This window comes from Rhizobium subbaraonis (assembly GCF_900220975.1).
GTDB lineage: Bacteria > Pseudomonadota > Alphaproteobacteria > Rhizobiales > Rhizobiaceae > Mycoplana > Mycoplana subbaraonis.
This window is the reverse complement of sequence record NZ_OBQD01000009.1, coordinates 165115-221039: the sequence shown is the minus strand read 5'-3', so window position 1 is coordinate 221039 and position 55925 is coordinate 165115. Positions and strand designations below refer to the sequence as shown.

Annotated in this window: 54 protein-coding genes (2 of these 54 only partly in view); 20 read left to right on the top strand and 34 right to left on the bottom strand. The window is 63.8% G+C overall.

Annotation, left to right across the window (positions count from 1 at the left end; all coding sequences use genetic code 11):
• On the bottom strand, positions 1-505 hold the 5' portion of the coding sequence (locus tag CRO48_RS15730; protein ID WP_097140806.1) for a tetratricopeptide repeat protein. It extends 167 nt beyond the left edge of the window; only the first 505 of its 672 coding nucleotides appear in the window; the start codon lies at positions 503-505; the stop codon falls past the left edge of the window.
• Positions 506-611: 106 nt separating this feature from the next.
• Complete coding sequence (locus CRO48_RS15725; protein WP_097140805.1) at positions 612-1196, bottom strand: NnrU family protein; 585 nt, start codon at positions 1194-1196, stop codon at positions 612-614.
• A 139-nt stretch (positions 1197-1335) separates the two neighbouring features.
• Between CRO48_RS15725 and CRO48_RS15720 the strand changes: the two genes are divergently transcribed.
• Entirely contained in the window at positions 1336-2340 is a 1005-nt protein-coding gene (locus CRO48_RS15720; protein WP_245423538.1) for a polysaccharide deacetylase family protein, read from the top strand.
• Positions 2341-2359: 19 nt separating this feature from the next.
• Here the strand turns inward: CRO48_RS15720 and bacA are convergent, their stop codons facing one another.
• The 4 genes from bacA to CRO48_RS15700 all read right to left on the bottom strand — a co-directional run bounded on the left by bacA (position 2360) and on the right by CRO48_RS15700 (position 6920).
• Positions 2360-3637 carry a bacteroid development protein BacA gene (gene bacA / locus CRO48_RS15715; RefSeq protein ID WP_097140803.1) on the bottom strand — a complete coding sequence of 426 codons (1278 nt, stop codon included), beginning with the start codon at positions 3635-3637 and terminating at the stop codon, positions 2360-2362.
• Between the two features lie 116 nt (positions 3638-3753).
• A complete protein-coding gene (locus CRO48_RS15710) occupies positions 3754-4935 on the bottom strand; it encodes a YbfB/YjiJ family MFS transporter (RefSeq protein ID WP_097140802.1) in 1182 nt (393 codons plus the stop codon).
• A 132-nt stretch (positions 4936-5067) separates the two neighbouring features.
• On the bottom strand, positions 5068-5817 hold the full coding sequence (gene map, locus CRO48_RS15705; RefSeq protein WP_097140801.1) for a type I methionyl aminopeptidase: 750 nt from the start codon (positions 5815-5817) through the stop codon (positions 5068-5070).
• 56 nt (positions 5818-5873) lie between these two features.
• Positions 5874-6920, bottom strand: a complete 1047-nt coding sequence (locus tag CRO48_RS15700) for an LLM class flavin-dependent oxidoreductase (protein WP_097140800.1) — start codon at positions 6918-6920, stop codon at positions 5874-5876.
• A 233-nt stretch (positions 6921-7153) separates the two neighbouring features.
• Between CRO48_RS15700 and CRO48_RS15695 the strand changes: the two genes are divergently transcribed.
• Positions 7154-7981, top strand: coding sequence for a glycosyltransferase (locus CRO48_RS15695; protein WP_097140799.1), 828 nt, complete (start codon positions 7154-7156; stop codon positions 7979-7981).
• A 40-nt stretch (positions 7982-8021) separates the two neighbouring features.
• Here CRO48_RS15695 and CRO48_RS15690 read toward each other — a convergent pair whose 3' ends face one another.
• The 5 genes from CRO48_RS15690 to glpK form a co-directional block, all read right to left on the bottom strand.
• On the bottom strand, positions 8022-8507 hold the full coding sequence (locus CRO48_RS15690; protein WP_097140798.1) for an SRPBCC family protein: 486 nt from the start codon (positions 8505-8507) through the stop codon (positions 8022-8024).
• An 89-nt stretch (positions 8508-8596) separates the two neighbouring features.
• Entirely contained in the window at positions 8597-9853 is a 1257-nt protein-coding gene (locus CRO48_RS15685; RefSeq protein ID WP_097140797.1) for an RNA polymerase sigma factor, read from the bottom strand.
• Positions 9850-10230 carry a YciI family protein gene (locus CRO48_RS15680; protein WP_097140796.1) on the bottom strand — a complete coding sequence of 127 codons (381 nt, stop codon included), beginning with the start codon at positions 10228-10230 and terminating at the stop codon, positions 9850-9852. Before CRO48_RS15680 ends, CRO48_RS15685 begins: the two co-directional genes overlap by 4 nt.
• 119 nt (positions 10231-10349) lie before the next feature.
• Positions 10350-10754 carry a YkgJ family cysteine cluster protein gene (locus CRO48_RS15675; RefSeq protein WP_097140873.1) on the bottom strand — a complete coding sequence of 135 codons (405 nt, stop codon included), beginning with the start codon at positions 10752-10754 and terminating at the stop codon, positions 10350-10352.
• Positions 10755-10927: 173 nt separating this feature from the next.
• On the bottom strand, positions 10928-12424 hold the full coding sequence (gene glpK, locus CRO48_RS15670) for a glycerol kinase GlpK (RefSeq protein WP_097140795.1): 1497 nt from the start codon (positions 12422-12424) through the stop codon (positions 10928-10930).
• Positions 12425-12651: 227 nt separating this feature from the next.
• Between glpK and CRO48_RS15665 the strand changes: the two genes are divergently transcribed.
• The 3 genes from CRO48_RS15665 to xdhB all read left to right on the top strand — a co-directional run bounded on the left by CRO48_RS15665 (position 12652) and on the right by xdhB (position 17568).
• Positions 12652-13425 (top strand): 3-hydroxybutyrate dehydrogenase, encoded by a 774-nt coding sequence (locus CRO48_RS15665; RefSeq protein ID WP_097140794.1) that lies wholly within the window; start codon positions 12652-12654, stop codon positions 13423-13425.
• Between the two features lie 29 nt (positions 13426-13454).
• Positions 13455-14927 carry a xanthine dehydrogenase small subunit gene (gene xdhA / locus CRO48_RS15660; protein ID WP_097140793.1) on the top strand — a complete coding sequence of 491 codons (1473 nt, stop codon included), beginning with the start codon at positions 13455-13457 and terminating at the stop codon, positions 14925-14927.
• Positions 14928-15231: 304 nt separating this feature from the next.
• A complete protein-coding gene (xdhB, locus tag CRO48_RS15655; protein WP_097140792.1) occupies positions 15232-17568 on the top strand; it encodes a xanthine dehydrogenase molybdopterin binding subunit in 2337 nt (778 codons plus the stop codon).
• 162 nt (positions 17569-17730) lie between these two features.
• Here xdhB and CRO48_RS15650 read toward each other — a convergent pair whose 3' ends face one another.
• Complete coding sequence (locus CRO48_RS15650) at positions 17731-18027, bottom strand: PRC-barrel domain-containing protein (RefSeq protein WP_097140791.1); 297 nt, start codon at positions 18025-18027, stop codon at positions 17731-17733.
• A 112-nt stretch (positions 18028-18139) separates the two neighbouring features.
• A complete protein-coding gene (locus CRO48_RS15645) occupies positions 18140-18352 on the bottom strand; it encodes a hypothetical protein (RefSeq protein WP_097140790.1) in 213 nt (70 codons plus the stop codon).
• Positions 18353-18455: 103 nt separating this feature from the next.
• Here CRO48_RS15645 and CRO48_RS15640 point away from each other — a divergent pair, with 103 nt between their 5' ends.
• The 3 genes from CRO48_RS15640 (at position 18456) to guaD (ending at position 22260) form a co-directional block, all read left to right on the top strand.
• Positions 18456-19352: a LysR substrate-binding domain-containing protein gene (locus CRO48_RS15640; protein ID WP_097140789.1), complete on the top strand. Its 897-nt coding sequence runs from the start codon at positions 18456-18458 to the stop codon at positions 19350-19352.
• A gap of 362 nt (positions 19353-19714) precedes the next feature.
• Complete coding sequence (gene puuD, locus CRO48_RS15635; protein WP_097140788.1) at positions 19715-20956, top strand: urate hydroxylase PuuD; 1242 nt, start codon at positions 19715-19717, stop codon at positions 20954-20956.
• The gene (gene guaD, locus CRO48_RS15630) at positions 20953-22260 is read left to right on the top strand and encodes a guanine deaminase (protein ID WP_097140787.1); all 1308 of its coding nucleotides are present in this window, start codon (positions 20953-20955) and stop codon (positions 22258-22260) included. Before puuD ends, guaD begins: the two co-directional genes overlap by 4 nt.
• Positions 22261-22267: 7 nt before the next feature.
• Here the strand turns inward: guaD and uraH are convergent, their stop codons facing one another.
• From uraH to puuE, 4 genes are read right to left on the bottom strand one after another with little or no spacing between them, the layout of a single operon-like run.
• The gene (gene uraH, locus CRO48_RS15625) at positions 22268-22630 is read right to left on the bottom strand and encodes a hydroxyisourate hydrolase (RefSeq protein ID WP_097140786.1); all 363 of its coding nucleotides are present in this window, start codon (positions 22628-22630) and stop codon (positions 22268-22270) included.
• Positions 22627-23160 carry an ureidoglycolate lyase gene (locus tag CRO48_RS15620; RefSeq protein ID WP_407071931.1) on the bottom strand — a complete coding sequence of 178 codons (534 nt, stop codon included), beginning with the start codon at positions 23158-23160 and terminating at the stop codon, positions 22627-22629. The genes uraH and CRO48_RS15620 overlap by 4 nt, the downstream gene beginning before the upstream one ends.
• Positions 23153-23656 (bottom strand): 2-oxo-4-hydroxy-4-carboxy-5-ureidoimidazoline decarboxylase, encoded by a 504-nt coding sequence (uraD, locus tag CRO48_RS15615; protein WP_097140785.1) that lies wholly within the window; start codon positions 23654-23656, stop codon positions 23153-23155. The genes CRO48_RS15620 and uraD overlap by 8 nt, the downstream gene beginning before the upstream one ends.
• Positions 23653-24582 carry an allantoinase PuuE gene (puuE, locus tag CRO48_RS15610; RefSeq protein ID WP_097140784.1) on the bottom strand — a complete coding sequence of 310 codons (930 nt, stop codon included), beginning with the start codon at positions 24580-24582 and terminating at the stop codon, positions 23653-23655. Before puuE ends, uraD begins: the two co-directional genes overlap by 4 nt.
• Before the next feature lie 120 nt (positions 24583-24702).
• Here puuE and CRO48_RS15605 point away from each other — a divergent pair, with 120 nt between their 5' ends.
• Positions 24703-25077 (top strand): PRC-barrel domain-containing protein, encoded by a 375-nt coding sequence (locus tag CRO48_RS15605; RefSeq protein ID WP_097140783.1) that lies wholly within the window; start codon positions 24703-24705, stop codon positions 25075-25077.
• A gap of 9 nt (positions 25078-25086) precedes the next feature.
• Here CRO48_RS15605 and CRO48_RS15600 read toward each other — a convergent pair whose 3' ends face one another.
• A complete protein-coding gene (locus CRO48_RS15600) occupies positions 25087-26265 on the bottom strand; it encodes an NAD(P)/FAD-dependent oxidoreductase (RefSeq protein WP_097140782.1) in 1179 nt (392 codons plus the stop codon).
• A 91-nt stretch (positions 26266-26356) separates the two neighbouring features.
• On the opposite strand from CRO48_RS15600, the gene mnmD reads away from it, so the two are divergent.
• The gene (gene mnmD, locus CRO48_RS15595) at positions 26357-27010 is read left to right on the top strand and encodes a tRNA (5-methylaminomethyl-2-thiouridine)(34)-methyltransferase MnmD (RefSeq protein ID WP_245423537.1); all 654 of its coding nucleotides are present in this window, start codon (positions 26357-26359) and stop codon (positions 27008-27010) included.
• Positions 27011-27100: 90 nt separating this feature from the next.
• On the opposite strand, the gene CRO48_RS15590 is transcribed toward mnmD, so the two are convergent.
• The gene (locus tag CRO48_RS15590; protein WP_097140780.1) at positions 27101-30796 is read right to left on the bottom strand and encodes a PAS-domain containing protein; all 3696 of its coding nucleotides are present in this window, start codon (positions 30794-30796) and stop codon (positions 27101-27103) included.
• A 236-nt stretch (positions 30797-31032) separates the two neighbouring features.
• Between CRO48_RS15590 and CRO48_RS15585 the strand changes: the two genes are divergently transcribed.
• Positions 31033-32625, top strand: coding sequence for a trimethylamine methyltransferase family protein (locus tag CRO48_RS15585; protein WP_097140779.1), 1593 nt, complete (start codon positions 31033-31035; stop codon positions 32623-32625).
• 9 nt (positions 32626-32634) lie between these two features.
• Here the strand turns inward: CRO48_RS15585 and CRO48_RS15580 are convergent, their stop codons facing one another.
• Together CRO48_RS15580 and CRO48_RS15575 are read right to left on the bottom strand one after the other, a co-directional pair.
• Positions 32635-33153, bottom strand: a complete 519-nt coding sequence (locus CRO48_RS15580) for a cytochrome C (protein ID WP_097140778.1) — start codon at positions 33151-33153, stop codon at positions 32635-32637.
• Between the two features lie 150 nt (positions 33154-33303).
• Entirely contained in the window at positions 33304-33750 is a 447-nt protein-coding gene (locus CRO48_RS15575; protein WP_097140777.1) for a host attachment protein, read from the bottom strand.
• 425 nt (positions 33751-34175) lie between these two features.
• Between CRO48_RS15575 and CRO48_RS15570 the strand changes: the two genes are divergently transcribed.
• Positions 34176-35669 carry a DEAD/DEAH box helicase gene (locus tag CRO48_RS15570; protein WP_097140776.1) on the top strand — a complete coding sequence of 498 codons (1494 nt, stop codon included), beginning with the start codon at positions 34176-34178 and terminating at the stop codon, positions 35667-35669.
• A 75-nt stretch (positions 35670-35744) separates the two neighbouring features.
• Here the strand turns inward: CRO48_RS15570 and CRO48_RS15565 are convergent, their stop codons facing one another.
• On the bottom strand, positions 35745-36632 hold the full coding sequence (locus CRO48_RS15565; RefSeq protein WP_097140775.1) for a DMT family transporter: 888 nt from the start codon (positions 36630-36632) through the stop codon (positions 35745-35747).
• Between the two features lie 332 nt (positions 36633-36964).
• Between CRO48_RS15565 and CRO48_RS15560 the strand changes: the two genes are divergently transcribed.
• The 3 genes from CRO48_RS15560 to CRO48_RS15550 are packed head-to-tail and all read left to right on the top strand — an operon-like array spanning position 36965 to position 40152.
• Positions 36965-38359 carry a circularly permuted type 2 ATP-grasp protein gene (locus CRO48_RS15560; protein WP_176526781.1) on the top strand — a complete coding sequence of 465 codons (1395 nt, stop codon included), beginning with the start codon at positions 36965-36967 and terminating at the stop codon, positions 38357-38359.
• A 5-nt stretch (positions 38360-38364) separates the two neighbouring features.
• A complete protein-coding gene (locus CRO48_RS15555; protein ID WP_097140773.1) occupies positions 38365-39306 on the top strand; it encodes an alpha-E domain-containing protein in 942 nt (313 codons plus the stop codon).
• A 21-nt stretch (positions 39307-39327) separates the two neighbouring features.
• Positions 39328-40152: a transglutaminase family protein gene (locus tag CRO48_RS15550; protein ID WP_097140772.1), complete on the top strand. Its 825-nt coding sequence runs from the start codon at positions 39328-39330 to the stop codon at positions 40150-40152.
• Positions 40153-40309: 157 nt separating this feature from the next.
• On the opposite strand, the gene CRO48_RS15545 is transcribed toward CRO48_RS15550, so the two are convergent.
• The 3 genes from CRO48_RS15545 to CRO48_RS15535 all read right to left on the bottom strand — a co-directional run bounded on the left by CRO48_RS15545 (position 40310) and on the right by CRO48_RS15535 (position 41293).
• Positions 40310-40690 carry a DUF6481 family protein gene (locus CRO48_RS15545; RefSeq protein ID WP_097140771.1) on the bottom strand — a complete coding sequence of 127 codons (381 nt, stop codon included), beginning with the start codon at positions 40688-40690 and terminating at the stop codon, positions 40310-40312.
• 36 nt (positions 40691-40726) lie between these two features.
• Positions 40727-40951, bottom strand: coding sequence for a hypothetical protein (locus CRO48_RS15540; protein WP_097140770.1), 225 nt, complete (start codon positions 40949-40951; stop codon positions 40727-40729).
• 132 nt (positions 40952-41083) lie between these two features.
• A complete protein-coding gene (locus tag CRO48_RS15535) occupies positions 41084-41293 on the bottom strand; it encodes a cold-shock protein (RefSeq protein ID WP_097140769.1) in 210 nt (69 codons plus the stop codon).
• Positions 41294-41568: 275 nt separating this feature from the next.
• On the opposite strand from CRO48_RS15535, the gene CRO48_RS15530 reads away from it, so the two are divergent.
• Positions 41569-41973, top strand: coding sequence for an acyl-CoA thioesterase (locus CRO48_RS15530; RefSeq protein WP_097140768.1), 405 nt, complete (start codon positions 41569-41571; stop codon positions 41971-41973).
• 518 nt (positions 41974-42491) lie between these two features.
• Here CRO48_RS15530 and CRO48_RS15520 read toward each other — a convergent pair.
• From CRO48_RS15520 to chvE, 7 genes are all read right to left on the bottom strand, one after another.
• A complete protein-coding gene (locus CRO48_RS15520) occupies positions 42492-42836 on the bottom strand; it encodes a hypothetical protein (protein WP_097140766.1) in 345 nt (114 codons plus the stop codon).
• 87 nt (positions 42837-42923) lie between these two features.
• On the bottom strand, positions 42924-43529 hold the full coding sequence (locus tag CRO48_RS15515; RefSeq protein WP_097140765.1) for a hypothetical protein: 606 nt from the start codon (positions 43527-43529) through the stop codon (positions 42924-42926).
• Positions 43530-43887: 358 nt separating this feature from the next.
• Complete coding sequence (gene araD / locus CRO48_RS15510) at positions 43888-45627, bottom strand: L-arabinonate dehydratase (protein WP_097140764.1); 1740 nt, start codon at positions 45625-45627, stop codon at positions 43888-43890.
• 198 nt (positions 45628-45825) lie between these two features.
• Positions 45826-46821 (bottom strand): AraD1 family protein, encoded by a 996-nt coding sequence (gene araD1 / locus CRO48_RS15505; RefSeq protein WP_097140763.1) that lies wholly within the window; start codon positions 46819-46821, stop codon positions 45826-45828.
• A gap of 112 nt (positions 46822-46933) precedes the next feature.
• Complete coding sequence (mmsB, locus tag CRO48_RS15500; protein ID WP_097140762.1) at positions 46934-48142, bottom strand: multiple monosaccharide ABC transporter permease; 1209 nt, start codon at positions 48140-48142, stop codon at positions 46934-46936.
• Positions 48142-49677, bottom strand: a complete 1536-nt coding sequence (mmsA, locus tag CRO48_RS15495) for a multiple monosaccharide ABC transporter ATP-binding protein (RefSeq protein ID WP_097140761.1) — start codon at positions 49675-49677, stop codon at positions 48142-48144. Before mmsA ends, mmsB begins: the two co-directional genes overlap by 1 nt.
• Positions 49678-49788: 111 nt before the next feature.
• Entirely contained in the window at positions 49789-50859 is a 1071-nt protein-coding gene (gene chvE / locus CRO48_RS15490) for a multiple monosaccharide ABC transporter substrate-binding protein (protein WP_097140760.1), read from the bottom strand.
• A 269-nt stretch (positions 50860-51128) separates the two neighbouring features.
• On the opposite strand from chvE, the gene CRO48_RS15485 reads away from it, so the two are divergent.
• A complete protein-coding gene (locus tag CRO48_RS15485; RefSeq protein WP_176526773.1) occupies positions 51129-52145 on the top strand; it encodes a LysR family transcriptional regulator in 1017 nt (338 codons plus the stop codon).
• A gap of 10 nt (positions 52146-52155) precedes the next feature.
• The gene (locus CRO48_RS15480; RefSeq protein WP_097140759.1) at positions 52156-52653 is read left to right on the top strand and encodes a hypothetical protein; all 498 of its coding nucleotides are present in this window, start codon (positions 52156-52158) and stop codon (positions 52651-52653) included.
• A gap of 7 nt (positions 52654-52660) precedes the next feature.
• On the opposite strand, the gene CRO48_RS15475 is transcribed toward CRO48_RS15480, so the two are convergent.
• A complete protein-coding gene (locus CRO48_RS15475) occupies positions 52661-52933 on the bottom strand; it encodes a hypothetical protein (protein ID WP_245423536.1) in 273 nt (90 codons plus the stop codon).
• Between the two features lie 265 nt (positions 52934-53198).
• On the opposite strand from CRO48_RS15475, the gene iolG reads away from it, so the two are divergent.
• Entirely contained in the window at positions 53199-54191 is a 993-nt protein-coding gene (gene iolG, locus CRO48_RS15470) for an inositol 2-dehydrogenase (RefSeq protein ID WP_097140758.1), read from the top strand.
• 84 nt (positions 54192-54275) lie between these two features.
• Here iolG and CRO48_RS15465 read toward each other — a convergent pair whose 3' ends face one another.
• The gene (locus CRO48_RS15465; RefSeq protein ID WP_097140757.1) at positions 54276-55499 is read right to left on the bottom strand and encodes an ROK family transcriptional regulator; all 1224 of its coding nucleotides are present in this window, start codon (positions 55497-55499) and stop codon (positions 54276-54278) included.
• Positions 55500-55744: 245 nt separating this feature from the next.
• On the opposite strand from CRO48_RS15465, the gene xylF reads away from it, so the two are divergent.
• Positions 55745-55925, top strand: the start of a protein-coding gene (gene xylF / locus CRO48_RS15460; protein ID WP_097140756.1) for a D-xylose ABC transporter substrate-binding protein. 857 nt of this gene lie beyond the right edge of the window; the window shows 181 of its 1038 coding nt (coding positions 1-181); the start codon lies at positions 55745-55747; its stop codon lies off the right edge, out of view.

Genomic DNA, 55925 nt, shown 5'->3' with positions numbered 1-55925 from the left:
GGCGCATCGGGTTGGTCGCATTGGTCAGTTGCTCGACTTCCGCCGCCACCTCTTCATAGGAGCCGGTATCGACGAGCAGATAGGCAGCACGCAGACGGGCTGCGTCGCGCAGCGCCTGCGGCACCGAACCATCCTTGGCGATCGCCGTGAAGGCCGTGATCGCGCCCGGCGCATCTCCGCCTTCCGCCAGAAGCGAGGCCGAGCGGATGCGCGCCAGCACAGGGTAGGCTCCGAAACCTTCCTTCTCAAGTGCCGCCAGCTCCTTCTGGCCCGCCTCGCGGTCGCCTTCGCGGATCTGTGTCAGCGCGGACAGGAACTGGTCGCCGGCGGCGGACGATTCTCTTTCGCGCCAGAATTCGTAGCCGACCTTGCCGATCGTGCCGAGGACGACGAGCACGGCAGCGCCGATCAGCACGCGGCCGAACCGACGCCAGATGGAACGCATGCGTTCGGAACGCAGTTCCTCGTTGACTTCGCGGATAAAGCTGTCGTCCTGGTTTACCATTCGTGGTCCGGCTTTCACTCAGATGATAGGTTTTCCGCGCTTCTACCCGATTTTTGCCCCGTTGTAAGGGGGCAGCGCGAAATCCCGCCCATTGCGCGGCTAACGATCAGGGGAGCACGCGAATGCCGATCAGCCATTCGTGCAGCTTCAGCACGATCGCGGCATAGAGCAGAGCGCCGACGATCACCGAGATGACGTCGTATCTGGCAGACACGAACACCGGCAACGTCGCCTCTCCAGCCGCGATCCGCTTCTTCAGCGAAATGCGCAGGATCACCGCCCAGGCGAGGATCGCCACGAACAGCAGCACCGAATAGCTCTCGCCATTGGCAAGCAGGTGCGCGAACGCCCAAAGCTTGATCGCGACGAGCGCGGGGAACTTCAGTTTCGAGCGGATGTATCCGGCCGGCATGAAGGCCGAGACAAGACAGATCGTGGAGATCAGCATCAGCGTGAGCGCGATGTGGGCCATGAAGACCGGCGGATAGTAGAGCATTTCGCCACCGCCATCGCGCGCCAGCACGAAACCATAGGCCATCATGAAAAGGCTGATCAGCGAGACGATGCCGTGCAGCGCCATGAAGGCCGGCTTTCCGAGCCGCGCGATCAGGCCCGCACGTAGGCCGGGCGCGAAGGGACGAACCAGGTGAGTGGCGATGAAGAGGATGATGCCGGCGACCAGCAAAGCCATTGATTTGCGCCTTTCGTGAATGAAATCCGGTGTGCGACCGTCGTCATGGGATAACGCCCCCCACTGCCAATTTCCAGCACGATCACGGCTTTGCCGCATTCACGAACGATGAAGCCCCTTGCAAATTGTCGCGGTAGCCATGTTTCGATCAAGTCTTTCGACCCTTTTCGCCTTTGCCCTTGTCGGTTGTCCGCTGTCTGTCCGCGCCCAGGATCAGGCGCCGGACAAGCCGAAGCAGCTCGTCGTGGTCTCCTTCGACGGCGCGCACGACACCCGGCTCTGGGAGAAGAGCCGCGATATGGCAAAACGCACCGGCGCCCATTTCACCTACTTTCTTTCCTGTACGTTTCTGATGACGAAGGAAGACCGCAAGAGCTATCAGGCACCTCATGAAAAGCGCGGCAAGTCCAACATCGGCTTCGCACCCGACGACGCGGATGTGATCAAGCGGCTGGACGAGATCTGGCGCGCCCGCAGCGAAGGCCACGACATCGGCAGCCATGCCTGCGGCCATTTCGACGGCGCGAAATGGAACGTAGACGACTGGAAACAGGAGTTCGACTTCTTCCGCAACACGCTCCGCGAGGCCTGGGCCAATGCCGGCGTGCCCGAGCGCGAGCCGGTGGAATGGCGCGACTTCGCCGAAAAGGGCATCATCGGCTTCCGCGCGCCCTATCTCGCCACCAGCCCCTCCCTGGTCAACGCGCTGCGCGACTTCGGCTTCCGCTACGATGCAAGCCAGGTGTCGAAGGGTCCGGCCCTGCCCCGCGCCACAGATGACGGCCTAGTCCACTTCGCCCTGCCGCTGATCCCCGAAGGACCGTCGGCCAAGCCTGTCATCGGGATGGACTACAACCTCTTCGTCCGCCACTCGCTCGGCATCGAGGACAAGAAGCACAGCGCCGCCTACGAGGAGAGGACGCTCGTCGCCTACCGGGCAGCCTTCGAAAAGCAATATGAAGGCGACCGCATCCCGCTGCAGCTCGGCTTTCATTTCGTGGAGATGAATGGCGGCGCCTACTGGCGCGCGCTCGACCGCTTCCTCACCGAGGTCTGCGCCAAGCCGGACGTCGCCTGCGTCAGCCATCGCGAGGCGATGGACATCGTCGGCAGGGAGAAGAAGGCGGCCGGAGCCGCCCTCTGACCGTCGTCAGACTAGCCCATCACGGGCTGTTGGCCGCCAGCGCGTCACCATCTTCCTTCCGTTCCAGATATCGCTGGTCGATCTCGGGAAGCGGTTCGTCCTGGATGACCGCTTCGAAGGCCTTGAGGCGTTTGTAGATCGAAAGCAGCTCGACGATCGTGGTCCACGAATTGACCAGATACTGGAAGGATTCGCGCACCTGCCCGAACACGTTCTGAATTTGGCTCATCACGCCTAGGGTCAGCTTGCCAGCGACGATCGAGGGCACCAGCACGAACGTGCCGAACAGGTTGTCTGCCTGCAGATAGAAGATGCGGGCGACGTTGAAATACAGGTAGTGGAAATAGAGGCGGAAGTAGTTCTTCCTCACATTGGCGAAAAGCTGCTGCACGGTCGGAGGCTGAGCCCGGTCGGCGTGATCTTCGCCATAGACCAGTTCCTTACGATAGGCCGCCTCGACGCGCTGGTTGCGAAATTCCAGGCCCGGCAGCTTGATGCCGACCACGGCGAGAAACACCGTGCCGAACAGCGACCAGCAGATTGCCGCCCAGACCAGGGCGTGCGGCACCTCACCGACGAAGGGCAGGACAGTCACCGTGGTGGAGAACTTGAACAGGACCGGGAGGAAGGCGACGAGCGTCATGATCGAGCTGACCAGGCTGACGCCGAGGCCTTCCACGGTCCGCGAAAAGCGCATCGTGTCGTCCTGCACGCGCTGCGAGGCGCCCTCGATGTGACGCAGCTTGTCCCAATGGGACATGTAGAAATCGTTCATCGCCGTGCGCCAGCGGAAAACATAGTGGCTGACGAAGAACAGGTTCAAGGTGCCGATGGTGATCGCGACGAAAGCGATGCCGGCAAAACCGATCATTCCGACAAAGAGATCGGTTTCCGTCGGGATCGGATCCGTCCGGGCGAGGCCCCGCTGGATCATGTCGTAGAACGGCCCGTACCACGCATTGATCGCCACGCTCACCTGCACGGAGAAATAGGTGTTGAAGATGATCAGCGCCGATCCCAGCACGGACCACAGCTGCCATGGATGCGGACTGAAGGTAAACCAGAAGGCGGCAAATACCCCCACCATCAGCGTGTAGTAGAGATAGAACCAAATGAACGGAGGGGACCAGAAGACGGAGACCCCGATGACCGCCTCCTCGCCGGGCTGCAGCGGTGGCAGACCGAAGAACGCTCCCAGTTGCTCCCCGCCGGCGTACCAGATGATCATCGCAAGGGCTGACCACGCGATAACCGACGGAAAGAAGAGCTTGGGATGGGGGAAAAAGGAGACAAACAACTGCAGCGCTTTCTTTTCACGGAGATCCGGTTTGCGGCACGAGCCGAAGACGGCCGGAAACTAAAGCAGTTTCCCCATCGCAACAATCGCAGAGGCCTTGCATTACCGAGATTTAATCAAGTCTGCCGGCCACGCGCGGCAAGCGTCGCTGCCGCCGCGATTGCCAGAGCGGCCGCCGCAGCCAAGCTCGGCAGTCCGTAGCCGCCGCTGATCGATGCCAGCCAGCCGGCCGCCAGAGGGCCGACGATCTGCCCGACGCCAAATGCCGCCGTCATCATCGCAAGCGAGCGGCGCGGGCTCTCCGGCGCCATCGCCCGGCCGAGCTGCAGCCCGTAGGCGGTGACCACCATGAAGGTCGCGCCGAGCAGGACGCCGCCGACCAGAACCGAGGACGGTGCCGGCAGGATCACGGTGGCGGCGACACCCAGCGCCTCCAGCATCAAGGCAGCCTGATAGACGCCGAGAACGCCGAGCCGGCGGTCCAGCCCCTTCCAGACGAAGAGCGACACGGCGGCACTCACGCCGGTGAGAAACCACGTCATCCCCTCCAGCAGATGCCCGCCGCCGCCCTCGCGCGCCATCGCGACGATGAAGGTGGCAGTGACGACATAGCCGATGCCGAACAGGCCGTAGCTCAGCGTCAGCGCCACGAGGGGACGCGGCCAGGCGAGCGGAGGTTCGGGCCTTGCCGCAGCATAGGCATTGCCGCGGGGCAGAAGCGCGGCGACGGCAACAAGGGCAACAGCGGCACCGACGGCGGCGACCAGCCAGTCCAGGCGCCAGCTCGCCAGGCCGGCCGGATGAAACGGCGACAGGCCGAGCACCAACACGGAAGAAAGCGCAATGCCGGCCCCTACCCCCGAAAAATAGATCATCGGAACGCGGCGGTCTCCCGTCGAGGCACCGAACGAAAGCACGACGGCCGACGTGAAGACCATGCCCAGCGCGCTGGAAAGCCCGGCGAGAAAACGGATTACGACGAAGGCGGGTATCGTGCCCGCACCCGCCATCGCCGCCAGCAGCACCACGTTGGCAAACAGCGCCCACAACGCCAGGCTGCGCTCGCGCCCGGCCGCCCATCCGTGCGCAGCCAGAACGGCGCCCAGCAGGTAACCCGCGAAATTGGCCGCCGCAATCAGGCCGCTCTGCGTCGGATCGAGCCCGAGGTCGGCCATCATCGCGGGCAGGACGGGCGTATAGAAGAAGCGCCCGAACCCCATCAGGGAAGCCAGCGCTATGGCGCCGGCGACAGCCACCGTGATTGGTGAAGGGCCAGGCGGTTTGGAAACATGCAGCATGTCATTATCTTATTGCGACGCAACATGGACCGGCAAACGACTATTTCTGATGGAATGTCCACTTTTCCTGATGCTGATGCCGGACCTGAGGCATTTCCAGCCGCGAACCGGCCGATCCGCCCGACGAGGTTCTCAGCCCGGCAGGGTCAGGATCAGCGGGCCGTTCCGGGTTGCCACTACCGTGTGCTCGAACTGCACCGTCGGCGCCTGCGGATCGCTGTAGAGCGTCCAGTCGTCCTCGCCGTTTTCCGCCCATTGCGCGCCGAGCGACAGGAAGGGCTCGACCGTGAAGACCAGCCCCTCGGTCATCACCCGCTTCTCGCGCGGGTCAGGCCAGGTGGCGATCTCCGACGGCTCCTCGTGCAGCGAGCGGCCCACGCCGTGGCTGGCGAGGTTGGCGATCAGGGTGTAGCGGTTCTTGCGGGCAAAGGTTCCGATCGCGTTGCCGATCGCCGAAAGCGGACGGCCGGACTTCACCTCCTTCAGCCCGACCCACATGGCGCGCTTGCCGTCGCGGCAGAGGCGCTCGATGTTGGGCGCGGCGCGGCCGACGGTGAACGACGCGCCGGTGTCGGCGAAATAACCGTCGAGTTCGGCAGAGACGTCGATGTTGACGAGGTCGCCTTCGGCGATCACACGGTCTCCGGGAATGCCGTGGGCCACTTCCTCGTTGACGCTGATGCAGGTGGCACCCGGAAACTCGTAGCACGTTTCGGGCGCCGAACGCGCACCGGCCTCTTCCAGCATGCGCCTCCCGATCAGATCCAGTTCCGCCGTCGTCATGCCGGGCCGGATCGAGGCGGTCATATGCTGCAGGACATTGCCGCAGATGCGGCCGATTGCCTGCATGCCGTGCAGGTCTTCGTCGTTGTTCAGGGTCATCTCGTCTCGCTTTCAGCGGGGCTCCTTAGCATGGCGCGGCGGCCCTTTCCAATGCCTCAGCCAAGAGCCGGTTGCCCGGCCAGCAATTCGCGCACCAGCGGCGCGACCTTCGTGCCGTAAAGTTCGATACCGCGCATGATCTGCGCATGCGGCATCAGGCCGATCGCCATCTGCAGCACGAAGCGGTCGTTGCGGAAGATCCGGTGATGGGCGGCGATCTTTTTTGCCACCGTTTCCGGGTCGCCAAGGAAAAGGTGCCCCTCCGGCCCGGTGGAGAGATCGAACTGCGCACGGCTCGTCGGCCCCCAGCCGCGCTCCGCGCCGATCCTGTTCATCACCGCCGACTGCGGGCCGTAGAACTGGTCCGCCGCAGCCTCGAACGTGTCGGCGATGAAGCCGTGCACGTTAATGCTCGTCTTCAGCTTCGAAACGTCCTCACCGGCGCGGCTGGCGGCTTCGCGGTAAAGATCGAAAAGCGGAGCATAACGCGAAGGCGTGCCGCCGATGATCGCAAGCGCCAGCGGAAGACCGTACGCCCCCGCGCGCGCCACCGATTGTGGCGTGCCGCCGACCGCGATCCAGATCGGCAGCCGGCCATGCAGCGGCCGCGGATAGACCCCAAGCCCGCGGATCGGCGCGCGCGTCTCACCGCTCCAGGTAACCTTCTCGGCGGCGTTGATCGCCAGCAGCAGGTCGAGCTTTTCCTCGAACAGCTTGTCGTAGTCATTGAGATCGTAGCCGAACAGCGGGAAGGACTCGATGAACGAACCGCGGCCGGCCATGATCTCCGCCCTGCCACCGGATATGAGATCGAGCGTCGAGAACTGCTGGAATACCCGCACCGGATCGTCCGACGACAGCACCGTCACCGAGCTGGCAAGGCGGATGTTCTTCGTCCGCGCGGCGGCTGCAGCGAGGATGACGGCGGGCGCAGATGCCGCATAGTCGGGCCGATGATGCTCGCCGATCCCGAAGACGTCGAGACCGACCTGATCGGCCAGCTCGATTTCCTCGATGAGTTCGCGAATCCGCCGCTCGCCCTCCCGCCCCTTGTCGGCGGCAGCGGGATCGACATCGGCGAAGGTGTGAAGGCCAAGTTCCATGGGGTATCTTCCGGACGAATGTTCAGGCTCTCCCACAGATATGGGGCCGCGCCGCGCGTGCAAAGGGCGAATTCGGAAACAATGCGTTCGACGACAGCTACCGCTCGCCGCTGCAGACGTGGGGGCATTGCGAAATCGCCGCTTCCTTGACCCTGCCGGACCCGCCATGGCAAAGAGTTCTCACAACTTGCGACGGCCCCGGGCGGGCCGGATCGCGAATTCGGAGTTCGTTGTTGCGCATCATCTCGCTGTCCACCATTCCGCCACGTTTCGCCACGCTGGCGCCGACACTGAAAAGCCTGGTGAGCCAGAAGGGCCACGTAGACGAAATTCGCCTCTATGTTCCTGAACGCTACCGCCGCTTTCCCGACTACGACGGCACGCTGCCGCAGGTGCCGGACGGTGTGAAGATCGTGCGGCCGGACAGCGACCTCGGGCCGGCCTCGAAGGTGCTGTTCGCCGCCCGCGAACTACGCGGCAGGCAGGAGGCGCAGATCCTTTTTTGCGACGACGACAAGATCTTCGGTCCCAACTGGGCGGCCGACCTCTTCGCCGCACAGGCCGCACGCCCTGGTGAATGCGTCGCGCTGAACGGCAAGGGCATCCCGCCGCACCGCGGCAAGCCGGGGCCGTTCCAGCCGAAGGCCAAGCGCGCAGGCAAGCTGGACCTGCCGCTGCGCGCCCGGCGGCTGAGCCACAGGCTCGCTTACATGCTCTTGCGCACCGGCGCGCCGCGGCCGATGCGCCGTCCGATCGCCAAGTCCGGTTATGTCGATATCCTGCAGGGCCTTGGCGGTGTCGTGGTGCGCCCCGACTTCTTCGACGACACCGCCTACGACATTCCCGATGCGGTCTGGACGGTGGACGACGTCTGGCTTTCGGGCCTGCTCGCCTGGAAGGGTATCCCCATCTGGCTGCCGGCAGGCATCGAGGAACCACTGACGACGGACGCGCACGACATCGATTCCCTCTACCGCTCGACGATCGAGGGGATCACCCGCAAGGACGCCAATCGTGCTTCGGTCGCCTACATGCAGGAGCGCTTCGGCATCTGGAAGTAGGCGCTCAAGCGGCGTCGAAGCACCCCGTGCGCCGGCCCCCTCAAAGCTTGGAGGCGACCGCCTCGAGCTGGGTTGCGACCTGCCCCCAGCCGCCATGGAAGCCCATCGTCTCGTGCGTCCTGGCGTCTTCCACGTTCCAGTGGCGGGCGATCGCGGTATAGCGGCTGCGCCCGTCGCCAAGGTCATCGAAGAGGATCTCGGCCGTGAAGAACGCCTTCTCGGTCGGTTTCCAGTCCGGCCCGAAGGCATCGGTGAAGATGATCCGGCGGTCCTTCTCCACCTCCAGCAGGACGCCGGTCGAATCCATGTGGAAATTGTCCGGCCCGGTCATCACGGTACGGAACTTGCCGCCGTCGCGCGGCTCGATCTCGACAATCGGCGTCTCGTAGGGCTTCGGCGCGAACCACTGGGTCATCAGGGCCGGGGTCGTCCAGGCCTTGAAGAGCTGCGCAGGTGTCGCGTTCAGTACGCGCGTGAGAACCAGTTCGCGCTCGTTGGCCGGCTTGATCTCGACGGTCGTGTCCATGGTCTTTCTCCTCGTAGGTTTTCCGATCGCTTCCCACCAAGGACGCACAGGGTGGCCGCGATCCGACACCGGCTGCCGATTTTTTCGCATCATTTCGCCGTAACGGCGATATCGCGGGCGAGAGCGTCGAGATGCTGGCGGATATGGCCGGCTTCCGCGGCGGTGGTGGCAAGCGTGATCGCACGCTCGAAGGCGTCATGGGCCTCGCGGTCGCGGCCGAGCTGCTGCAGCAGACCGCCCCTCAGCCCGTGGAAATGGAAGTATCCGGACAGCCGGTCCGCCAGGGGCTCGATCAGGTCCAGCGCCGTCTGCGGCCCCTGTCGCTTCGATACGGCCACGGCGCGGTTGAGGGTGACGACGGGCGACGGCTGGATGCGCTCCAGCGACTGGTACAACAGGTCGATCTGCTCCCAGTCCGTCTGCGCCGCCGTCTCCGCGCGCGCATGCAGCGCGGCGATCGCCGCCTGGATCTGGTAGGGACCCGGCGCACGGTGACGCAGCGCCTTGTCGATCAGCGCCAGCGCCTCGCGGATCGCGCGTCTGTCCCAGAGGCTGCGGTCCTGGTCCTCCAGCAACACGATCTGCCCGTCGGCGCTAAAGCGTGCACTGCGCCGCGAGTGCTGGAGAAGCAGCAGGGCCGTCAGCCCCATGATCTCCGGCTCGGCCGGAAAGAGCCGCAGCAACAGCCGCGACAGCCGGATCGCCTCCTCGCAGAAAGGCGTATCGGCACGTCGCGCCTCACCGGCGGAATAGCCTTCGTTGAAGACGAGGTAGATCATGGCGGCCACCACGCCGAGGCGCTCGGCGCGCGATGCTGCGTCCGGCACCTCGAACGGCAGGCCGGCTGCGGCAATCTTCGCCTTGGCCCGGGTGATGCGCTGTTCCATCGCCGCTTCCGACACCAGGAAGGCGCGGGCGATCTGGCGCACGGACAGCCCGGAGACGATGCGCAGTGCCAGCGCGATCTGCTGCGTCGCAGGCAATTCGGGATGGCAGCAAACGAAGAGAAGCCGCAGGATGTCGTCGCGGTAGTGCGAGCCGTCCAGCCGCTCCGCCAGATCCCCCTCTACGTCATCGAGATCCGACAGCAGCTCCTCGGGCGGCAGCGGTTCCTGTCGCGCCCGCTTGCGCAGGTGATCGATGCCGCTGTTGCGGCCGACAAAGATCACCCAGGCGACCGGATCGCGCGGCGGCCCCTTCTCCGGCCAGGTGCGCACGGCCCGGAGGCACGCCTCCTGAAAGGCCTCTTCCGCAAGGTCGAGATCGCGGAAATAGCGCAGAAGCGCACCCATCGCCTGCGGGCGGGCGGAGGAAAGCGCCAGGTCTATCCATGAAAGCTCGCTCACAGCGCCTCCAGCGAACCGCCCGGCTTGAAGACGCGGAGCGGCCTGATCTCGTAGGCGCCCACGCCCGGATTGGCGACGGCCAGTTCCCTGGCGAAGGCGATAGCCTCGTCGAGCGTTTCCATGTCGACAAGGAAGAAGCCGAGAAACTGCTCCTTCGTTTCCGCAAAGGGACCATCGACGATGAAGCTCTCGCCGGAGGACTTTCGCAACGTCGTCGCAGCCGTCGTAGGCATCAGCCGGGCGACCGGCCCGAGTTTGCCAGCCGCGGCATACTTTCTCTCGACCGCGGCGAGATCGGACATCACCTTGTCCTCCTCCTCCCGGCTCCACGCGGCGACTGCATCCTCGGAATTGTAACAAAGCACGGCATAAAGCATCGGACACTCCTTCCTCGATATGACGTAGAAGTAGCGCCGATCCCGACAGCACGCATGAAATTTTTCAACGGATGGCGGTACGGCGGGCGGCAGTACAAAAGCGACCGCGCCACGCCGGATCAGATCTCGAACACGTCGTCCTGCCAGAACACGATGACGTAGCCGCCCGTCGGCTCACTCTCCGAGGCCCAGGCCTGCAACTGCGTGTGGTACGGCTCGCTGCACCAGATATCCGCATGGTCGGGATCGACCAGCAGCGTGATCTGCGGCCCCTGCCGGTAGATCATCATATGCGAGCGCGCCGGTTCCCACTCCTCACCCAACGCTTCGTCAGTCATCCAGAGGCACAGAAAGTCCCGGCAGACGGAAGGCCTGTGCTCGTAGATCGAGCACCCCTTCTCCTCGATGCAATGCCTGCACCAGACATTGGCCGGTTTCTCGAACAGATCGATTTCAGGCAGACGGCAACAGAGCGTGCAGGTGCCGCATGACCGGCCGGCGACCGTCTTCGAAGAGTGGTCCATGCGCAAGTCCATAGCATCTGTCCCGTGGACCTGGGCCATAGCATCTGGAGGAACGCCCCAAAAGAGCGGTCAATGCGCCTTCCACCACGCAGCCGACGACAAGACCGATGGCTGCAATCGCCAGGCCAGGTGTCCGCCATCGAAGGGAAGGCGTCGTTTGATCTTGCCCGCGTTCAGCAATCGGCGCTCAACGTGCGGCGCACCGCGTCCTTCCATCCGGCAACCTTGGCCTGTCGGACCGCCTCGTCCATCTGCGGTTCGAAGCGGCGATCACGCGCCCAGGAACGGGCGATACCCTCCCGGTCCGGCCAGACGCCGGCACGCTGGCCGGCGAGCCAGGCAGCGCCCAGCGCCGTCGTCTCCAGAATGGTGGGGCGATCGACGGGCGCGTCCAGGATGTCGGCGAGCCGCTGCATCGTCCAGTCCGAGGCGACCATGCCGCCGTCGACGCGCAGCACCGTGTCGCCCGTACCGTTGGTCCAGTCGCCCCGCATCGCCTCCAGCAGGTCGCGCGTCTGGAAGCAGACCGCCTCCAGCGCCGCCCGCGCGAATTCGGCAGGCCCCGTGCCGCGCGTCATGCCGTAAATCGCAGCACGCGCCTCGGCGTCCCAATGCGGCGCGCCAAGCCCGGTGAAGGCCGGCACGAGATAGACCGCCTGCATCGGATCCGCCTTGGCGGCAAGCTCGCTCGCCTCGGATGCGGTACCGATGATCTTCAATCCGTCGCGCAGCCACTGAACGGCGGCACCCGCGATGAAGATCGAGCCCTCGAGCGCATAGGTCGTCTCGCCGTCCAGCCGGTAGGCGATGGTCGTCAGCAGCCGGTTCTTCGAAGGCACCCTGTCCTTGCCGGTGTTCAGCAGGGCAAAGCAGCCGGTACCGTAGGTGGATTTCATCATGCCGGGCTCGAAACAGGCCTGGCCGATCGTCGCCGCCTGCTGGTCGCCGGCAACGCCGAGGATCGGGACTTCCGCTCCCAGATGCGACCGCTCGGTGACGCCGAAGTCGGCAGCGCAGTCGCGCACTTCGGGCAGCATCGCCTTCGGCACGTCGAGAATGCCGAGCAGCTCGTCGTCCCAGGCATTGGTTGCAATGTCGAACATCAGCGTGCGGCTGGCATTGGTCGCATCGGTGAGGAAGGAGCGGCCGCCGGTAAGCCGCCAGATGAGGAAGGTGTCGACGGTACCGAAGCAGAGTTCGCCGCGCGCGGCACGCTCACGGGCGCCGTCCACGTGATCGAGGATCCAGGCAAGCTTGGTGCCGGAGAAATACGGGTCGAGAAGCAACCCGGTCTTGCGGGTGAAAAGCTCTTCCAGCCCTTGCCGTTTCAGCTCGTCGCAGCGTTCGGCCGTCCGCCGGTCCTGCCAGACGACGGCATTGTGGATCGGCCGGCCGGTGTCGCGATCCCAAACCACCACCGTCTCGCGCTGGTTGGTGATGCCGATGGCCGCGAGCTCCGATGCGCCGATGCCCGCCTGCTCGAGCGCCACGCGCGCCGACCAGATCACGCTTTCCCATATGTCCTCGGGATTGTGCTCCACCCAGCCGGAGCGGGGGAAGATCTGCGGAAACTCGCGCTGGCCGACACCCGCCACCTTCTGGCTTTCGTCGAACACGATCGCCCGGCTCGAGGTCGTGCCCTGGTCGATCGCGAGAATATAGCCACCCATGAAAAACCTCCCCGATAGCTGCGGCCGCTCCCCAGGGTGTTGACCCTCGGCCTTCGGAATCATCATTACGACATCAAAACGAATGTCAAAAGAAAATAAAACGCAAATCGCACCGCACATCCAGGTCCCAAAAGCGGATTGCGCCGCCCCGTTCTTTGCGCGTAGGCTGGACATGATGCGGTGCGCCGGGAGTGTCGCGCATTGCAACGACAGGGAGAAGGCTAGAGATGAAGACAGCCGTCGTTACCGGCTCCACCAGCGGCATCGGCCTTGCGATCGCGACCGCCTTCGCCGAAGGCGGAGCCAACGTCGTCCTCAACGGACTGGGCGATCCTGCCGAGATCGAGAAGATCCGAAAGCGGCTCGCCGCAACCGGCGGCGGCAAGGTGAGCTATCATCCGGCCGACATGACGAAGCCTGCGGAAATCGCCGACATGATCGAGACCGCAGCCGGCGAATTCGGCGGCGTGGATATCCTTGTCAACAATGCAGGAATCCAGCACGTCGAAAAGATCGAGGATTTCCCCGTCGAGAAGTGGGACCAGATCATCGCCATCAACCTGTCGAGCTCGTTCCACACCATCCGGGCGGCAATCCCCGGCATGAAGGCCAGGGGCTGGGGGCGCATCATCAACATCGCCTCGGCCCACGGGCTGGTCGCCTCACCGTTCAAGTCGGCCTATGTGGCCGCAAAGCATGGTATCATGGGCCTGACGAAGGCCGTGGCACTCGAAGTCGCCGACCAGGGCATCACCGTCAATGCCATTTGCCCGGGCTACGTGCTGACGCCGCTGGTCGAAAAGCAGATCCCCGACACCGCGCGCGCCCGCGGTATCACCGAGGCGCAGGTGAAGTCGGACGTGATGTTGAAGTTCCAGCCGACCAAGGAATTCGTTTCCGTCGACGAGGTCGCCGCCGCCGCCGTCTATCTTGCAAGCGATGCCGCGCGCTCCGTCACCGGAACGCACATTTCCATCGACGGTGGCTGGACCGCCCAATAGGCAGCGCATATCGAGGCAAAGGAAGACGCATGCAGCAGACCAGTCGTATACGCCTCATCCTCAACGATGAAGACGTCGTCCTGGACGATGTGCCCGCAACCAGCACGCTTCTGGACTGGCTGCGCCTCCGCCGCCGGCTGACCGGCACGAAGGAAGGCTGTGCGGAGGGCGACTGCGGCGCCTGCACCGTGCTCGTAGGCCGTCTCATCGCCGGCAGCCTCGTCTACGAGAGCGTGAACGCCTGCATACGCCTGCTCGGCTCGATGAACGCCACCCATGTCGTCACCGTCGAGCATCTCGCCGCCCCCGACGGCGCCCTGCATCCTGTGCAGCAGGCGCTTGTCGACCATCACGGCTCGCAATGTGGCTTCTGCACGCCGGGCTTCGTGATGTCGCTCTACGGCCTTTGGCTTTCCAGCGACAGGCCCGGCCGGCCGGAGATCGAGAAGGCGCTGCAGGGCAATCTCTGTCGCTGCACCGGCTATGAGCCGATCGTGGCCGCCGCAGAAGCCGTCGCAGCCACCCGTCCGAGCGCCGTCTTCGACCCTATCGAGCGCACGCGCGCCGCGGTGAAGGAAAAGCTTGCCGCACTTGCGCCGCGCGAGACGGTCCGGATGGGCGAGGTCGGCAACCGCCTCGTTATACCCGCCGACGTCGGCGCGCTTGCCGAGGTGCTCGCGACAGAACCGAAAGCGACGCTGGTCGCCGGCTCCACGGATGTCGGGCTCTGGGTCACCAAGCAGATGCGCGCGCTGGATCCCGTCGTCTTTATCAATCACCTGCAGGAACTGCAGACGATCGAACGCAGCGACGACGGGCTGACGATCGGCGCCGGCGTCACCTATACGCAAGCCTTTGCCGCGCTCTGCGAGATGGTCCCGGCGCTGCGGCCGCTGATAGACCGCATCGGCGGCGCGCAGGTGCGCAACATGGGTACGATCGGCGGCAACATCGCCAACGGCTCGCCGATCGGCGACACACCGCCACCGCTGATCGCGCTGGGCGCCACCCTTGTCCTGCGCTCCACGGCCGGGCGCCGCCAACTGCCGCTGGAGGATTATTTCATCGAATACGGCAGGCAGGACCGCCGACCCGGCGAATTCGTCGAAAGCCTGTTCGTGCCGGCGCCGGCTGCGGACGAACGCTTCGCCGTCTACAAGCTTTCCAAACGCCGCGACGAGGACATTTCGGCGCTCTGCGGCGCCTTCCGCATCGCACTCGACCCCGCCGGTAGCGTCACGGATGCCCGCATTTGTTTCGGCGGCATGGCCGGCACGCCGAAGCGCGCGGCCCATGTCGAGGCGGCCCTCGTCGGCCGTCCGTGGAGCGAGGCGACGGCGCAGGCCGCGGCCACGGAACTGGACAAGGATTACGCGCCGCTGACCGACTGGCGTGCCACCGCAGCCTACCGGATGCTGGCGGCACAGAACCTGATGACACGGTTCTATCTGGAGACAACAGGCGAGCCGGCACAACTGCACCGGTTCGGGGAGGTGGCATGATGGCCGGGTTGACTTCCGTCGTAACCGTCGTGCGCTGGCTCGGACGTGGAGATGCCCCGATACCGAACCCGTCAACCTGCTTCACTTTGCCCCCACGACTGCCCTTGACCCCAGCCCTCTCCCAGCAGGCAGGGAGAAGGGGATGCAGCCGTTTCGCCCAGCCCCCTTCGCCCCGCTTGCGGGGAGAAGGGGCCGGCAGGCGGATGAGGGGCAGCTTGATAGGAACCCAGCCAGCCCGGTGGCCGTCGCAGGCATCGTCCCCGCAGGTGCGCCGATGGGATGAAAGAGCCGGAGGTGAACGCTGATGGATAAGTCCGCCTTCGAGGAGCGCAAGACCATCTCCGCTCCGATGCACGCCCCGCTCCGCCACGACAGCGCCCACAAGCACGTGGCGGGCAGCGCCGACTATATCGACGACATGCCCGAGCCCGAGGGAACGCTGCATGCAGCGCTCGGCATGAGCGACCGGGCGCATGCCGAAATCGTCTCGATGGACCTATCCGCCGTCCGCGCGGCACCCGGCGTCGTCTGGGTGATGACCGGCGCCGACGTGCCCGGCCACAACGACATCAGCCCGACCGGGCGCCATGACGAACCGGTGCTGGCGGAAGGAAGGGTCGAATTCCACGGCCAGCCGGTCTTCGCCGTGATCGCCGAAAGCCGCGAGGCGGCGCGAAGGGCAGCAAGGCTGGCGAAGATCGAATACCGCGACCTGCCGCACCGGACGGACGTGACGGATACAATCGCAAACGGCGCAACGCTCGTCACGGATCCGCTGACCTTGTCGCGCGGCGATGCCGATGCGGCCCTTGCCGCCTCACCCCGCACCATCTCGGGCGAAATGCGCATCGGCGGCCAGGACCATTTCTATCTCGAGGGCCATATCGCGCTTGCCATCCCGGGCGAGGATGATGAGGTCACCGTGTGGTCCTCCACCCAGCATCCGAGCGAGGTGCAGCACATGGTCGGCCATGCGCTGGGCGTTCCGTCCAATGCGGTGACCGTGCAGGTGCGCCGCATGGGCGGCGGCTTCGGCGGCAAGGAGACGCAGTCGAACCAGTTCGCCGCCATCGCCGCGATCGCCGCAAAGAGGCTGAAGCGCGCGGTGAAATTCCGTCCCGACCGCGACGAGGACATGACGACGACCGGCAAGCGGCACGACTTCCTGGTCGCCTACGAGGCCGGCTTCGACGACGACGGGCGTATCCTGGCAGTCGAGGCGAATTATGCCGCCCGCTGCGGCTTCTCCTCCGATCTTTCGGGTCCCGTGACCGACCGCGCCCTGTTCCATGCCGACAACGCCTATTTCTATCCCGACGTGCGGCTGACTTCGCAGCCGCTGAAGACGAACACGGTCTCCAACACCGCCTTCCGCGGCTTCGGCGGACCACAGGGGATGGTCGGCGGCGAACGGATCGTCGAGGAGATCGCCTATGCGCTCGGCAAGGACCCGCTGGAGATCCGCAAGCGCAATTTCTACGGCGAGCCAGGCTCAGACCGCGTTCTGACGCCCTATCACCAGCCGGTCGAGGACAACATCGTCCATCGCATCGTCGACGAGCTGGAGCAGACTTCGGACTATCAGGCGCGACGACAGGCGATCCTCGACTTCAACGCCAAAAGCCGTGTCATCCGCAAGGGCATCGCGCTGACGCCGGTCAAGTTCGGCATCTCGTTCACCGCCACCTGGTACAATCAGGCAGGCGCCTTGGTGCATGTCTACCAGGACGGCTCTATCCACCTGAACCACGGCGGCACCGAGATGGGCCAGGGCCTGTTCACCAAGGTGGCGCAGGTGCTGGCCGACGCCTTCCAGGTGGACATCGCAACGGTGAAGATCACCGCGACAACGACGGCGAAGGTGCCGAACACCTCGGCCACCGCCGCCTCCTCCGGCTCGGACCTGAACGGCATGGCTGCCTACGATGCCGCGCGGCAGATCAAGGAGCGGCTCGTGGCGTTTGCCGCCGAAAAGTGGGATGTGTCGCCGGACGACGTCGCCTTCGTGCCGCATCACGTGCGCATCGGCGAGACGCTGGTCCCCTTCGCCGATTTCATCAGGCAGGCCTACATGGCCCGCGTCCAGCTTTCCGCCACCGGCTTCTACAAGACGCCGAAGATCCACTGGGATCGGGCGAAGGGCATGGGCTCGCCCTTCTACTATTTCGCCTATGGTGCTGCCGTCTCCGAGGTCTCGATCGACACGCTGACCGGCGAATACCAGGTCGACCGCGTCGATGTCCTCCACGACGTCGGCCGCTCGCTGAACCCTGCGATCGACAAGGGCCAGGTCGAAGGCGCCTTCGTGCAGGGCATGGGCTGGCTGACAACGGAGGAGCTCTGGTGGGACGACAAGGGCCGGCTGCGCACCCACGCCCCCTCCACCTACAAGATCCCGCTCGCCTCCGACCGTCCGAAGGTCTTCAACGTCCGCCTCGCCGAATGGTCGGAAAACGCAGAACCCACCATCGGCCGCTCCAAGGCCGTCGGCGAACCGCCCTTCATGCTGGCGATTTCGGTGCTGGAGGCGCTGTCAATGGCGGTGGCAAGCGTGGCCGAGTACCGGCACTGCCCGAAGCTGGATGCACCGGCGACGCCCGAACGGGTGCTGATGGCGGTGGAGCGGTTGCGGGGGATTTGAGGGCGCGGCGCGCGCACTCGCCACGCGCAGGCTGAGGGTTCAGCCAAGGTGACGGAGGCAGATTTCGCGCGGAAAAGAGCCCGGCGCTATGGCCGGGCTCTGCGCATTCTGTCCGGTTATTCAGTCCAGTCTGTCCATTCAGTTCAGTGGCGATGCTCCGGCTCAGTGGTGATGCTCAGGCATCTCCTTGAGCTGGTCCTTCGTCCAGCTTGTGACGGCGTGGACTTCGCCGTCCTCGTCGCGCATGAATTCGAGATCGCTGAGCGGAACCGCCACCGGCTTCGCACCGATTCCCAGGAAACCGCCAACATCGATGATCGCTGTACCTGATGCGCCCGTGCCATGGACATGGTCCAGCTTGCCGACCTTGTGGTCGTCGGCTCCGTAGATCGTCGCGCCTTCGAGTATTTCGGGCGTCAGTTCCGCAACGCCAAGTCGAACGTGTTGGGTGTGATCCATTTTTCTGATCCTCCATGTTGGATGCACCGCCCTAACCATGCGCGGGGCCGATTGTTCCAACGCCGGAAGACGAAGTGGCTGGCGTCGGGAGAGCAGCGCCCCCCTGCCAGGCTCAATAGCTTTCGTCGCGATACCGATCACGCCCGTCGAGCAGTCCGATGTCGCGCTTCAGGTGATCCGGCATCGTCTCCAGATCGAGACAGGGAACACGCGTGCCGAGCGAGGGCATCAGCGCATCCACGATCGCGCGCACCCACCAGTCGAACGGTGCAGGCAGCGGGTTTCGGGTGGAGGCAGGTTCGCGGGCGAGATCGGGGCAGGTCATAACGACACCTCATGGGCGGCTGTTGAACTTGCTTGCAGTGTGCGCCCCGAAGTGCTCGAATTCCAATCGAACCTTCGTCTGCATGCATCAAGAGAGCTTATCCATGAAGATGGCCCGGCAGTTTCCGTTGAATGCGATGCGCGTCTTCGACGCGGCCGCCCGACATGCGAGCTTTACCCGCGCCGGCGAGGAACTTGGCATGACGCAGACGGCCGTCAGCTACCAGATCAAGCTGCTGGAGGATCTGATCGGCGAGCCGTTGTTCCTGCGCCGGCCACGTCAGGTCGTGCTGACGGAGGTAGGCCAGCGGCTGGCGCCGAAGGTCGCCGAAGCCTTCGCCATCCTCGGTGACGCCTTCGCCTCGGTGCTCGAGGATGCCGAGGGCACGCTGGTGATCTCCGCGACCTACACGATCGCCTCGAAATGGCTGGCGCCGCATCTCGGCTCCTTCCATCTGCAGAACCCGGCAGTCGCCGTGCGCCTCCTGACGGACCAGCGCCTTGTCGATTTCTCCCGCGAGGCCGTGGATGTCGCCATCCGCTACGGCGACGGGAACTGGCCGGGCCTCGCCTGCCACCGTTTGATGGAGCTGACCTTCACGCCGATGATGAGCCCGAAGCTGGCAGACAGCGTCGGCGGCATCGAAAAGCCGGAAGACCTGCTGAAGCTGCCGATCTTCGACCCCACTGACCCTTGGTGGGCCCTGTGGTTTGCCAAGGCCGGTGTGCCCGATGTCGATCTCGGCGACCGGCCGCACACCTATCTCGGCACGCAGACGCTGGAAGCCGACACGGTCATGGGCGGCCACGGCATCGCCATGCTCAATCCGGAGTTCTATGCCCAAGAGGTCGCGCTCGGGCGGCTCTGCCAGCCGTTCGACATCGCCTGCACAGATGGAAAGGCCCATTGGCTGGTCTATCCCGAGAGCCGGCGCAACGTGCCCAAGATCAAGCTGTTTCGCAATTGGCTTCGCTCCGAGCTGCCGACCTTCGTCGACTGAAGCGGCGAGGGTCAAGGACCGAGCCCTCGCCTGTAATACCCCCTCTGGCCTGCCGGCCATCCTCCCACAAGAGACGCGTGGCGACCCTCTTCTTCCGTCATCCCGGCCCCCGAGCCGGGATCCAGCCGCGCCGCGTCCGCGGCACGAAAGAAACCTTTTGCGCGCGCTGGATGCGGGATCACGCCCGGCATGACGAATGGGAGAGCGCCGGCGGAACGCCGGCGGCCCGGCCAGGTTATATTAGTCCTCCCCCTTGCAGGGAGGGGTTCTTCGCTTGCAACACCGCGGTGGGAACTGCGCAGGGTCCTCTTCCCTCGCCCGCGATTTTTTCGCAAGGTGCGGGGAAACAAGAGGGGTCATACATGTACGAATACGCCATCGCCTGGGAGTGGATAGCCTTTGCCGTGCGCTGGCTGCATGTGATCACGGCGATCGCCTGGATCGGATCATCCTTCTATTTCATCGCCCTCGACCTTGGGCTGGTGAAACGGCCGCACCTGCCGCCCGGCGCCTATGGCGAGGAATGGCAGGTCCACGGCGGCGGCTTCTACCATATCCAGAAATACCTGGTGGCGCCGGCTACCATGCCCGAGCACCTCACCTGGTTCAAATGGGAGAGCTACGCCACCTGGCTTTCCGGCTTCGCCATGCTCTGTCTGGTCTATTACGGCGGCGCCGAGCTGTTCCTGATCGACCGCCAGGTGCTCGACGTCTCCGCAACGACGGCGATCCTGATCTCGCTCGCCTCCCTGGGGGCAGGCTGGATCCTCTACGACCTGCTCTGCAAGTCTCCGCTCGGCAGGAACACCTGGGGCCTGATGATCCTGCTCTATATCCTGCTCGTTGCCATGGCCTGGGGCTACACGCAGGTCTTCACCGGCCGCGCCGCCTTCCTGCATCTGGGGGCCTTTACCGCCACCATCATGTCGGCCAATGTCTTCTTCATCATCATCCCCAACCAGAAGATCGTCGTCGCCGACCTGATCGCCGGGCGCACACCGGACCCGAAATACGGCGTCATCGCCAAGCAGCGCTCGCTGCACAACAACTACCTGACGCTGCCCGTCATCTTCTTCATGCTGTCCAACCACTATCCGCTGGCCTTTGCGACGGCGTTCAACTGGATCATCGCGGCGCTGGTCTTCCTGATGGGCGTCACCATCCGCCACTGGTTCAACACCACCCATGCCAGAAAGGGCCGGCCGACCTGGACCTGGCTTGCCACTGCGATCCTGTTCATCCTGATCATCTGGCTTTCCACCGTGCCCAAGGTGCTGACCGGCGAGACGGCAAACGCCACCCCGGCTCCGGTCTTCCAGAAATTCGCAGCAGACGTGCATTTCCCTGCCGCCCGCGACGTGATCATGAGCCGTTGCAGCATGTGCCATGCCGCCGAACCCGTCTGGGAAGGCCTGCACGCCGCACCGAAAGACGTGGTGCTCGACGATGACGCGGCGATCGCGCGCCACGCCCGCGAAATTTATTTGCAGGCGGCCCGCAGCCATGCCATGCCACCCGGCAACCTCACCGGTGTCACGCCGGAGGAACGGCAACTGCTGACCGCCTGGTACGAGAGCGCGGTCTCGGAAGGAAACACGCGATGACGGCAACGCTGCTACGTGGCCGCCTGCTGGGCTTTGTCCGCAGGCCGGAGAGCATCGACGACAGGGACAGCTACGCTTACGAGGACGACGGCGGCCTGCTGATCGAGAACGGCCGCATCGCCGCCGCTGGCGCCTATGCCGACGTACTGGCAAACGCCCCCTCCGATGTGGACGAGATCGACCATCGACCCTTCCTCATCATGCCGGGCTTCATCGACACCCATGTGCATTTTCCGCAGATGCAGGTGATCGGCGCCTATGCCGCCAACCTGCTGGAATGGCTGAACACCTATACGTTCCCCGAGGAGTGCCGCTTCGTCGAGCCGGAGCATGCGGCACGGATCGCCCGCCACTTCTACGACGAAATGCTGCGTCACGGCACCACCACCGCCGCCGCCTATTGCTCCGTGCACAAGGCTTCCGCCGACGCGTATTTCACCGAGGCGCTGAAGCGCGGCATGTGCATGATCGGCGGCAAGGTGATGATGGACCGCAACGCACCGCAGGGTCTGCTCGACACACCACAGATGGGCTATGACGAGACCCGCGCGGTGATCGCGGAATGGCATGGCAAGGGCCGCAACCACGTCGCCATCACCCCCCGATTCGCCATCACCTCCACCCCGGCGCAGATGGAGATGACGGCGACGCTCGCCCGCGAGTTTCCCGACCTGCACATCCAGACGCACCTGTCGGAGAACCACGAGGAAATCCGCTTCACCGCCGAACTCTATCCGGAAGCAGTCGACTATACCGACGTCTACGCCCGCTACGGCCTGCTTGGGCCGAAAAGCCTGTTCGGCCACTGCATCCATCTTTCGGAGCGCGAGGCGGATGCGATGAGCGAGGCCGGCGCGGTCGCCATTCACTGCCCGACGTCCAACCTCTTCCTGGGCTCCGGCCTGTTCCCGCTGAAGGCGCTGTCTCGCCGAGAGAAGCCGGTGCGGGTCGGCCTTGCCACAGACGTCGGCGGCGGCACCAGCTATTCAATGCTGAAGACGCTCGACGAGACCTACAAGATCCAACAGTTGCTCGGCGAGCGCCTGAACCCGTTCGAGAGCTTCTACCACATGACGCTCGGGAACGCGGAGGCCGTGTCGCTGTCCGACCGGATCGGCACGCTTGCGCCCGGCACCGACGCCGACCTCGTCGTCCTCGACGCCGCCGCCACCCCGGCGATGGCGCTCAGGATGGAAGTCGTCCGTTCGCTCGCCGACGAGCTCTTCCTGCTGCAGACGCTCGGCGACGACCGCGCGGTACGTGAAACCTATGTAGCAGGCAAGGCGATGAAAGCCGCGCTCTAGAAGCGCCTCAACTGCCCCGGTAGGTCGAATAGCCGTAGGGAGAGAGCAGCAGCGGCACGTGATAGTGCGCCGATGCGTCGGCGACCCCGAAACGCAGGGGGATGACGTCGAGGAAGGCCGGATCAGGCAGTTCGGCCGCACTCCGGCGAAGGTAATCGCCGGCATGGAACACGAGTTCATACGTTCCGGCCATGAACCCTACGCCCTCGAGCAGCGGCTGGTCGACGCGCCCGTCGGCGTTTGTCTTGACCGTGCTGATCCATTGCCGCTGGCCGTTCTCCAGCCAGAAAAGCTCGATCGTCAGCCCCTCGGCCGGCTTGCCGAGCGCGGTATCCAGCACATGCGTGGTCAATCTTCCGGGCTTGGTCATGCGCTGGTCTCCGGTCTGTCGATGATGAAGGGCTGATCGTAGAAGAATTCCTCGAGATTGGTGCCGCCGCCGCTGCGGTCGACGACGAGAAAGTCGCTCGTCTCCCCCACCGTCATCAGCGGATGGTGCCAGACGTTGCGGCGATAGTTCACCCCCTGGCGACCGCCTGCGAGGAACACCTGCGGCACGCCGGGCCGTCCTCCCTCGTCCCTTGCGACCACCACCAGCCATGGCCGATCGTCGATCGGCGAGAAGCTCTGGCTGCCGAAGGGATGGCGCTCCATCATGGTGACGGCGTAGGGAAAGGCCCGCGGGCTGCCGCGGAAGATGTTGATAATCACGCAGGCATCGTCCCCTCCAGCCTCGGCTTCGGCAAGCGCATGATAGCGCTCGGTATTGCCGCCATTGATCAGCCGCATGGTCGAGGGATCGGGCTCGATCACCGTGCCGAAGGGCGCGAAGGCCTCCCTGGTCAGCGGACGGACCTTGAGCACGGCAGCCACCTCCCCGGACGTGTCCACCTCAGCCATTTTCGTCTCCCGGCAAAAGCGCGGTCAGCCGCAACAGTGCGATCCGCTCCACCTGCGCCGTCGCAGTCTTGAACTCCTCGTCGCGACTGTTGGCGATACGGCGCTCAAAGGCGGCGAGGATGTCGTCCTTCGTCAGGCCCTTCACGGCGATGATGAAGGGAAAGCCGAATTTTGCGACATAGTCCGCGTTCAGCGCCGTGAAGCGGGCATGCTCCTGCGGGCTCAGCCGGTCGAGCCCCGCCCCTGCCTGCTCCCGGCGGCTGTCCTCGGTCAGTTCGCCCGCAATGGCGAGCTTCCCGGCAAGGTCGGGATGGGCGCGCAGCACGCCCAGTTGCTCCTCGCCGGATGCGGCACGAAATTGCGCGGCCATGGCCGTGTGCACGTCGCGGGCCGTCAAGGGTTCTTGGATCGACCCGTTGTCGAAAGCGCGCTCGGCGACAAAGGGCGAGTGCTCGAAGACCCCGCCGAACCGGTCGACGAATTCCTGCCGCGTCATGGTTCGCCCGCCTTCGGCTTGTGGTGCTCGTGCCAGTGGCGGGCGATGTCGATGCGACGCGGCACCCAGACCTTCTCGTGCGACTGGACATAGTCGACGAAACGGGCAAGTGCGGCTGCGCGCCCGGGCCTGCCGACGAGGCGGCAATGCAGGCCGACGTTCAGCATCTTCGGGCTCCCCTCCCGGCCTTCCTCGTAGAGCACGTCGAAGGCGTCCTTCAGGTAGGTGAAGAACTGGTCGCCGCTGTTGAAGCCCTGCGGCGTGGCGAAGCGCATGTCGTTCGTCTCGAGCGTATAGGGAATGATGAGGAACGGCTCGTCCTTCAGCCCCTTCACCCAGTAGGGCAGGTCGTCGGCATAGCTGTCGGAGGAATAGACGAAGCCGCCCTCCTCCATCACCAGCCGCAGGGTATTCGCCGAAGGCTTGCCCTGGTACATGCCAAGCGGATGCGATCCGGTCAGTTCGGTGTGAAGCCGCACCGCATCGCGGATATGCTGGCGCTCGACCTCTTCGGAGAAATCCTTGTATTCCAGCCAGCGATATCCATGGCTGGCGATCTCCCAACCAGCCTCCTTCATTGCCGCCACGGCTTCCGGATTGCGGGCCATCGCCAGCGTCACGCCGTAGACGGTGACGGGCACGTTGCGGCTGGTAAACAGTCGCCACAGCCGCCAGAACCCGGCACGCGAACCGTACTCGTAAATCGATTCCATGTTGAGGTTGCGCTGCCCCGGCCACGCCTGCGCGCCGACGATCTCCGAAAGCAGGCATTCCGAGGCCGGATCGCCATCGAGGATGCAGCTTTCTCCGCCCTCTTCATAGTTCACCACGAACTGCACGGCGATGCGGGCATCGCCCGGCCAAAGCGGGTTCGGAGGCGTGCGGCCGTAGCCGACAAGATCGCGGGGATAGGTCGTAGTGGTCATGCCATTGATCCTCGGATGTTTGCCGGACGGTAGCATCCGACGCAGGAATGTCGAGAAGGAATCCGGAACAAGATGAGGTGCGGCGCGTTCTCATTTCCGAACAACCAAGGGAGTAGATAGATGATTCCGCAGGACGCAAACATCAGGGAAACCGAAGCCCTCATCGCCAGCGACAAGGTCGAGGGAACGTCCGTCTATGGGGCCGACGGCAAGCACATCGGCGCAATCGAGCGTCTCATCCTCGACAAGCGCAGCGGCCATGTTTCCTATGCCGTACTCAGCTTCGGCGGGTTCCTCGGCATCGGCAGCGACCATTATCCGCTGCCCTGGAGCAAGCTCAGCTACGACGAAAGCCTCGGCGGCTACCGCGTCGATGTGACCAAGGACCAGGTAGAGGCCGCACCGCACTACGACAGCGGCGCCGACTACGAGTGGGACCGCCGCAACGGCAAGCTCATTCATGACTATTACGGCGTTCCGCCGTACTGGATGTAACCGTCCGGATCAGCGTCGCCGCGCAGCCTCCAGATGCGTGGCGACCTCAAATGACGGCGGTAGCCCAAGGCTGCCGCCGTTGATCTGCGTGACGACTGCACGTGCCAGTTCGTGCGCAACCCCGAAGCTGATCTTGAAGCCGCCGGTCAGCAGGCTCACTGCGCCAAAGTCCGGATGCCCCCCGGCCATCGGGTCCCGCCCGATCGCCTTCGGTCGCAAGCCCGCCCAGCGCTCGATCAGCGTGGCGCGGCGAAGAACAGGTGCCAGGGCAAACGCTCTCTCGATCACCCCATCCAGCAAGGCATCGGTCGTTTCAGCGTAGTCAAACCGGTCCTCGCTGGTGCTGCCGACCGCGCAGTATCCCGCCTCATGCGGCACCACATAGATGCCGCTGTCGAAGAGGATCGGCAGCGCCGGGTCGATATCCCCATGGAAGAGTGCCGCCTGCCCCTTCACGGCGACACCGACCGGTCTGCCCTCCACAGGGACGAGGTCGTGCAGGAATTTGAAGCTGCCCACGCCTGCCGATACGATGACATGGCCGAAGGCGATTTCGTCCCCGACACTAGTACGCGCCACACGCGCTACCGGGTCGATCGTGACGACGTCCGCTCCGGGGAAAACACGGACATGGGGACTATCGTCGAGCGCTTTGCCGAGTAGCGCCAGCAACTTGCGCGGCGAGACACGGGCGGCAAGGCGATCGAAGGCAACGCCGCTTTCGGCGATCGCCGCGCCCGGCCATGCGGAAAACGGCGGCACGTCCAGAACATCGAAGGAGAACCTCTTGCCGTCGCAGTTCCATGCGGTCGCCGCGTCGTCCGCATGCCGCAGCGCCCGGTCTCTCTGATGAGCGGCAGCAAGCGGGATCAGCCGGCCGCTGCGACGGTAGCCTGCGGAAAGGCCGGTTTGCGCCTCCAGCGCCGCAATCTCGTCCTCCAGGGAGACGAGCGCCTGAAACTGGAACTGCTTCTTGTCGTTCCACCGATCCGGCAGATGCGGCATCAGCGCCCCGAGCAGGCCGCCGCTGGCGCCCGCACCGATGCCGCTGCGCTCGGCCACGGCGACCGAAAGCCCAGCGCGCGCCGCCATGAGCGCCGCCCACAAGCCCATGATCCCCGCGCCGACCACCAGCACGTCGGGTCGCGATTGACCGATAAGGCTTGCGCGACTATCCACTGACGGCATGGCTGACAATGCTCCTGAAATCGCCCCCGCGGCGACCGGCTCGACTGCCGATCTGGCCCAAGACCTCGCGTTGGATTGGCATGAGGGCGATATGCCCTATTCACAAGCCTATGGCGACCACTTTTATTGCCGCACCGACGGCAGGCTCGAATGCGCGCACGTGTTCCACGAGGGCAACGGCCTGCCGGGGCGCTGGACAGAAGGGCGCGCGTTCACGATTGGCGAACTCGGCTTCGGCACCGGCCTCAATTTCTGCGAGACCTGGCGGCGGTGGCGGGCGGAAGGTACTTCCGGGGAGCTGCGCTTCGTCTCCTTCGAGCGCTTCCCCCTGCCGCGTGCGGCGATCGACCGCGCGCTCTCCCACTGGCCCGAGATCGACGCCGAGCGGCAAGCGTTGTGCAGGCTCTGGCCCGGCGTGCCCGACGGTATCGGCAACATAGACCTCGCCCTTGACCCTGCGACGCGACTGACCGTCGTCTGCGGCCCCGCCTTCGAGCGGCTTTCCGAGTGTAGCCTGTCGTTCGATGCCTGGTATCTCGATGGCTTCGCCCCGTCCAGAAACCCCGACATGTGGTCGGCCGACCTCATGGCGCAGGTCTTCGCGCACACCAGGCAGGGCGGCACCTTCGCCACTTATGCGGCGGCAGGTTTCGTTCGGCGAAACCTCGCCGGCGCCGGATTTTCGGTGGAACGGCGGCCGGGCTTTGCCGGAAAGCGCGAGATGCTGTGCGGCATTCGCTCCTGACAGGGCAACAGATGCAGCAAGAGGCGGCGCAGGCGACGTCAAAAATGCGTTCGCCGGCAGCCCCGCCGGCCGGTACCGACGCACGCCTCGTCAGTGCAGCGTCGAGCGCTTCGCGACTGCATCCTTGTCGCTCTCCAGCCAGCGATGCAGCATTTCCTGCAGCCGGTCGACGCTGATCGGCTTCGTCAGATAATCGTCCATGCCGGCGGCGAGGCAGTTTTCGCGGTCACCGTCGAGGACATGTGCTGTCACCGCCACGATCGGTACGCGCACATCGCCGCCCTCCTCGAGCGCCCTGATCGCCTTTGCTGCCTGATAGCCGTTCATCACCGGCATCGACACGTCCATCAGGATCAGGCGCGGCTTGCGCCGGCGGTAGGTGTCGACGGCCATTGAGCCGTTCGCGACGATCTCGAACGTCACACCCGCCCCTTCGAGCAGATGGCGGAACAGGAGCTGGTTGACGTCGTTGTCTTCCGCCACGAGCACGTCCAGCGTAACCTGCGCAGGGACGGAACCCTGTCCGGGGGATGGCGCCTGAAGGCTGACCACCGTTCCGCTCGCCGGGTGCCGTTCCCTAGTCCTTTGCTGGCGGCGCGATCGGACGACCTCGCAGACCGTGTCACGCAGGATGCCGGCGCGCAGGGGTTTCATCAGATGGGCGTCGGCTTCCAGCGCATCGATGCCCCCGTGTGAGGCCGGTGCGCCGAGCGCCGAAAGCGCGATCAGCGCCGTCTCCGGAAACTCCCGCCGGATCGCCTCGATCAGGCTTGCGCCGGCCTCGGCGCGAATGTTCTTGTCGACGATGATCGCCTCCACCGTCACGCCGATGGCAGCGGTGGCGGAGAGCAGCGCGAGCGCCTCTTCGGCGTTTCCGACCGCCGTAACGTCGAAACCCCAGTCGCTGAGAAGCCGGCGCGCAACCGAGCGGGTCGCCTCGCTTCGATCCGCGACCAGAACCCGCGCGCCGCGAATGTTGAAGGGAACGGCGAGGCTGGACATGGCCGCCTGCTCCACGGAGAACGGAAGGGTCACCGTGAAGACCGAGCCCGCGCCGACGGTGCTTTCAGCCGAAAGCGTGCCGCCGAAGAGGGCCACGAGACCATTGGTGATCGCAAGCCCGAGCCCGGTTCCCTCATGACGGCGGGTTGATGACGAATCGACCTGCGAGAACTTCTCGAAGACGGAGGCGAGCTTGTCCTCGGGGATTCCGACGCCGGTATCCTCGACCCGCAACGTCACGACGACGTCACCACCGGTCGTTTCCTGTGTATCGAGATCGATACGCACATGCCCGTGGTCGGTGAATTTGACGGCGTTGCCGACGAGATTGGTCACGATCTGGCGGAAGCGGCCGGCGTCGCCGAGAACAGCCGAGGGCACGTCGGCCGCGCCGTGCACGACGAGTTCGATGTCCTTCTCCGCAGCCTTCGCCGCAAGCAGGGTCGCAACGTCCTCGACGGCTTCCACCGGATTGAACGGCGCCTTGCGCAGTCCCATCTGGCCCGCATCGATCTTGGAGAAGTCGAGGATGTCGTTGATGATGGTCAGGAGTGAATTGCCCGACTTCACCATGATGTCGATGAATGCCTTCTGGCGCGTATCGAGGTCCGACTTCGCAAGCAACTCGGCCATGCCGAGGACGCCGTTCATCGGCGTGCGGATCTCGTGGCTCATGTTCGCCAGGAATTCCGACTTCGCCCTGTCGGCAGTTTCGGCTCGGACCACGAGGCGGCGCAGTTCGTCCTCGCGCTCCTTCAGCGCGGTAATGTCCGAAAACACGATGACGATGCGGCCGTGTTCCGTCGGGCGCGCTTCGAGCTGAAGCCACATGCCGCGATCGTTTTTCAGCGTGATGGAGGATTGCTGTCCTCCCAGCAGAACATCCAGGAATTCGGCCGCATCCACCCGTTTTTCGCCGGCAAAGCCGAATATTCCACGCCGTGTGCCTTCCGCCACCAGCGCTTCCACCGAGGCGCCCGGCTGCATGAGGTGTGCCGGGATATGCACCATGGAAAACAGCGCCTCGCTGGCAAGCTCGACGCGACCCTTGTCGATGATCAGCAGGCCCTGGCTCATGGCCGACATCGCATCCCGGACGAGACGCCCGACATCTTCCAGGGCGCTGCGTGTTTCCAGCACCTCGCGCTCGCGCTCGCGCCGCTCCGTGATGTCGATATAGGTCAGCAGGCAGCGCGCGCCGGATATGGGCTGGCCGGATTCGATCAGCGTCCGGCCGTTGGCGTAGCTGACCTCCCGTGTCGGAAAGCTGCCATCCCGTACGCGTGCCAGCCAGGCCCCATGGTCGGCATCGCAGTAAAGTTCCTGCGCCTCGACGATCTCGCCCTGCCCGCGCTTGAACTGCAGCAGTTCGCCGAGCGGCCGGCCGCGAAGCGGCGGCAGCCTGTTGTCCCAGAGCGCTTCGAAAGCGCCGTTCACCAGCTCGATGCGAGATTCTTCGTCCACGACGACGATCCCCACATGCAGGGCCGCCACGACGCTCTCCAGATCCGACTTGATGGCTTCGGCCTGCTGCCGCGCTTCGATCAACTGCTTCTCGCGCCGCTTGAGCAGTGACGTATCGGTGAGCGAGCCGATGAGGTATTTGCGATTGTCCGCCGAGATCACGCGGTAGCTGCGCGTAATCGTCGGGATGACCTCACCTCCGGCGTGGAAATATTCCGTTTCCGCTTCCGTAAGCTCCCCGCTGTCGAGCACCCGCTGGTTGCGCGCGAAGAACATCTCTCCCTGAGAGGGAAAGCTCTCGCGCGGCGTCTTGCCGACGACGTCTGCCGACGTCGTCCCGGTCAGCTCCAGAAACGCCTTGTTGGCGAAAAGCATCCGCTGGTTTTCATCCCGCACGTAGGTCGCAACAGGCAGCTCCTCCAGCAACGCCCGGTAGAGGCTGATCTCCTGAGCCTGCTGGCGCAGCCGCCCCTCGTTCTCCTTGGAGACGGTGACGTCGGAACGCAGCGCCACCAGCGTGCCGTCCGGCCGCCGCTGCGTCACAAGCCGCATCCAGCCGCCGGCGATCGTCCGGCTGACCCGTTCGAACAGCGGCAGTTCGTATTCCGCGAGCCGTTCGCTGATCCAGGCCCGCTTGCTGTCCGGATCCGCGTCGGGCGTCTCAACGTCATGGATGGCTTCGAGCACGCCCTCGAGGGTGATGTCCGCGTTCGGCACATCGCCCAGCAACGCCAGGTAGAACGCGCGCATCACCTGGTTTGCGTGTTTCAGCCGGCCGGAGCGCGCATAGACCGCGACACCCGTCCCGATCGCGTCCAGAAGGTGCTCTGCCGAAGCTGGATCGTCACTGGCAATGAGGCTCGCCGAACCGGACGGCGGCCCCGGCTCCCCTGTCTCCGCCGCTCCTCCCGCAAACGCGATGCCCGCGCCCTGCGCCAGCACGTCGATGCTGTTGGCGAGCGAGGTCATCGCCGGCACGAAGGCACCGACAAGAATGGAAAGCTCCGGCGAAAGCTTCTGCCGCCGCATCGATATCAGGAACGACGATCCGCTCGGCGCATGATCGTACCGCGCCGTCTCGTCGCTGCCGAACACCAGACAGCGCCGCTCGTGCTCGTTCCTGTCCTCGTGTCCGTCCACTTCGCCGAGCTCGTCGCCCCGCCGGCCGATGAAAGCGTCCTCCGGCATGCCGAACAGCTCGCAGAAGGCCGCGTTGACGGCGAGATAGCGCATCTCGCTGCCTTTGATGTAGGCAGGCGACTTCTGCGCCCGGATCAGGTCGCATGCAGCAAAGAGCAGATCGTCACGGACTTCAGGCACGCCGGCGTTTCCCGCATGTGGACGGATGAGAAAATCCCAGTTCCGCGATTAGCACGCAGGTTTTGAACAGATGGTTAAGAAAATATTGCCCTACGCCGCTTGGTTGCATCGCTACAGCCATTAATTGTCGTTCTCGCGGACAAATCGGTGCAACATGCAGCGTGTCGCAAATGGCCCGTCATCTGTGGCTGGCCTGTGGCAGGATCACCTGACGATAACGCCAATCGGGACGGATCATGGGTAACGTCGTAGACTTCGACCTGCACGCGGCCAACCAGGCGGGAGAAGGCCCCGTCGAGCGCAGAAGACGGCCCGGCGGACGCGCCGCCGAAAGGCAGAGGGCAGCGCCGAAGGGATCCCGGTACCTCAACCTCGTCAATCCGCTGGCAAGGTCGGCGGCCCTCTCCGAGGACGCGCTGGAGGCGGTCCATCAGGCATCCCTGACGATCCTCGAAGAAATCGGCATGGACATCATTCTGCCGGAGGCGCGCGAGCGGATGAAGGCGGCCGGCGCCGACGTGTCGCCGGGGACCGATCGCGTGCGCTTCGACCGCGGCCTGATCATGGAGATGGTGGCATCCGCACCTTCAAGCTTCACGATGCACGCGCGCAATCCGGCGCGCAACGTCGATATCGGCGGCAACAACCTCGTCTTCGCCCAGGTCGCCTCGGCGCCCTTCGTCGCGGACCGCGAGGGCGGACGCCGCGCCGGCAACCAGGAAGACTTCCGCAAGCTCGTGAAGCTGGCCCAGTCCTACGACATCATCCACACCACCGGCGGCTATCCGGTGGAGCCGGTGGACCTGCACGCCTCCGTGCGCCATCTCGACTGCCTGTCGGACATGGTGAAGCTCACCGACAAGGTGTTCCACGTCTATTCCCTGGGCAAGCAGCGCAATATCGACGGCATCGAGATCGCGCGAATCGGCCGCGGAATCTCGATGGAGCAGATGGAGCGCGAGCCTTCGCTCTTCACCATCATCAACACCTCCTCGCCGCTCAGGCTCGACGGGCCGATGCTGCAAGGGATCATCGAGATGTCCTCGCGCAATCAGGTCGTGGTGGTGACGCCCTTCACGCTGGCAGGCGCAATGGCCCCGGTGACGATCGCAGGCGCCGTCGTCCAGCAGAACGCGGAAGCGCTTTGCGGTATTGCCTTCACCCAGATGGTGCGCAAGGGCGCACCCGTGATCTATGGCGGCTTCACGTCCAACGTCGACATGAAGACCGGAGCACCCGCCTTCGGCACGCCGGAATACATGAAGGCGGTGATCGCCGGGGGGCAACTGGCGCGCAGGTACAACATTCCCTACCGCACCTCCAACACCAACGCCTCCAACACGCTGGACGCGCAGGCGGCCTATGAATCGGCCTTCTCGCTTTGGGCCCTGACGCAAGCGGGCGGCAACTTCGTCATGCATGCCGCCGGATGGAGCGAAGGCGGCCTGACAGCCTCCTTCGAAAAATTCATCCTCGACGTGGACATGCTGCAGATGGTGGCGGAGTTCCTGACACCGCTCGATGCGAGCGCCGACGCGCTCGGCCTCGACGCGGTGCGCGACGTCGGCCCCGGCGGCCACTTCTTCGGCACGCCGCACACGCTCGCACGCTACGACACGGCCTTCTATTCTCCGATTCTTTCCGACTGGAGGAACTTCGAGACCTGGTCCGAAGCCGGCCGACCGACCACCTACGACCATGCCAATCGCGTCTTCAAGGAGAAGCTGAACGCCTACGAGCGCCCGCCCATAGATCCGGCGATCGAGGACGAACTCGACGCCTTCGTCGCAAGGCGCAAGCAGGAAGGCGGCGTTCCGACCGACTTCTGACGACCGCGCTCACTTCGCCGCCGGAGCTGATCCTTCCGGAAAGATGATCGTCATCACAGGGAAAGCCGGCTTCTCGCCGGGGCCAAGCGGTCCGGGCACCTTGTTTTCGACAGGCGGCAGCGACTTCAGGAACTTCGCGATTGCCCCGACGTCCTCCGCCGTCAATTTGGCGAGGGCGTGCCAGGGCATGATCGGCGCCAGTATCCGCCCGTCGGGCCGCTCGCCAGTCTGCAGCGCCTTGACGATCTGCTCTTCCGACCAGTCTCCGAGACCGGTCTTGTCCGGCGTGAGGTTGGGACCGACGAAAGTCCCCTGCGGCATCTGGAAGCCCACGTCCGATCCGGAAAGATAGGTCTCCGGCGTCGTCTTTCCGAAGAAGTATCCCGGAGAATGGCAGTCGTTGCAGCCGCCGAACTGGACGAGATAACGCCCTCTTTCGACCGGCGTCTCAGCCCGCGCGGGAGCGCTCGACGAGAAGACGGGACAGAGGACAAGCACGGACAGGGCAACGGCTCGATGCGCTTGCATGGTCAGCCTCCTTTGACGGTGGCGCACTATACCAATCGAGCAAACAGGCCGGCAATTCGGGCAAAGGGGGTACTGCGGCGCCGAACCGGTGCTGGTGACCGCGTTGCAGGGATGGGAGCAGCCTCTGCGGCCGCTCCCAGACCGGCTGCCCTATTCGAACATGATGGAGCGCACCGAGGAGACAAGTTTCTCGGTCGGCAGGTTGGTGAAATCCTTGTCGATCTCAGCCGTCGTCCGCTCGCGCGCCTTCGAGCCGAGCATCGTCCGCAGATCGCCAAGCGTCTGCGGCGCCGCACACACGATCAGACGGTCGAACGCGCCGGCGTCGGCATAGCCCTCCAGCTTCTCCGCCACCTCGGCGGTGAACCGCTGCTGCTCGTCGCGGACGGGATCGCTGGTATATTCCATCGCTGAGCGGCCGGGACCATGGGAGGAGAAGCTGCGGCCCGGCCGGTCGCTCATGATGTCCTGTGCCTTCTTCGGATCGCTGCGGAAAATCTCCTGCTCGGGGCTTTTCTGGTCGTCCTTGAGGAAATTGACCCCCTTCAGCAGGCGGGCCTGATTACCGTCGGCGGCGAGTATCCATGTGGTCGTCATTCGTGCTCACTCCTTTCGCGGTGACCGGCTGCGGCAGCCATTGCCACAGCCTTTTCCAAAAACAGAAATGGTACATCCCAAAGGTGCAACGCGAGGCAAGGTGTCGGGTTCCCGGCCTATTGCAGTGCGAGGGTCGTGCCGCACCCGCGAAAACTCGTGCTTGACTTTCCAGCCTAAAAGCACGACATGGGGCCTGCGTCTCCTTTCGGCCGCCGCGTGAGCGAGCCCTGCGAACATTTTGATTGGATCGCGGAAGAAGGACGAGCGCAAGCGAAATCGTTGCCGCCACAGGGCGGAAGACTGCGCCAGACGCCTCCATCAACCCACAAGTTCCCAATTCACGCGGGGTTCTTGACGCCAGACGTTTCCGGACCGGCATGGTGCCTGTCCGGCTGACGCGTTTGGCGCCCCGAAAGGCTATTGACTTGACGACTTTTAACGAACTCGGGCTGTCCAAGAATGTTCTATCAGCCCTTGAAGTACTCGGCTTTGACAAGCCCACTCCCATTCAGGAAAAGGCGATCCCGCTGGTCCTCGCCGGCAACGACCTCATCGGCCTCGCCCAGACCGGCACCGGCAAGACGGCTGCCTTCGGCCTGCCGATGATCGAGCGACTGCTCGCCGAGGCCCGCCGTCCCGACCCGCGCAACATCCGCGCACTCGTGCTCGCCCCCACCCGCGAACTCGTCAACCAGATCGCCGACAACCTGCGCGACTTCGTCAAGAAGACGCCGCTGCGCGTCGTCACCGTCGTCGGCGGCGCTTCCATCAACAAGCAGCAGCAGATGCTGGAGCGCGGCACCGACATCCTCGTCGCCACCCCCGGTCGCCTGCTCGATCTCGTTGCCCGCAAGGCCGTGACGCTGACACAGGGCCGCTATCTCGTGCTCGACGAAGCCGACCAGATGCTCGACCTCGGCTTCATCCACGACCTGCGCAAGATCTCCAAGCTGGTGCCGAAGAACCGCCAGACGCTGCTCTTCTCCGCGACCATGCCGAAGCTGATCGCAGAACTTGCCGGCGAGTATCTGACCAACCCGCTAAAGGTCGAGGTGACACCGCCCGGCAAGGCCGCCGACAAGGTGGAGCAGTACGTGCACTTCGTTCCCGGCAAGGACCAGAAGACGCAGATCCTGCGGCAGTCGCTGAGCGACAATCCGGACGGCCTGTCGCTGATCTTCTCGCGCACCAAGCATGGCGCCGAGAAGCTGATGAAGCACCTCGATCACATCGGCTTCAAGGCCGCCTCGATCCATGGCAACAAGAGCCAGGGCCAGCGCGAGCGGGCACTGAAGGCGTTCCGCGAAGGTGAGATCCGCGTGCTGGTTGCGACCGACGTCGCCGCCCGCGGCATCGACATCCCCGGCGTCACCCACGTCTACAACTACGACCTGCCGGAAGTGCCGGACGCCTATGTCCACCGCATCGGCCGCACCGCCCGCAACGGTCGAGACGGCATCGCGATCGCGTTCTGCGCGCCCGACGACATCCGCCTCCTGCGCGACATCGAGAAGCTGATGGGTATTTCGATCGCGGTTGCCAGCGGTGAAGCCCCGGCCGATCTCGCCGGTGCCGGCGGCAAGTCGAAGAAGGGCCGGGGCGGCAGGGGCCAGCGCGGTCCCCAGCAGCGCCCTGCCCGTCCGCAGGGCCTTGGCGCCCGCGGCGCGCAGCAGGACAGGTCAGAGGGCCAGATCGTCGATCGCGGCTTCTCCGACCGTCCGCAGAAGCGCCAGGAACGGCGTACAGACGCTTCCGCTCAGGACGGCACGGCCGCCAACCGCCACGCACCGGGTCGCCCCGATCAGAAGCAGGGCGAAGGCCGCAACCGCAATCATGCCGGTGGTCGTCCCGCCCGCAACAACGGCGGCCGCAACGGTCAGCAGCGTCGCCAGGGCAATCAGCGTCGCGAGCAGGCCTGAGGCCAAGCGAACGCTTTGAAAGAATACCGTGAGAAATGGCGGGCGCCTGCCCGCCATTTCCTTTTCGGGAAGAGGCTATTCGGCCGGGGCGGCGCGCGGGACCTTGCGGTTTGCCAGATAAACCCCCGCCACCACGATGACCGTGCCGGCGATCATCGGCAGCGTCAGTTCTTCGCCAAAGGCGATCGCCGCCTCGATCGCCGCCAGCGGCGGCACGAGGTAGATCAGCGAGGCCGCCCGCGACACCTGGCCGCGACGGATCAGGTAAAGCAGCAGAAGAATGGCGCCCATCGAGATCCCCAGCACCGACCACGCCAGAAGCGCGACGAACCCCCAGGAAAACTCGAACTCCAGCGGCTCCAGCAGCCAGGCCTGCGGCAGCGTGACCACCAGCGCGCCCAAATACTGAAGGGTGGCGATGGCACGGATGTCGCCGCTGTGCAGATGCCGTTTCTGGTAGATCGTGCCATAGGTGACCGAGGCCATGCCGAGCACGTTCACCAGGATCGCAAAGGCCGGTATTCCCGCATGCCCCACATCCGTGAACTTCGGCAGTACGGCGATGGCAACGCCGGCAAAGCCGAGCAGCAGCCCGATCTTCTGAAGCCGCGACAGCCGCTCGCCGACGAAATAGGGTGCCGCAAGTGCCGTCATCAGCGGTTGCAGCGCGGCAATGATGCCCGAAAGCGCGGCAGGAACGCCCTGCCCCACGGCCCACCAGACAGCCGCGAGATAGAAGCCGTGCAGAAACGTGCCCGAGACAACGGCATGGGCGACAGTGGCTGCGTCCTTCGGCCAGCGAACGCCGGAAATCCGGCACAGCACGGCAAAAAGCACCGCGGCAGTGGCGTAGCGAATGCTCAGGAACGTCAAAGGATCGGAATAGATGCCGCCATACTTCGCGGCGACCCATCCGGTCGACCAGAGCAGCACGAAGAGGGCCGGAGCCAGGCGATCGAGCAACTTTCACACTCCGACGGGCGGTATCGTGCGCGAGCGTTAGGGCCGCGCTCCGTGATCGTCAAAGCAATAATGCTGATGGTTAGGTTCAATGCCGCACAACCATCAGGGCCGCCCGTGCTTTGCGCAAATGCCGATTAAACGGGCAGCAGCCTTCGGCAGGCGCGCGATCCGTCCCGCCGTGTTGGCCTGACGTAGCGCAAGGCCACCCCCTCTCTGCCCTTTATTCGCGCTTCCTGGAAATTTGCTTTTCGATTGAGCACGGTTCTTGCATTGCCTCATGCGTTGTACTCAAATGGCAAAAAATGGGGAACACGCCTTTGGCATTTGATGAAATGATGAATGCGGGCTTATCCCCGCGCCAGCCGTACCAAGACTATCATGAATGGTATGCAAGCCAGGATCGGGCCCGCCTGATCGCAAAATCGAGGGACGCCGAGAATATCTTCCGCAAGACCGGCATCACCTTCGCCGTATACGGCCACGCGGACAGCTCCGAGAAACTCATTCCCTTCGACATCATCCCCCGCATCATCTCCGGTCGCGAATGGCGCAAGCTGGCCCAGGGCATCGAGCAGCGGGTGATCGCGCTGAACGCCTTCCTCGACGACATCTACCACAAGCAGGAGATCATCCGCGCCGGTCGCATCCCCCGCGAACTGATCGAGAAGAACGAGACCTTCCTGCCGCAGATGATCGGTTTCAAGCCGCCGGGTGGGGTCTATACCCACATCGTCGGCACCGACATCGTGCGCACCGGCGAAGACGAGTTCTACGTGCTGGAGGACAACGCCCGCACGCCGTCCGGCGTCAGCTACATGCTGGAAAACCGCGAAACGATGATGCAGATGTTTCCGGAGCTGTTCCAGCAGAACAAGGTTCGCCCGGTGCAGAACTATCCGAACCTCTTGCGCCAGAGTCTGGCCTCGCTCGCCCCGCCCGGATGCACCGGCAAGCCGCGCGTCGCGGTGCTGACGCCGGGCATCTACAACTCGGCCTTCTACGAACATGCGTTCCTCGCAGACCAGATGGGCGTGGAACTGGTGGAAGGATCCGACCTGCGCGTCATCGACGGCAAGGTGAAAATGCGCACCACCCGCGGCTACGAGGCGATCGACGTACTCTACCGCCGCGTCGACGACGACTTCCTCGACCCCCTCACCTTCCGCCACGATTCCGCGCTCGGCGTGCCTGGCATCATGGACGTCTACCGCGCCGGCAACATCACCATCGCCAACGCGCCTGGCACGGGCATTTCCGACGACAAGGCGATCTATTCCTACATGCCAGAAATCGTGGAATTCTACACCGGCCGCAAGCCGATGCTGGAAAACGTGCCGACCTGGCGCTGTTCGGAGGCGGACAGCCTGAAGTACGTGCTGGAGCATCTCGAAGAGCTTGTCGTCAAGGAGGTCCACGGCTCCGGCGGCTACGGCATGCTGGTCGGACCGACTGCGACCCGGAGGGAGCGCGCCCTGTTCGCCGACAAGCTGAAGACCAAGCCGGGCAACTACATAGCCCAGCCGACGCTGTCGCTCTCCACCGTGCCGATCCTCGTAAACAAGGGCGTGGCGCCGCGCCACGTCGACCTCCGCCCCTACGTGCTCGTTTCCGACAAGGTGCAGATCATTCCCGGCGGCCTGACGCGCGTGGCGCTGAAGGCCGGGTCGCTGGTGGTGAATTCCAGCCAGGGCGGCGGCACCAAGGACACCTGGGTTCTGGAGGACTGAGCGCCATGCTGGGCAGAACCGCAAACGGACTTTACTGGATGTTCCGCTACATCGAGCGGGCAGAAAACACAGCCCGCCTCATCGATGCCGGCCTGCGCATGTCGCTGACCCGCAGCGATTCCGGCGACGACGACTGGGACGGCGTGCTGCAGAGCGCAGGCGTGCGCGAGGACTACGACAAGGTGCATCCGAGCCTTTCGGGCCTCGACGCCGTGGACTACCTGCTGCGCGACAAGGCCAATGCCTCGAGCGTGATGTCATGCGTCGAGGCGGCGCGCAACAACGCGCGCATGGTACGCACCGCGCTGACCCGCGAGACCTGGGAAGCCGTCAACGAATGCTGGATCGAGCTGAAGCAGGTGCTGGCCCGCAAGGCGCGCTCCACGGACCTGCCCGAGATCATCGACACGATCAAGCGCCGGGCCGGCCTGATCCGCGGCGCCTTCCATGGGACCATGCTGCGCGACGACATCTACAACTTCGCCCGCATCGGCACCTTCATCGAACGCGCCGACAACACCGCGCGCATCCTCGACGTCAAATACTACGTGCTGCTGCCGGCGATATCGCAGGTCGGCTCCTCGCTCGACAACATGCAGTGGGAATCGATCCTGCGCTCGGTTTCCGCCCACCGCTCCTACGGCTGGGTGTATGACGGCGAGTACCGGCCGGCCAATATCGCCGACTTCCTCATCCTTAATCCGCGCATGCCGCGCTCGCTGGCTTTCAGCTACGACAAGATCGTCAGCAATCTCGGTTTTCTCGCCCAGCAGTATGGCGAGACGCACGCCGCCCACGAGACCGCCTCCGCGACGCTGACGCTTCTGCAGAACCGCTCGATGGATGACATCATGGACCAGGGCCTGCACGAATTCATCGAGGAGTTCATCGTCCAGAACAACCGGCTGGGACAGGAGATCTCGGACGGCTACCGCTTCTACCAGTAGCCTTGCCGGCAGGGGAAATCGATGCGCCTGAAGATCAACCACACCTCCGTCTACACCTATGACGAACCGGTACAGTACTCCCTGCAGCGCCTGCGGCTGACGCCGAAGACGCAGCCCGGCCAGACCGTGCTCGACTGGCGCACCACCGTCCATGGCGCCCATGTCGAAGTGGGTTACGCTGACCATTTCGGCAACCATGTCGATCTCGTCAGCATGAACGCGGACCAGACGACCATTCGCATCGTTGCGGAGGGCGAGGTGGAAACGGAAGACCGCTCGGGCGTCTTCGGCCCGCATCAGGGCTTCGTGCCGCTCTGGCTCTACCTGCGCGACACGCCCCTGACCAAGGCCGGCCGGCTTGTCCGCGAACTGGCGCGCACGGCAGAGGGCGAGACCGAACTCGCCCGCATGCACGCCCTGATGGCAACGCTCCACAAGGCGGTCGACTACAAGGCCGGCGAGACCGCGGCCGACACGACCGCCGAGCGCGCCCTGGAAAAGGGCAGCGGCGTCTGCCAGGATCACACCCACATCATGATCTCCGCCGCCCGCGTGCTTGGACTGCCGGCACGCTACGTCTCCGGCTACCTGCTGATGGACGGCCATGTGGAGCAGGCGGCAAGCCATGCCTGGGCGGACGTCCACATCCAGGGGCTCGGCTGGGTCGGCTTCGACGCGGCCAATAACATCTGCCCCGACGACAGATACGTCCGCCTGGCGACCGGCCTGTGCTACCGCGACGCCGCCCCCGTTTCCGGCCTCGTGCTCGGCCGCTCGGCCGAGACGATGAGCGTATCGATCAGGGTGGAAGCGTCAGGGCAGAGCCAGTCGCAAAGCCAGAGCTGAGGGAGGAAGTGGATCCGTCTGGTCCCTGATCGCGGGCCATCATTGGATCCACGGCGCAACGGTCAACGTCAGCAATGGTGCACGAGGCCAGGCTCATCCGCGATGCACTTTGCTTTCGAAGCCAACAGCTCCCGTCAGAAAGTTTGAACGTCGCCCTTCAGCCCTGACGGGCTTTCCGGTTGGCGTAGCGGCGGTCGCGCTCGGCCTTGCGGGCTGCTTCGTCCTCGAGGACGCGCGCAATGCGATTCTTGTCAGCCAACTCGCGCGCGTCGGTTTCAGCTTTTGCAGCCGCTGCGTCGGCGGCATCGCGCTCCGCCGTCTCCGCTTCGATGCGATTTTGTTCATCGAGCTTTAGCTGCTCGCGTTCGGCGCGGCGCGCTTCGCGGGCTTCGGCGATTGCAAGGCGTTCCGCCTGCTTGGCCTCACGGGTCGGCTCGGCAGCCTCCTTGGCGGCGCGATAGGCTCGCAGGAGTGCCGCCTTTGCGTCAGCAGCAGTGCTGCGACGGTCGGAAAGTTCGCTATTTCTGATGTTTCTCAAATCTCTACTCCAGTTGAGATGTCATGCCGACCGAGGTCAGGGCTTTCTGACGCGTTTCGATATGGGGCTGGGTGCCGGCTTCATGCTGTCCTGCAATTCCTTGGCAAGACGGGCCTCGCGCAGCCTCAGGGTCTTTTCGTCGCGGGCTACGACGATCGCGTCGAGTTCTTCAAAGGCGCGCTCGCGAGCGAAGAATTGCGACTGTATCTTGCCGAAGGCAGCCTCTGCCTGTTGACGCGGCTTACTGTAGTTCTCGGTCATGGTCGACCTCTCTGCGGTGCTCGCCACGCGAGCGGAAATAAAAAAGGCCAGGCAAAAAATGCCTGACCTCGCTTGGTCTCATGCTCTCGACAGTGCCAGTACATCCGTGGTCAAGGGAAAGCAGATCCCAAATCAGGCAGCCTGGAGATTGCAGGCCGACATCTTGCCCGACTTGTTGTCGCGCTCAAGGTCGTAGCCAATCTTCTGGCCTTCGACGATTTCGCGCATTCCGGCGCGCTCGACGGCAGAGATGTGAACAAAGGCGTCAGGGCCGCCGTTGTCGGGCTGAATGAAGCCAAAGCCTTTTGTGGAATTGAACCATTTAACGGTGCCAGTGGTCATGATGAACCCTTTCATAGCAATATTGACGACCGCCACGCGAAAGCGTTGCGGATGGTGATAACGATTATTGTACGGGGAGGGTTCGTTCAGGGCGCGGTGCCAATCGCGCAATAACCAAAGCTCAACAGCAAAATATCGATGAACTAGAGATAGAGACTTTGAGCTCGATTGTCAACTTTTAGTTTTCGGCACGTTAATATCAGGTTTGCGACACAATATATCGGGCGAGATAAAACACCGTTGCATCACCGTCCTGGCAATCCCATTTTGTGACCATGACGATAAAAGCGACCCCAACGTTCCGCCACCCCATAACGATCTCTCCAATCGATATCGACGAGATGGGCCACGTCAACAATGCCGTGTACCTTCAATGGGTGCAGGAGGCCGTTGTGCGTTACTGGCAGCACGCATCTCCCATCGAAGCGCAGGGCCGGCTTCTTTGGGTCGCCCTCAAGCATGAAATCACCTATCGCGTGCCCCTCTTTCTCAATGACAAGGTTGAGGCGCTGGTCACTGCCACTGGAACGCGCGGGTCACGCGCGTCCTTCGCGACGATGTTCAGGCGCGGTGATGATCTGGTGACAGAAGTGCGCAGTTCCTGGTGCTGCGTGGACGCGACCACCCGACGACCGCGCCGAATCGCTGACGATATCGCGCGCGTATTTTTACCGGGGTGAGAAGTGCAGAAAATGGTGAGCGGTATACGACGCCCACATCGTCTTCCTCGCAGTGACGTGTGATCGCCTATCCATGGACGAGCAGTGCGAGCTTCTCCATGGCGGGCGGTCACGGTCCGCTGGTTTCGCTATTTCTTCTTCGCTTGATCGTGATGCCACTTGATGGCGAAGAACATGCCCGTGCCTAACACGAGAATCTTGAGCGGAAAGAAGACTATAGGGAACCAATCCCACATTTCGGATACTTCCAGGCTATTACTTGACGCTATCTATCGTGAGAGAGCACTACCTCAAAACCGCTGCATCCGACATCAGCCATGTTGACGCAGATGAGATCACGACATTCCCATCAAATGGCAGGAGTGGGCTTGCCCCGTGTTTCCGGACGGGTTGTTTAAGCTGACAAGCTGGTGACCACTTCTGGCGCGTCGGCGTCATGACGGCTCTTGGCGCAGAGCGGCAGACGCCTCTTGGCCCGAAGCGGACGTCTCGTTGAAGCAGTTAGACGACACTGAGAGCTAGTTGGCGGCAGACCTGACCGTGAAGTACCCGATGAAATCTGGGTCGCTGACGCCATTTCCTGAACTGTCCGTGTAGACCCCTTCTTCAGCTCTTTCGAAAGCATCGAGTATGGGGGGCAGGTTGATTTCGTTCTCCGCTTCGTCACCCTCGAGCTTAACCGTTATCCCCCACCGGGGATCGACAGTTTTGACATAGCCGTGGTGTTGCCGCTGTTCTGCTACGGTTCCATCAGGCTCGCGATAAGTGAGCCCAAGGAGGACGAGGCTGCCGAGGAGTTCTTCCGCGAATTCCAGGTCCCAGTCCGCGTCAGGTTCATTTCCCTCTAGCCAGTCGGTTGCCATGTCTCTTCTCCGCTCATACCGCGATACCATAGCTTAGCTCAGTCAGGGTGCAATGACCGATTGTGGGCCCAAAGCAGTCGCATCGCGTCAGACAGACTTGAATAGTTTGCGACGAAGCCATTTCGGGAGGCCACCATCCGACTCAACAAATGCCTGGCGAAAGCGCTCAGCGGAAGTTTCCTTCGACCAAAACTCGGGATCAAGTAACAGCTTCTCACTAATCCGCTTTCGCAACTCTTCCGCTTCGGGAATTCGCCGCGCGAACAACATCTCCTGCCGGATGCAGATTTTCTCGATACGATGGCGATTTTCATAGGTGTAGGGAAGGCCGAATTCGAACAGCCGAGCGTGCGTTGTTTCATGAATAATCGTGGAAGCGATAAACTCAATTGGGGAAGAAAGCACGAATACCGGGTCCAGTTGGCATCTTCGCAATTCTGGCAAATATCTTCCTACCGCCCCGAACAGATAACTGATCCAAACTCTATCAAATGACGCAATTACCGTTTTGTATCTATTGGCATCGTGCGTTTTGATAAGCGCGAAGGCGGCCTGTACGCGGGTTAAGACCTCGTCCTGATCCTCATCGCTGAAAACCCCAATCCAGGTGCCGTCGACTACTGTCGACTTCGAAAGCCGCATAAGCGCAAAATCGACAAGTTGCTGAATCTTCTTGCGGATTTCTATCGACAATTTGGTGATCTCATGCGGTGAACACAAGTTTCCGGTGGGATATTACACCGATAGAATCGGCGGTATTTAACGCCTCATCCGATGGTTGGTTTTTCTCTCTACGCTTGGCAGCAACCGTCTGCAAGCAGGAGGGCGTTAGTCCGGTTATGGCGCTTTCCGGACGAAGGATGGTGTCCGCAAACGGACCCAAAGCCGTCATCGGTAGGACCACCGGGATCAACGACGGTCGGCCATCGGTGACGTGGGCGGCGATCCGAATGCAGGCGCGCCACGGTCACCTCGCGGCGAACGAAAAAGGCGGGACCATGTCCCGCCTTTCGCCAATATCCAGTCTCTGCCCCTGCGCGACTGGCACAGTTCAGTGGCTGTCCTTGCCCACCGCGCTGCCGCGACATCCCTTGAGGAAGTCGAGGTCGGCGCCGGTGTCGGCGCCCTGGACGTGCTGCTGGTGCAGCCAGGCATAGCCGGACGTCGGCAGGTCGTGGTTCGGCTGCCATTCGGCCAGGCGCTTCGCCAGTTCCTCTTCGGAAATGTCGAGGTGCAGGCGGCGGTTTGGCACGTCGAGCTCGATGAAATCGCCGTTCTTGACGACCGCGAGCGGACCGCCCACAGCGGCTTCCGGCGAGGTGTGCAGGACGACTGTGCCGTAGGCGGTGCCGGACATGCGGGCGTCAGAAATGCGAACCATGTCGGTTATGCCCTTCTTCAGCACTTTCGGCGGAAGGCCCATGTTGCCGACTTCGGCCATGCCCGGATAGCCCTTCGGCCCGCAGTTCTTCATGACCATGACGCAGGTCTCGTCGATGTCGAGATTGTCGTCGTTGATCTTGGCCTTGTAGTCGTCGATGTCCTCGAAGACGACCGCCCTGCCCCGGTGCACCATCAGATGCGGTGAGGCGGCCGACGGCTTCAGCACCGCGCCCTTCGGCGCCAGATTGCCGCGCAGGACGACGATACCGCCCGACTGCGTCAGCGCCTTTTCGGCGGGCAGGATGACGTCCTCGTTCCAGTTGACGACGTCCTTGACCTCGTCCCAGACGGTTTCGCCCGAAACCGTGATCGCATCCTTGTGCAGAAGACCGGCCTCGCCGAGGCGCTTCAGCACGACGGGCAGGCCGCCGGCGTAGAAGAACTCTTCCATCAGATACTTGCCCGACGGCATCAGGTTGACGATCGTCGGCACGTCACGGCCGCAGCGGTCCCAGTCGTCCAGCGTCAGGTCGACGCCGACGCGGCCGGCCATGGCGAGCAGATGGATCACGGCGTTCGTCGAGCCGCCGATCGCCGCATTGGTGCGGATTGCGTTCTCGAAGGCCTGCTTCGTCATGATGTCGGACGGCTTCAGATCGTCCTTGACCATCTGCACGATGCGGCGGCCGGTCAGCTGCGCCATCACCTTGCGGCGGGAATCGACACCCGGGATCGCGGCATTGCCCGAGAGAGCCATGCCGAGCGCTTCGGCCATGGAGGCCATGGTGGAGGCGGTGCCCATGGTGTTGCAGGTGCCCGACGAACGGCTCATCGAGGCCTCGGCCTCGAGGAATTCGGCCTGCGTCATCTCGCCGGCCTTCACCATTTCGGAGAACTTCCACAGATGCGTGCCGGAACCGACGCGTTCGCCGCGGAAATAGCCGTTCAGCATCGGTCCGCCGGTGACGACGATCGAGGGCAGGTCGCAGGATGCAGCCCCCATGATCAGCGACGGCGTGGTCTTGTCGCAGCCGACGAGGAGGACGCAGCCGTCCATCGGCTGGCCGCGGATCGCTTCCTCTACCGCGAGTGCCGCGAGGTTGCGGTACATCATAGCGGTCGGGCGGAAGGTGTTTTCGGAGGCCGAGAACACCGGAACCTCCAGCGGGAAGCCGCCGGCCTCCCACACGCCCGCCTTCACCTTCTCGGCGAGCTCACGGAGATGACCGTTGCAAGGGGTCATGTCCGACCAGGTGTTGAGGATGCCGATCACCGGCCTACCGTCGAACAGGTCGTGCGGATAGCCCTGGTTCTTCAACCAGCCACGATGGTAGATCACGTCGCGGCTCGTGCCGCCGTACCATTCCTGCGACCTCAGCCTGCGCGGCCATTCTGCTTTCTTCGTCATTTTCCAAACGTCCTTGAAAAGGGCGCCCGGCGTCAGTGCCGGAACGCTTTGGTCATGCCCGCATGCTGACGGCCGTGACCGTTGTTCAGACCTCGTTGGCGCGCCTGCCCGGCTTATCTGGCCCGGTGCAGAACCTCGCGCGGCCCGCGCTGCTCTTGCGCTTCAGGCCGGCTGGAGACGCACGCCGATCCGTCGCCCTCAGAGCTGCCGGATCTCGATCTCTTCTTCCGCGGCGATCGCCAGCGGATTGCGCAGCGCGAGGCCGAAGCCGTCTGCGCCGATCTCGAACACATCGCCCTCCTGCGTGCGGATGCCGTCGCCGAACGACAGTGTCGCTGTGCCGAACATGTGCACATGCACCTCGCCGGGCTGGCGGAAGAGCGGATACTTGAAATGGTGATATTCGAGGTTGGCGAAGGTGTGCGACATGTTCGCCTCGCCGGAAACGAACGGCTTTTCCCACAGCACTTTGCCGTCGCGGACGATGCGCGAGAAGCCGCGAATGTCGTTCGGTGCCTCGCCGACGCGGATCTCCGGCCCGAAGCTCGCCTGGCGCAGCTTCGAATGGGCGAGATACAGGTAGTTGACCCGTTCGGTGACGTGGTCGGAGAATTCGTTGGCGACGGCAAAGCCGATGCGGTACGGAACGCCCTTGCTCGAGATGACGTAGATGCCGGCCATTTCCGGCTCCTCGCCGCCATCCTCGGCGAAGGAAGGCGAGGTCAGGGCCGCGCCGGGCGCAACCGCCAGCGAACCGTTGCCCTTGTAGAACCACTCGGGCTGGACACCCTTCTCGCCGGGCTTCGGCTTGCCGCCCTCGAGGCCCATCTTGAACATCTTCATCGAGTCGGTCAGCGTTTCCTCGGCCGCCTCGCTCGTTTTCTTGTGCATCGCGTCGCGGGTCGCAGCCGAACCCAGATGGGTCAGGCCGGTGCCGGTCAGATGCAGATGAGCGGGATCGGGATGGGTGATCGGCGAGATCAGCCGTCCTTCCGCATAGGCCTTTTCCAGATCGACGGCATCGCCGAGACCGTGCGCCTCGATCACCGCCTTCAGGCTCTTGCCGCCGTCGGCGGCTTCCATGGCCAGCGCATAGAGGCTATCGGCATTCTTGACGGCGCGCCCGCCCTGCCCCTCTTCGCGCACGACGACGGTGATGGAACCGTCAGCATTCTTGACCTGAGAAACCAGCATCGTTCATTTCCTTGCAAATTTGGCTGCTATCGACCGCGGGCATGCCGCGGGTCCGGCGTCCGCACCAGGCCGCCGGCATTTTGCCGGCAACCTGTCGGATCGAGCCGGTCGGTCAGCCCTTGTTCTTGTTGTAGACGTCGAAGAATACGGCCGCGAGCAGTACCAGACCCTTGATGAGCTGCTGGTAGTCGATGCCGATACCCATGATCGACATGCCGTTGTTCATCACGCCCATGATGAAGGCGCCGATGACGGCACCCGTGATCTTGCCGACGCCACCGGACGCAGACGCGCCACCGATGAAGCAGGCCGCGATCACGTCCAGTTCGAACCCGACGCCGGCCTTGGGCGTGGCCGAGTTCAGGCGGGCGGTGATGATCATGCCGGCAAGTGCCGCAAGCACACCCATGTTGGCGAAGGTATAGAAGGTCAGGCGCTCGGTGTTGATGCCAGAGAGTTTTGCCGCCTTCTCGTTGCCGCCCATGGCATAGATCCGCCGGCCGACGGTGGAACGCGTGGTGATGAACGAATAGAGCGCGATCAGAACGCCCATGACGACCAGAACGTTCGGCAGGCCGCGATAGGTGGAGAGCTGGAAGCCGATGAACAGCGCCACGACGGTAATGACGGCCATCTGGATGGCGAAGAACACGAACGGCTCGTTCTCCGATCCGTGCATTTCGTTGATGCGGCGATTGCGGAAGCCGGACCAGATGGCGAGTGCGACGAGGATCACGACCGCGACCAGCGCCACCATGTTCTTGATCGTCTCGGGCGCCGGATTGAGGAAAGAGAGGAAATCCGGAACGAAGCCGGTCGAGAGGATCTGGAACTCCTTCGGGAACGGGCCGATCGGGCGACCGCCGAGCACGACATAGGTCATGCCGCGGAAGACGAGCATGCCGGCAAGCGTGACGATGAACGCCGGGATTTTCTGGTAGGCCACCCAGTAGCCCTGCGCAGCCCCCATGATGCCGCCAACGATGAGACAGGCGGGCACCACGACGATGGCGGGCAGCCCCCATTTCACCAGCATGATCGCCGATATGGCGCCGATGAAGGCGACGATCGACCCGACAGACAGGTCGATATGCCCGGCGACGATGATCAGCAGCATGCCCAGCGCCATGATGACGATGAACGAGTTCTGCAGCACGAGGTTCGTGATGTTGACGGGTCGGAACAGAACGCCGTTGGTGACGATCTGGAAGAACACCATGATGACGACGAGCGCGACGAGAAGTCCGTACTCGCGGATGTTGTTTTTGAGGTAGTCCGCGATGGACGGTTTGGCGGCAGGAGCGCTTGTATCGGCGACCATTAGTGTTTCTCCCCGGAGCGCATGATAGCGCGCATGATGGATTCTTGGCTTGCCTCCTCCTTGGAGAGCTCCGCGACGATACGTCCTTCGTTCATGACATAGATGCGATCGCAGGTTCCAAGCAGCTCCGGCATCTCCGAAGAGATCATCAGTATGCCTTTGCCCTCGGCTGCAAGCTGGTTGATGATGGTATAGATCTCGAACTTGGCGCCGACATCGATACCGCGCGTCGGCTCGTCGAGGATGAGGACCTCAGGATTGGTGAACAGCCATTTCGACAGCACCACCTTTTGCTGGTTGCCCCCCGAAAGGTTGACCGTTTCCTGATAGATCGAATGCGAGCGGATGCGCAGTTTCGACCGGTAGTCGGTCGCAATCTTGGCCTCCTTGCGGTCATCGATGATGCCGTTGCTGGACACCGCACCCAGATTGGAAAGGGTGGTGTTTTCCTTGATGTTGTTCATCAGCACGAGGCCCAGATGCTTGCGGTCCTCGGTCACGTAGGCCAGGCCCGCATCGATCGCCTTGGGGATCGTGCTGACGTCGACCGGCTTGCCGCGCATGTAGACGTCGCCGGTGATCTTGTGGCCCCAGGACTTGCCGAAGAGGCTCATCGCCGTCTCGGTCCGCCCCGCGCCCATCAGGCCGGCAATGCCGACCACCTCGCCGGCACGGACCGTGAAGTTGACGTCGTGCAGGAACTGGCGGTCGCGGTGATGCTGGTGGAAGACGTTCCAGTTCTTCACCTCCAGCAGCGTCTCGCCGATCTTCGGCTCGCGCGGCGGATAGCGGTCCTCCATGTCGCGGCCGACCATGCCCTTGATGATCCGGTCCTCGCTGATGTCTTCCTTGTGACAGTCCAGCGTTTCGACCGTGCCGCCATCGCGCAGGATCGTGATCTTGTCGGCGACCTTCTTGATCTCGTTCAGCTTGTGCGAAATGATGATCGAGGTCATGCCCTGGTTGCGGAACTCCATCAGCAGCTTCAGGAGCGCCTCGGAGTCCTTTTCGTTCAGCGATGCGGTGGGCTCGTCGAGAATCAGGAGCCTGACCTTCTTCGACAGGGCCTTGGCGATCTCAACGAGTTGCTGCTTGCCCACGCCGATGTCGGTGATAAGGGTCGACGGCGATTCGCTGAGCCCGACCTTCTTCAGCAATTCTTGCGTCCGGGCAAAGGTCTGCGGCCAGTGGATCACCCCGTTCTGGGCGATCTCGTTGCCGAGGAAGATGTTTTCGGCGATCGACAGCAGCGGCACGAGTGCCAGCTCCTGGTGAATGATGATGATGCCGAGCTCTTCGCTGTCGGAAATGGTCGAGAATCGGCGCACCTCACCGGCGTAGTGAATCTCGCCTTCGTAGGTTCCCGCGGGGTAGACGCCGCTGAGCACCTTCATGAGCGTCGACTTGCCAGCGCCGTTCTCGCCGACCAGCGCGTGGATTTCTCCTTCGCTCACCTTGAAGCTGACGTTGTCGAGCGCACGGACGCCGGGAAACGTCTTGGTGATGCTCCGCATTTCGAGGATGATGTTGTCCATAGTCCTGGCATTCCGGCAGAAATCTGCGAGCGACGGGAGTGGGGCCCGAACTCCCGGGCCCGCCCGCCAAGGTAAAGGGTCCGCGATCGCGCGGACCCCGTTTCATGGCGATCAGTTGTTGATCTGATCTTCGGTGTAATAACCAGCGCCGACCAGGATGTCCTTGGCGTTGGACTTGTCGACCGAAACCGGCTTCAGCAGGTAGGACGGGATGACCTTGACGCCGTTGTCGTAGGTCTTCGTGTCGTTGACTTCCGGCTCCTTGCCGCCGAGGATCGCGTCCGTCATGTTGACGGCGACCTTGGCGAGTTCGCGGGTGTCCTTGAACACCGTCGAATACTGCTCGTCGGCGAGGATCGACTTGACCGACGGCAGCTCGGCGTCCTGACCGGTGACGACCGCCATCTTCTGGTCGCCCGAGCCGTAGCCGACGCCCTTCAGGGCCGAAAGGATGCCGATGGAGAGACCGTCATAGGGCGACAGCACGCCATGGACCTGCGCATCGGTGTAGGTGGAGGACAGGAGGTTTTCCATGCGGGCCTGGGCAACCGCACCGTCCCAGCGCAGCGTGCCGACCTGGTCCATGCCCTGCTGGCCGGACTTGATGACGATATCGCCGCTGTCGATCAGCGGCTGAAGGACCGACATGGCGCCGTCGTAGAAGAAGAAGGCGTTGTTGTCGTCCGGCGAACCGCCGAACAGCTCGACGTTCCACGGCTTGACGTCGCCGAACTGGGCCTTCAGGCCGTCGACGAGGCTGGTTGCCTGCAGGACGCCGACCTGGAAGTTGTCGAACGTGGCGTAGTAGTCAACATTGCCCGAATCGCGGATGAGGCGGTCGTAGGCGATGACCTTGACGCCGGCGTCGTGCGCCTTGGCGAGAATGTCGGAAAGCGTGGTGCCGTCGATCGCGCCGATCACGAGAACCTTGGCACCCTTGGTGACCATGTTTTCGATCTGCGCCAGCTGGTTCGGGATGTCGTCATCGGCAAACTGCAGGTCCGGCGTGTAGCCAGCTTCCTTGAACAGCTTCTCCATCGTCTCGCCGTCGGAAATCCAGCGGGTCGAAGTCTTGGTCGGCATGGAGATGCCGACGGCGCCCTTGTCCTGGGCGAAGGCAGGCATAGCGAAGGACGCCACGCTGACGGCAGCAGCGGCGAGAAGCGAGGTGATCAATTTCATTAGCAGGTCTCTCCCTTGTATTTGCGGCTCAACCCCCAGGTCCGAACCGTACGCGATGCTTCGTTGCCCGCTGTCGCAGACGACGGTCTCCAACGGAGGAAAAGGATAATCACCCCTCCCGGCCTCAACTCCCTTGGGCACGAGCGCACCTGCCGGCAACCTGTAACGAATTGCCATAACTGTCAAATACAATAAGCTTCTATTCCCATATCAAAACAGGTATATTGACCGCTAATGATATGATTTTTCGACAGGGCCTTATGCACTCCATGCACACCAGTGAATTCATCGACGACCTTCCGCCCGATGGGCCGCGGGACGAGCAACTCGGCCTCGGTCTCCTTCGCTCGGGCCTGAAACTCAATCACCTTCGCATGATCGTGGCGATCGACCATCACAAGCAGATCAGCGCCGCCGCCGCCGCACTCAACATCTCCCAGCCGGCGGCTTCGCGCATGCTGACGGAAATGGAGAGTATAATAAAGGCGCAGCTCTGTGAACGGGTCTCGCGCGGGGTGGAACTGACACAGTTCGGTCGCGCCTTCGCCCGCCGCGCCCGCACCATCCTGCTCGAACTGGAAGAGGTGGACCGCGAGATCACCGCGCTCAAGTCCGGGGCGGGCGGCACCGTATTTCTCGGCACCGTGACGGCGCCGGCGATCAGTCTTGCGGTGCCTGCGATTCAGCAGGTCAGCGCCGCCTATCCGGGCATCGAGGTCAATGTCCGCATCGAGACGAGCAACGTGCTCGCCCGCGAACTCTTGTCCTCAAAGCACGATTTCATCCTCGCCCGCGTGCCAGACGATCTCGATCCGCGACTGTTCAACGTGCAGGAAATAGGCATAGAGAAGGCCTGCCTGATCGTCCGCAAGGGCCACCCGCTGGCCGACAAGCCGGTCGTTTCGCTCTCGGACCTTCCCTCCTTCGACTGGGTGTTCCAGCCGCCGGGAACACTGCTGCGCCGGCGGGTCGAAGAGCTTTTCATCGCCGGCGACGTCCCCCTGCCGACGACGGTGGTCAACACCGCTTCCCTGCTCCTCACGGTCGCGCTCGTCTGCTCGTCGAATGCCGTCGCGCCGATCGCCCGCGACATGGCCGAGTTCGTCACCGAGAAAGGCGGCGGCCCCAGCGAGGTGCGCATCCTCAACACCGACTTCGACATCGACATCAAACCCTACAGCCTGATCTCCGTCAAAGGACGCGCCCTCCCCCCGAGCGCGAAGCTGTTCTATGATCTCATCCTGCAGCGCAGCAGGATGCTTTTCCCCGAGCGCGCGGAAGACTGAGGAAGAACCGGTGTTCGGCAAAAGCGTTTTTGAGAGTGTGCTGGAGCGCCTGCGGGTGGAGGAAGAGTCCGCGTCCGAAGATGGCGTCGGCGCGGTGAACGAACCGTCGCGTGGCCCCCTTCCGGCCTTCGCGGTGTTCGGCGGGGATCACATGGCGGCATCCGGTCGTTCGGCTGCATCCGCCTATCGCGAGTTCGCGGACGACGAGCCGATGAAAGGCGAAGTCGGGCAGCGAGACGAGCCGGCGATCGACGTGGCCCCGGCATCACCACCGCATCTGATGCGGACGACGCCGGACGAAGTGGCTGCGGACCTCGGACTGCGCGGATCGGAAACCGGTGCGGAACTGGCCGCGATCCGCCGTGCATTCGCGCGTGACAATCATCCGGACGCAGCCCCGGAGGCGTTGCGGGCGAACGCGACGCGCCGGATGATGATCGCAAACATGCTGATCGACGAAACGCTGCGGCGCATGCAGGCGGAAGCAGCGCTCGGCTTGCGCAGGTGAACGGTAGCTATTGCTCCCGGCTGTCCCCGACCGGCTTTTCCTCGACCGGCTTGTCCTCGGTCAGCTTTTCCTCGGTGGGCTTTTCGGCCTGCTCTTCCGGCGGCTTGTAGAAAAGCAGCAATTGCGCAAACGCGTATGAGCTGATGACCAGAAAGATCAGTCCCCAGGTCTGCTGGCCGTTGTAGTATTCCACGGCGGTCCAGGCGATGCAGCCCCCGACCAGCACCAACCGAACCCAGAGCGGGCGGTAGACCGGGTGGGTGGGATCGATGAATTTCATGCGGCGCCTCCGACTGTTCCTCGGAAGCCCTCTTAAGAGGTTTTGTAGAAGAAGGAAACCGCCGCCAGGGCGCGCGAGGAACAGCTTGACGTCGGCCTCACGAAATGGAATGAATATTCCAAAATGACGCACGCGCAGCTTACGCATTCCATTTTGAGGGATGCGGGTGACGCACCATCCTCTTCGCAAGAGAGGCGCAATCGGGGAAAGCGCATGCCCCCGCCCACCGCCGGCAGAATCTCCGGCAGCACCATGAGTTGAAAACATGACGGTCAGATTTGGTCTTCTCGGCGCCGGTCGCATCGGCAAGGTCCACGCCAGGGCGGTCACCGGCAACCCCGACGCGGTTCTCGTAGCCGTCGCCGATGCCTTTCCCGCAGCGGCCGAGGCCATTGCCGCGCAATACGGTTGCGCCGTGCGCACGATCGAAGACATCGAGGCGGCCGACGATATCGACGCCGTCGTCATCTGCACGCCCACGGACACGCATGCCGACCTGATCGAGCGCTTCTCCCGCGCAGGCAAGGCGATCTTCTGCGAAAAGCCGATCGATCTCGACGTCGCCCGGGTGCGCGCCTGCATGCGCGTCGTTGAGGAAACCGGCGGCAAGCTGATGGTCGGCTTCAACCGTCGCTTCGATCCGCATTTCATGGCTGTGCACCAGGCGATCCAGGCCGGCCGGATCGGCGCGGTCGAGATGGTGACGATTACCTCCCGCGATCCGGGTGCGCCGCCCGTGGACTACATCAAGCGCTCGGGCGGCATCTTCCGCGACATGACCATTCACGACTTCGACATGGCGCGCTTCCTGCTCGGCGAGGAGCCGGTTTCGGTGACGGCGACGGCAGCCGTGCTGGTGGACAAGGCGATCGGCGAAGCCGGCGACTACGACAGCGTCTCGGTGATCCTGCAGACGGCAACTGGAAAGCAGGCGATCATTTCGAATTCGCGCCGGGCCACCTATGGCTACGATCAGCGCATCGAAGTGCACGGCTCAAAGGGCATGGTCGCGGCGGAAAACCAGCGCCCGGTCTCGATCGAGATCGCGACGGGCGACGGCTACACCCGCCCGCCGCTGCACGATTTCTTCATGACCCGCTACACCGAAGCCTATGCCAACGAGATTGCAGGCTTCATCGCTTCGCTGGAGAAGGGTACGCCGCTTTCGCCATCCGGCGCCGATGGCCTGGCCGCCCTTGCCCTTGCGGATGCCGCCGTCAAATCGGTTAAGGAAAAACGCCTGGTAGAAGTAGGCTGAGGCGGCGCGCCCGCCAGACCGGCACCGATCCTCCCAGCAACTGGCCGGGCCGTCATGCCCGGCCTTTTTTGTGGGCCGCACGCTTCAAGCCGTCTCGCCTTCCGCCAACGGCCGTTCGGAGGCGAGCAGTCGGTCGATCCGCGTCAGAGCGCGATCGACATGCCCCTCGAAGACCAGCGTCGCCTCCTCCGGCACCATCGAAATCTCAGGCATGCCGTTCAGACGCACCTGCTGCGACTGCCGCAATCCCTCCTCCAGCCCGCGCGACAGGAGATCAAGGAAGCGCGTTCCCGGCCCGGTGATCGTAACCGGCATGCTTCCGTAAAGGCTCAGGACACGCGACAACCCTTGCCCGAGCGCCAGCCCCGCCTGGCGGAAGGCATATTCGGACATGCGGTGCCCCTGTCGCGCCCGCTGCGCGATCTTCTCCATCTCGGCAAGGGGCACGAATTTTGCGGGAATGGTGTCGGGCGGCACCTCGAAGGCCGTCCGCAGGATGCCATAGAAACCGGCCGACGCCTCGATGCACCCCTGGGCCCCGCAACGACAGACCTTGCCGTCTGCCGCATGCAGCATGTGCCCGAAATTGGGCGCGGACACTTCAATCTCGCCTGTCGCATGCAGATTGGCAATCCCGAGCCCGACACTGTGGCCGAGGGACAGCGCGGCAAGCCGGCGGGTGAGCCCTGATGCGGGTTCAGCGCGCAGACCGAGCGCATGGGCGACGAGCAGCGTCTCGTTGCTGAGCGTGACCGAACGCCACTCGCCCAGCACGCCTGCGAAATCGATCTCATCCAGCCCGAAGACCGGCGACCAGACCAGCGTGGCACTTGCCGGATCCACGATGCCCTTGCTGCTGATGGAGACCTCAAGCACCCGCGCGCGATCCAGGCGCGAACGCTGCAGCGTCTTTGCCAGCCCCGCGCGCAGCGCGTCGATGAAGTGCGCCGTCGAGGGGTCCGCATGCTGCCGCGGCTCCTCGAAGCGATCGATCAGCATGCCGGCATAGTCGGCAAGGGAATACTGCACCGCGTCAGACGAAATGCGAACGGTGAGGATATGGCCATAGTCGCGCTTCTGGCGGAACAGCACACGCGGGCGCCCTCGTCCACCGGCGCTGGCCTGCTCCTGGCGCTCCAGCACGCCGCCCCGCTCCAACTCGGCCGTGATCGCCGAAACGGTCGCCGAGGCAAGGCCTGTGCGCGCCGAAAGCTCCGTATGCGACAGCGCCCCCTGCCGCCGCAGCGCTGCGAGCACAAGCGCACTGTTTTGCTGACGCACCAGCTCGGTGCTCGATCGCGTCAGCATTGCAAGGCTCCGGTTTGAAAAGACGATTTCAACGAATGCTCCTCCCAAAGCATCTGTTGCGGGCGCCGACAAGTCCTTCACCCCCTTGTTGACAGCCCCCCGAACTTCTGACATCTATTTTCTCGACTGTCGAGAAAAATTCCGGGAGAGCTTGAGGGCGTGGAATTGCGGCAGTGTCAGAGAGCTGGTTGTCGACGGTGACGGGAGGTTCGTCCGGACGGCCGGCGTTCACTTGGGAGGATAATATGAAATCAGTTTTGAAGCTGATGGCAGGCGTTGCCGTCATCGTATCGCTGCATTCCGTGGCGCAGGCCAAGGATCTCGTGGTCGGCGTTTCCTGGTCGAACTTCCAGGAAGAGCGCTGGAAAACCGACGAAGCCGCCATCAAGGCAGCCCTTGAGGCTTCCGGCGACAAGTACATCTCCG

Excerpts from the sequence above, each read along its gene's own strand:
- CRO48_RS15680 (WP_097140796.1), bottom strand. The coding sequence starts at position 10,230 with ATGCTTTATGCCGTGCTTTGTTACAATTCCGAGGATGCAGTCGCCGCG.
- CRO48_RS15535 (WP_097140769.1), bottom strand. The coding sequence starts at position 41,293 with ATGACCACTGGCACCGTTAAATGGTTCAATTCCACAAAAGGCTTTGGC.
- chvE (WP_097140760.1), bottom strand. The coding sequence starts at position 50,859 with ATGAAATTGATCACCTCGCTTCTCGCCGCTGCTGCCGTCAGCGTGGCG.
- CRO48_RS15700 (WP_097140800.1), bottom strand. The coding sequence starts at position 6,920 with ATGGAACTTGGCCTTCACACCTTCGCCGATGTCGATCCCGCTGCCGCC.
- mnmD (WP_245423537.1), top strand. The coding sequence starts at position 26,357 with ATGCCCTATTCACAAGCCTATGGCGACCACTTTTATTGCCGCACCGAC.
- CRO48_RS15575 (WP_097140777.1), bottom strand. The coding sequence starts at position 33,750 with ATGACGACCACATGGATACTCGCCGCCGACGGTAATCAGGCCCGCCTG.
- CRO48_RS15665 (WP_097140794.1), top strand. The coding sequence starts at position 12,652 with ATGAAGACAGCCGTCGTTACCGGCTCCACCAGCGGCATCGGCCTTGCG.
- CRO48_RS15585 (WP_097140779.1), top strand. The coding sequence starts at position 31,033 with ATGGGTAACGTCGTAGACTTCGACCTGCACGCGGCCAACCAGGCGGGA.
- araD (WP_097140764.1), bottom strand. The coding sequence starts at position 45,627 with ATGACGAAGAAAGCAGAATGGCCGCGCAGGCTGAGGTCGCAGGAATGG.
- CRO48_RS15540 (WP_097140770.1), bottom strand. The coding sequence starts at position 40,951 with ATGACCGAGAACTACAGTAAGCCGCGTCAACAGGCAGAGGCTGCCTTC.
- uraD (WP_097140785.1), bottom strand. The coding sequence starts at position 23,656 with ATGACGCGGCAGGAATTCGTCGACCGGTTCGGCGGGGTCTTCGAGCAC.
- CRO48_RS15720 (WP_245423538.1), top strand. The coding sequence starts at position 1,336 with ATGTTTCGATCAAGTCTTTCGACCCTTTTCGCCTTTGCCCTTGTCGGT.
- CRO48_RS15580 (WP_097140778.1), bottom strand. The coding sequence starts at position 33,153 with ATGCAAGCGCATCGAGCCGTTGCCCTGTCCGTGCTTGTCCTCTGTCCC.
- CRO48_RS15555 (WP_097140773.1), top strand. The coding sequence starts at position 38,365 with ATGCTGGGCAGAACCGCAAACGGACTTTACTGGATGTTCCGCTACATC.
- CRO48_RS15650 (WP_097140791.1), bottom strand. The coding sequence starts at position 18,027 with ATGGATCACACCCAACACGTTCGACTTGGCGTTGCGGAACTGACGCCC.
- CRO48_RS15605 (WP_097140783.1), top strand. The coding sequence starts at position 24,703 with ATGATTCCGCAGGACGCAAACATCAGGGAAACCGAAGCCCTCATCGCC.
- glpK (WP_097140795.1), bottom strand. The coding sequence starts at position 12,424 with ATGGGTGGCTATATTCTCGCGATCGACCAGGGCACGACCTCGAGCCGG.
- mmsB (WP_097140762.1), bottom strand. The coding sequence starts at position 48,142 with ATGGTCGCCGATACAAGCGCTCCTGCCGCCAAACCGTCCATCGCGGAC.
- CRO48_RS15520 (WP_097140766.1), bottom strand. The coding sequence starts at position 42,836 with ATGGCAACCGACTGGCTAGAGGGAAATGAACCTGACGCGGACTGGGAC.
- CRO48_RS15620 (WP_407071931.1), bottom strand. The coding sequence starts at position 23,160 with ATGGCTGAGGTGGACACGTCCGGGGAGGTGGCTGCCGTGCTCAAGGTC.
- xdhB (WP_097140792.1), top strand. The coding sequence starts at position 15,232 with ATGGATAAGTCCGCCTTCGAGGAGCGCAAGACCATCTCCGCTCCGATG.
- CRO48_RS15600 (WP_097140782.1), bottom strand. The coding sequence starts at position 26,265 with ATGCCGTCAGTGGATAGTCGCGCAAGCCTTATCGGTCAATCGCGACCC.
- CRO48_RS15710 (WP_097140802.1), bottom strand. The coding sequence starts at position 4,935 with ATGCTGCATGTTTCCAAACCGCCTGGCCCTTCACCAATCACGGTGGCT.
- CRO48_RS15550 (WP_097140772.1), top strand. The coding sequence starts at position 39,328 with ATGCGCCTGAAGATCAACCACACCTCCGTCTACACCTATGACGAACCG.
- iolG (WP_097140758.1), top strand. The coding sequence starts at position 53,199 with ATGACGGTCAGATTTGGTCTTCTCGGCGCCGGTCGCATCGGCAAGGTC.
- CRO48_RS15475 (WP_245423536.1), bottom strand. The coding sequence starts at position 52,933 with ATGAAATTCATCGATCCCACCCACCCGGTCTACCGCCCGCTCTGGGTT.
- araD1 (WP_097140763.1), bottom strand. The coding sequence starts at position 46,821 with ATGCTGGTTTCTCAGGTCAAGAATGCTGACGGTTCCATCACCGTCGTC.
- mmsA (WP_097140761.1), bottom strand. The coding sequence starts at position 49,677 with ATGGACAACATCATCCTCGAAATGCGGAGCATCACCAAGACGTTTCCC.
- uraH (WP_097140786.1), bottom strand. The coding sequence starts at position 22,630 with ATGACCAAGCCCGGAAGATTGACCACGCATGTGCTGGATACCGCGCTC.
- CRO48_RS15690 (WP_097140798.1), bottom strand. The coding sequence starts at position 8,507 with ATGGACACGACCGTCGAGATCAAGCCGGCCAACGAGCGCGAACTGGTT.
- CRO48_RS15465 (WP_097140757.1), bottom strand. The coding sequence starts at position 55,499 with ATGCTGACGCGATCGAGCACCGAGCTGGTGCGTCAGCAAAACAGTGCG.
- CRO48_RS15725 (WP_097140805.1), bottom strand. The coding sequence starts at position 1,196 with ATGGCTTTGCTGGTCGCCGGCATCATCCTCTTCATCGCCACTCACCTG.
- map (WP_097140801.1), bottom strand. The coding sequence starts at position 5,817 with ATGACCCTGAACAACGACGAAGACCTGCACGGCATGCAGGCAATCGGC.
- guaD (WP_097140787.1), top strand. The coding sequence starts at position 20,953 with ATGACGGCAACGCTGCTACGTGGCCGCCTGCTGGGCTTTGTCCGCAGG.
- puuE (WP_097140784.1), bottom strand. The coding sequence starts at position 24,582 with ATGACCACTACGACCTATCCCCGCGATCTTGTCGGCTACGGCCGCACG.
- CRO48_RS15530 (WP_097140768.1), top strand. The coding sequence starts at position 41,569 with ATGACGATAAAAGCGACCCCAACGTTCCGCCACCCCATAACGATCTCT.
- CRO48_RS15675 (WP_097140873.1), bottom strand. The coding sequence starts at position 10,754 with ATGGACCACTCTTCGAAGACGGTCGCCGGCCGGTCATGCGGCACCTGC.
- CRO48_RS15645 (WP_097140790.1), bottom strand. The coding sequence starts at position 18,352 with ATGACCTGCCCCGATCTCGCCCGCGAACCTGCCTCCACCCGAAACCCG.
- xdhA (WP_097140793.1), top strand. The coding sequence starts at position 13,455 with ATGCAGCAGACCAGTCGTATACGCCTCATCCTCAACGATGAAGACGTC.
- CRO48_RS15560 (WP_176526781.1), top strand. The coding sequence starts at position 36,965 with ATGATGAATGCGGGCTTATCCCCGCGCCAGCCGTACCAAGACTATCAT.
- CRO48_RS15640 (WP_097140789.1), top strand. The coding sequence starts at position 18,456 with ATGAAGATGGCCCGGCAGTTTCCGTTGAATGCGATGCGCGTCTTCGAC.
- CRO48_RS15485 (WP_176526773.1), top strand. The coding sequence starts at position 51,129 with ATGCACACCAGTGAATTCATCGACGACCTTCCGCCCGATGGGCCGCGG.
- puuD (WP_097140788.1), top strand. The coding sequence starts at position 19,715 with ATGTACGAATACGCCATCGCCTGGGAGTGGATAGCCTTTGCCGTGCGC.